Raw genomic sequence first — 42610 nt, forward strand, 5'->3', positions numbered from 1 at the left:
CAGGCGTTGGGGCGGTCGGCGTCCCGGAGCAGTTCGGCGGTGCCGAAGCGGACCGGATACGTGCCTGGGGTCGGTGCTGGTCTCACCGTCGGACCTTCCCGGTAGTCTCGCCGCGTGGCTCTAGCTCTATACCGAAAGTACCGTCCGGCTACCTTCGCCGAGGTCGTCGGGCAGGAGCATGTGACCGATCCGCTGCGCACCGCGCTGGCCGCCGGTCGCATCAACCACGCCTACCTCTTCTCCGGCCCACGCGGCTGCGGCAAGACGTCCAGCGCCCGCATCATGGCGCGGTCGCTGAACTGCGCGAAGGGCCCGACGCCGGATCCGTGCGGCGAGTGCAACTCGTGCCGCAACCTCGCGCCCGAAGGCCCCGGCAGCGTCGACGTCACCGAGCTCGACGCGGCCAGCCACGGTGGTGTCGACGACGCCCGCGAGCTGAGGGACAGGGCTTTCTACGCCCCGGCCGACTCCCGCTATCGCGTCTTCATCATCGACGAGGCGCACATGGTCACCACGCAGGGCTTCAACGCCCTGCTGAAGATCGTGGAAGAGCCGCCGGAGCACCTGATCTTCATCTTCGCGACCACCGAACCGGACAAGGTGCTCCCCACCATCCGGTCGCGGACGCACCACTACCCCTTCCGGCTGATCCCGCCCAGTTCCATGCGCGAGCTGCTGGAACGCAACGTCGCCGCCGAGGGCGCGAAGGTCGAGCCCGCGGTGTATCCGCTGGTCATCCGCGCGGGCGGGGGTTCCGCGCGGGACACGCAGTCGGTCCTGGACCAGCTGCTGGCCGGGGCCGGGCCGGACGGCGTCGACTACTCGCGCGCCGTGTCGCTGCTGGGCGTCACCGACGTCGCGCTCATCGACGGCATGGTCGACGCGCTGGCCGCGGACGACGCCGCCGCGGTGTTCGGCACCGTCGAGCGGCTCGCCGAGGCCGGGCACGACCCGCGCCGGTTCGCCACCGACCTGCTCGACCGCCTGCGCGACCTGGTGATGCTGCGTTCGGTGCCGGACGCGGGTGAGCGCGGCCTGGTCTCCGCGCCGGACGACGAACTCAAGAAGATGAAGGAACAGGCGGGCAAACTGGAGCCCGCGACGCTCTCCCGCTACGCCGACATCGTCCACAATGGACTCCTGGAGATGCGGGGCGCGACCTCGCCACGGCTGGTGCTGGAGCTGCTGACGGCCCGGATGCTGTTGCCGTCGGTCGCCGAGGGCACCGACGCGTTGCTCGCCCGCCTCGAACGGCTCGAACGCCGTGCCGCTTCGGGGCCGGCACCCGTCGCCGCCGCTCCGGCGCCGGCCGGTCAAGCCGCTCCGGTGGCGCAGTCCGCTCCTGTCGCTCCGGCGGGTGAGCCCGTGCGGGAGTTCCAGCGGCCGTCGCAACGAGCCGCCGCGCCCGCCCAGCAGCCGGCCCCGGCGCAGCAGGCCGCACCGGCTCCCCAGCCCGCCGCGCGGCCCGAGCCGGTCGCCGAGCGGCCAGCCCCGCAACGGCCTTCCGCGCCGACCCCGCCCCCCGCCGCGCCGCCCGCGCCCGCTCCCGCCGCGGCTTCCGGCGGCACGGACGTGGACGGGATCCGCGGCCGTTGGCCTCAGGTGCTCGCCGCGATCCGAAAGGTCCCGGGCGGCCGCAGCACCGAAGCGATGCTCACGCAGGCGAGCGTGGTGAGCGTCGAGGGCAGCGCCGTCACGCTCACGCACAGCGCCGAGCCGCTGGCTCGACGGCTTTCCGAGCCGCACAACGCGGAACGTGTCGCGACCGCGTTCAAGGAGGTCTTCGGCGGCGACTGGCAGGTGCGGTGCGTCCACGGCGCCGCGCAGCCCCGGCAGGCGGCCGCTCCGAAGGCCGCGCCGCCGCCACCCGCGCCCGAGCGATCCTTCACCCGCCGGTCCGCCGAAGCGCCCAGCGCCCCTCCGGCGCCTCCCGCGCCGAAGCCGGAGCCCCAGCGGCCGAAGGTGACGACCTCCGAGCCGGACATCCCGCTCCCGCCCGAGCCGGTCGAGGACGACGAGGACCTCTACAACGAGGACGCGAGCCCCGCGCCGCCGCCTCCGCCGCTCCCGCCCGAAGAGGATCCGGAAGAGATCGCCCGGAAGTTGCTCGCGGACCATCTCAACGCGCGTCCCCTCGACGAACGCAAGTAGTCCTCTGGATGCGGTACTTGCACGCGCAAGGACCGCATCCAGAGGACGAAACGCGGCGTCAGGGAACGAAGTCCCCGGTGAGCAGTGCCGTGCCGAGCCGGGTGAGGTGGTGCTGGATGGCGCTGCCCTGCCGGGCGCTGGCGACGAGGCCCGCCTCGCGCAGCACGGCGGCCTGTTTGCTCGCCGTGCCGATCGAGGTGCCGAGGCACGAGGCCAGCTTGCTGGTCGTGCGCGGGACACGCAGCGCGCCGAGGCTTTCGGCGCGAGTCCTGCCGAGGAGCGCCACCAGTTCGGGTGACACGGCCGCCGGGTGGGTGCCGGCCGCCCTTGCCGGGTAGAGCAGCACCGGCGGCAGCGCCGGATCGATGAACGTGACCGGGGTGTTCGCGCAGAACCGGCTCGGGATCAAGGTCAGCCCCCGGCCGTCGAGATGGACGGTCCGCTCCCGCGGGTACGCGATCTCCAGCACCTCGCCGTCCCAGCCTCGGACGCCGGGGATACCGCGCATCATCGCGCCCGCGCCCTCGGTGGCGAGTGTGCGGACCCGGCGGGCCCGGTCGGCGGCGACGGTCTCGCGCATGCTGTGCCAGAACGGTTCGATCACCAGTCCGTACGCGTCCCGCAGCGCGCCGACGACCCCGCCGACCTCCTCGCGATCGCCGTCGGCGAGCCGTTTCACCCAGGGCGGCGCGGCGCCGGTGAACACGGTCCGGAGGTCGGCGCGCAACCGCCCGCGAGGCGTGCACGCCACCGCCTCGAGCCCGCTTTCGAAGGAGCCCGCCGTGGTGGGCGGGGTCAGGAAGTCGGGAAAGTTCCCCTTCGGCGGAACCAAGGTGAACAGCGTCTTCAGCGCTCGCGCCGCTCCTTCGTGCCGGCGCACGTTCAGCCGGACCTGCTGCCGCCAGGCCGACGGATGGTCCTCCCTCAGCTGATGCGAACCGAGGACCAGTTCCCACAGCGGGTCGGGCGCTTCGGCTATCCGGATCCCCTGGAGGTCCTTTCGATCGAAGATCATTCGCAGAGTCATGCCTCGTCCCCCTCAAGACGGCATTTCCTTCTCCGCCGGCAACTCAAACGTGCCGGACGAGCCGGGACAAGCCATTCGGCCCAATCCGGGAGGGTGAGACGGAAACCCGCCTCCGACCTGCGGAGACACCGGCGCGTGAGACGGCGTGTTTTCGCTGGGACGAAAAGGTGTGTCCCCGCGCGGGTTCGTCGGTGACGCTTGGTGGGCAACACACGGGGAGGGGAACGCGCGGACGCGGCAAGGGGAGATGTCGCGTCCGCGCCTCTCACGGCCTCGCGAGATAGTCCTCGATGGCCTTCGCGATGACGGCGGCGTACTGCTGGCGTCCTTCTTCGCTCGCCATCGCCGCGGCTTCGGCGGCGTTGCGCATGTTCCCGCATTCCACGAGCGCGGCGGGGCGCGTCGAGAGGTTGAGCCCGCCGAGGTCGGCGCGCGGGGCGAGCCCGTCCGACCCGAGGTACGTCGACGTCGGGAAGCCGCCCGCGCGGAGACCGTCCCGCAGCGCCGTCGCGAGTTTCACCGAGGGCTCACCCTGCTGGGCGTTCAGCGGCGGGGCCGAGTAGGCGACGTGGAAACCGTGCGCCCCGGCGGAATTCGAGCCGTCCGCGTGGATCGACACGACCGCGTCGGCCTGGGCGTCGTTCCCGATCGCGGCGCGCTCGTTGACGCAAGGCCCGACCCCGGTGTCGTTCTGCCGGGTGAGGATGACGCGGATTCCCTTGGCCGCCAACGCCTGCGATATCCGCTGCGAGACGTCCCAGGTGAACGCGTGCTCCGAATAGCCGGAATTCGTCGACGTTCCGGTGGTGTTGCACGGTTTCGTCTTGCCGCGCCCCGCCGGGACCTGCCGGTTGATCTCGCCCGGCCTGCCCGCGTTCCCGCCGTTGTGGCCGGGATCGAGTACGACGACCTTGCCCGTCTTCGGAGGCGGCGGCGTGCTCGGAGACGGCGGCGCGCTCGACGGCGGCGTGCTCGTGCTGGGGCTCGGCCGCGGAAGGGTGGTGAAGACCGTGGTGGTGCCAGGGGGAGCCGGACTCGACGGCGACGACGCGGGGGTGTCCACCCCGCACGCCGTGAACAGCGTCAATCCGATCGCCACCACCAGGCCAAGCCGTCGTCGCACGGCGCCCACGGTGCCACACACGTGACGGCTAGGCTGGGAGGCGGCACGGGATTTTCCAGGAGAGGACCGATCGGATCATGGTGCAACCCGGTGGCGGCTTCGACCTGTCGCAGATCATGCAACAGGCCCAGCAGATGCAGCAGAAGCTGGTCGAGGCCCAGGAGGAGCTGGCCAACACGGAGGTGACCGGTACTTCCGGCGGCGGCCTGGTCACCGCGACCGTGTCCGGCGACAGCCAGCTCAAATCGCTGTCCATCGACCCGAAGGTGGTCGACCCCGACGACGTTGAGACCCTGTCCGACCTGGTCGTCGCGGCCGTTCGGGACGCTTCGGCCAACGCGCAGAAGCTGACCGAGCAGAAGCTCGGCCCGCTCGCCGGCGGCCTCGGCGGCGGGATGCCCGACCTCGGCGGCTTCCCCGGGCTCGGCGGCTAGCTTGTACGAGGGTGTCGTCCAGGATCTGATCGACGAACTCGGGCGGCTGCCCGGCGTCGGTCCCAAGAGCGCGCAGCGGATCGCCTTCCACCTGCTGGCCGCGGATCCCGCGGATATCGCGCGCCTGCAGGAAGTGCTCGGCAAGGTCAAGGAAGGCGTGCAGTTCTGCGAGGTCTGCGGCAACGTCTCGGAGCAGGAGACCTGCCGGATCTGCCGCGACACCCGCCGCGACCTCACGGTCATCTGCGTGGTCGAGGAGCCGAAGGACGTGCTCGCCGTCGAGCGGACGCGCGAGTTCAAGGGCCGCTACCACGTGCTCGGCGGCGCGCTGGACCCGTTGTCCGGCATCGGTCCGGAGCAGCTGCGCATGCGGGAGCTGCTCGCGCGGATCGGCGGCGCGGAGATCAGCGAGATCATCATCGCGACCGACCCGAACACCGAAGGCGAGGCGACCGCGACGTACCTCGTGCGGATGCTTCGCGACTTCCCCGGCCTGACCGTGACGCGGCTCGCGTCGGGGCTGCCGATGGGCGGTGACCTGGAGTTCGCGGACGAGCTGACGCTGGGTCGCGCTCTCTCGGGCCGGCGGGCACTTTAGCTTTTAGCGCGTGAAGGCCCCCTTCCCTCGGCTCAGCCGAGGGAAGGGGGCCTTCACGCGCGAAGCGTCAGCAGTAGCCCAGGCGGGCCAGCGTGTCGACGATGATCTCCGAAGGGTGGAACTTGTCGACCCAGGACTCGCCGCGGCGGTTCTGGTAGGTGTCGAGGAAGTTCTGCAGCTTGTCCCCGCGCATCTCGGTCAGCACGACGGTCTCGCCGAGGTGCTGCGGCGTCTCGGTGCGCTCGCGGTGCACGGCGCACGGCAGGCCGAGGTAGTAGCACTCGGCCGACAGGCCACCCGAGTCGGTGACGACGTACTCGGCGCGCGCGACCAGCGGCAGGAACTTCAGGTACCGCATCTTCGGCTGGATGATGAAGTTCTTCTCGTCGAACAGGTTCGCCAGGCCGAGCGAGCGGATCTTCTCGCGCTCGGGCGCGCCCGCCATGTAGAGGATCGGCATCTGCTTGCTCTGCTCGCGCAGGATCTCCAGCGCCTCGCGGTACTTCTCCGCGCGCGAGACCAGCTCGAAGCGGTGCAGGGTGGCGAGGCCGAACTTCTCCGGCAGGCCCTCGACGTCGAGCGGCCCGTTGATGGCCATCCGCATCGCGTCGATCGCGGTGTTCGCCTCGGTGTCGACGACGACGCCGCGCGCGTTGCGGAGGTTGTTCACCTCACGCGCGCTCGGCGCGAAGTGCATGTCGACGATCTTCGCGGCGATCTTCCGGTTCAGTTCCTCCGGCAGCGGCGACATGATGCTGCCCGACCGCGCGCCCGCCTCGACGTGCCCGACCCGCGACTTGAGGATCCGCTTCCCGATGAGCGAGCCGTACGGCGTGGTGAAGGTGTCGCCGTGCACCAAAACCAGCGGCGGGCGGCCGTCCTCGACCAGCGCGGCTTTCAGCTCGGCGCGGCGGCTCCACGCGGTGCGCAGCACCTGCGTGGCCCAGCCCGGCACCTGCGCGGGCGACTCCAGGTTGTGCGCCTTCTCCTTCGGCACGAGCCAGACGTCGGGCTCCGGGAGGTTCAGGTCGGCGAGAACGTCCGAGACCTCGTCGACGTGCTGCGCGGTGAACCAGATCTTCGACCGGACCCCGCGTTCGAGGATGCCGTGGTAGACCGGCGCGATTTTGATCAGTTCCGCCGTGGTGCCGAGAATGAAGGAAATCACCGGAAGAGCCATTCTGTCGGGGTCTGCGGTGCCCGAAGGATACTGGTGGGCCGCGCAAGGTAGCCTCGCCGGGGTGAGTGCGAATTCGCTCCTTCCGGCCCTGTCCGTCGTGATCCCGGTCTACAACGAGCAGGACTGGATCGATCGCAGCGTCGGCGCGCTGATCGCGTCGGCAGCGGCGGCGAACTGGCCGGTCGAGGTCGTCGTGGTCGACGACGGCAGCACCGACGGCACCGGCGCCAAGCTCGCCAGGCTGCAGGAGCTGTACGGCATCACCGTCCTCACCCAGCCGAACAGCGGCCGCTTCGAGGCGCGCCGCGCCGGGATCGCGAAGGCGTCCGGGCGGCAGATCCTGCTGCTCGACAGCCGCGTGATCGTGGACTCCGGCTCGCTCACCTTCCTCCGCGACCAGCTCGTCGACCATCCCGAGCGCACGGTGTGGAACGGTCACATCAACGTGGCGTCCGAACACAATCCGTACGCGGGATTCATGGCGGGACTGGTCAAGATCCCGTGGCGCCGTTATTGCGCGAACCCGCGGCTGATGTCGTTCGGTATCGAGGAGTTCGACGTCTTCCCCAAAGGCACCGGATTCTTTTCCGCGCCGAAGGACGTTCTCGAGGATTCGTCCAACGCGTTCGAGTCGCTCTTCGAAGACGTCCGTTTCGCCAGTGACGACACGGGGGTTCTGCGCTGGATCGCCGAACGTCACCGCATCTTCCTCGCGCCGGAGTTCTCCGCGACCTACCACGGCCGCGATTCGTTCAAGAAGTTCGTCGGCCAGTCGTATTTCCGCGGCACCACGTTCGTCGATTCGTATCTCGCGTCGCCCGGCCCCGCGCGCAACGGACTGTTCGCCGCGATGGCCGTCGGCGTCCTCGGCCTCGGTGTCGCCGCGAAGCGCCCGAAGACCGCCGTCGCGCTGGCCGCCGCCGGGTCGACGGCCGCCGGGTTCGCGGTGACGAAGTTCGGTGCGACCAAGGCCGAGGCCAAGGCCGTCGCCCGGCTCACCCCGGTGTTCGCCGCCGGCTTCGGCGCCGGAGCGCTCCGGGGCCTCTTCATGGCGCTGCGGGCCCGGCTGCGTAAATGAGCAACGCGGTGAGCAGCGAAGAGCTGGCCAAGGACACCGGGAAATCCGCCGGCCGTATCGGCGTCTACCTGCTGATCGCCATCGCGCTCGGCTACGTCCTCACCGTCGTGTGGGGACGGACGCTGTCGCCTGCCGACAACGCGGTCCTGCTCTCCTTCTGGGGCATGCTGATGGGGCTGGGCGCCGCCCTGTCCCCGCTCGAGCAGGAGATCTCGCGACAGTCTGCGCATGCCGCGCTCGAAGGCCGCAAGGCCGGACGCCCCGCGGTGATCGCCTTCGTCACCAGCCTGGTCGCGGTCGGCGTCGCGGCCCTGTTCACGCTCATCCCGGCGGTGACCGACAAGGTCTACGGCGGCCAGTTCGCGCTCGCCGTGATCGTGCTCGCGGGCGGGCTGTCGTTCGCCTTCCAGTTCGCCGCGCGCGGCCTGCTGATCGGCCAGGACCACGTCCGGTCCTACTCGTGGCTGATCCTGGTCGAGGCCGCCGTGCGGATCCTCGTGGTCGCCGCGCTGGTGGTCGCCGGGCTCACCCAGCTGTACTGGTTCGCCATCGCCGCCGCGACTGGCTCCTTCGCCTGGCTGCTGTTCGCCCGCGGCGCCGCCAAGCTGGTCGACCCGAAGCTGGACGCCGACGAGCCCGCGAAGCCGGTCGTCACGAACATGCTGATGCTGCTCGCGGGCGCCGGGCTGACCGCGAGCGTCATCACCGGCTACCCGGCGCTGGTCAGCCTGCTCGCGCCCGGTGGTGACAAGGACGCGCTCGGCGTGCTCTTCCTCGCCCTGTTCGTGGCCAGGACGCCGCTCACGCTGATGGCCCCGGTGCAGGCGCTGGCGGTCCCGACCGTGGTGCGCCTGTCCAGCACCGAGGAAGGCAAGCACCGGCTGCGGAAGCTGCTCGCCCTCGGCTCGGCCGGCGCGCTGGCGCTCGCGGCCCTCGGCGCGCTCATCGGCTGGCTGATCGGCCCGTGGGTGGTGCGCCTGGTCTACGGCGCCAAGAACGACCCCGAAGCCTGGTGGATGGCCGGGCTGGTCTGGTCCTCGGTGCTGCTGGCCGCGATGCAGCTGCTCGCCGCCGTCCTCGTCGCGCAGGCCAAGGCCACGAAGGTGCTGATCACCTGGGCCGCGGTCGTCGTCGCGACCGCGCTGGTGCTGCTGTTCTTCCCCGGCGACACGGTCGTGCGCGCCGTCGTCGGCCTCGCCGCCGGGCCGACCGTCGGCCTGCTGGTCGTCATGGCGTTCGTGGTCCGCGGTCGCCCCGGGACCACGAACGCCGACGCTTAGCTCTGCGGCGGCAGGTCGAGCCGGTAAACGCTGACGCTGCCCGACGAGAAGGTCTTCGTCAGCCCCGGCAGCCCGGCGAGGTTGCTCAGCCCCGGTGCCAGCGCGAAGGACAGGTCGCCGCTCCAGTGGCGGCCGTCGGTCCCGACCGTCGGGGCGACGGTGTCGACGTAGATCCAGCGCACGTTCTTACGGCGCAGGATGTCCTGCACCTGGGGGTCGGCCGGGTAGGTGTTGAACCGCGCGAGCAGCAGCTCGTTCTCCTTGATCGGGCTGTGCCCGTCCGGAACGATGTTGACGATCGGCAGGTCGTAGTCGACATAGAGCAGTGTCGAGCCGTCGTTCGCGTTGTTGAGGATCGCTTCGCCCGGCGCCGCGTGCTCCTTCAGCCACTTCGCGGCGGCGTCGTCCTGATCGGAGTACCGCGAGAACTGCGGGGCGGAGTAGCGCTGGCTGAGTGAGTAGGCGGCGGTGTTCATGTAGCCGCGGAACGTGGTCACGGTGAGCGCGCCGAGCAGCACCACGGTCAGCCCGAAGGCGATCGCGGGCCGGGCCTTCGCCGGGATCGGGTTGCGCACCTTGCCCGAGACCAGCACCAGCCCGATCACCACGAAGATGACGCCGACCAGCGTCGGGATCAGCAGGTAGATGTGACTGTCGATCCGGCTGGCCACCCGGTAGTAGTACCGGCCGACCATCGCGCCGAAGCCGGAGTTGGGCGAGTTGTGGTAGGTCACCACGACGGCGGCCCAGAAGACCCAGGCGCCCACCAGCGTCCACGCGCGCCGCGAAAGCACCGCGAAGACCACGCCGACCAGGCCGAGGACGCCGAGCGTCAGCTGGCTCAACGTGTTGCCGGGATCGAAGTAACCGCCGTAGGGCAGCTTGGCGAGCACGCCGAAGGCGTCGCCGAGGGCGACCCCGCGGATGTTCGCGGGAGCGTCCGAAACCGTGCCGCCACCGAGCCGCAGCAGCGCCAGCACACTCGGGATCAGCAGCACCACGGTGACGACGGCGGCCAGCACCAGCGGCAGCAGCGAGCGGGCGAACGCGAGCCTGCCGGACCGCGTGACCAGCAGGCCGAGCATGGCCGCGACGGTGGTGAACGCGATCGAGGTCAGCGCGCTCGGGTGCAGGTTGAACGCCCCGGCCATGGCGACGCCGATCAGCGCGGCGCGTCCCCAGTGGCGCTTGCCGATCACCAGCATGACGGCGACGAGCCCAGGGGTGATCGCCAGCGCCGCCGCGTTCGGCAGGACACCGCCGTCGTGCGCGAAGGCGATGGCCGGGCGGTAGAGCTGCACGGAGACGAGCGCGGCGACACCGGCGGCGAGCTCGACCCAGCCGCGGCCGACACGGCCGTGCCGGAGGACCGCGGCGGTGAACGCGGCCACCGAAAGCGGCATCACGATCACCGTGAACACGACGGTCACCAGGTTGATGGACAGCATCGTGTCGCCGAAGATGTCCGTCAGCAGCGCGCTGACGTCGGTGAAGCCCGGCGGGTAGTACTGGATGTTGGTGTCGTTGACGACGTCGATCGGCAGTACCTGCCACGGCGCCGCGCGCCCGGTGAAGTGCGTGTACGCGGTCAGCACGGCGTGCGTGACGGTGTCGTGCTCCTGCGTGGGGGTCGCCCAGGAACCGAGGCCCTTGTGCCACATGCGGACGCCGAGCACGACTCCGCCCAGCGCGATCACGGCGCCGAGGATCTGCGCGATCAGGGCCGGCCTGCCGGCCAGGGCGCGCAGCCGGTCGTCCTCGGCGGGCTCGGCGAGCTCGGCGGGCGGACGGCGGCGGACGATCAGCAGCCTGCCCGCGCCCGTCAGCAGCAGCACCACGACCAGCGCGATCACGACGGTGAGCAGCCCGAACCGCAGCCCGGTGACACCGGTGAAGAGCGACACCAGCAGGACGAATCCCATGGTGAGCGGCGCCGAGAGCCCGGCGAGCCACAACCGCTCGCGAAGGCCGGCCGTGAGGAGGATCGCGAGCCCAGGCAGCAGTACGACGAGAGCGCCGACTGCGAGCTGGGCGGCTTCGGACAGCATGTCTTCTCCGATCGAAAAATGCCGCTGACCCGGCGAGTCTATGAGGGGTATCGCGACGTCCCGGACGTGGGTGAAGTGGCCGCTGACTTGGCCGGTTGGCGTCTTCGGGACCACTACCGGCGGGCACACCGCGGTTTTCCGCTCTCGGGGGTCAGCAGCGAGTGATGGAGCGGGTAGCGGCCGCTCACGGCCAGTGAGACGATAGAGTGATCCAGTGTCCAGTACGTCCGTGACCACCCGCCGCGTACTCATCGTGATGCCCGCTCTCAACGAGCAGGCCAGCGTCGGCGCCGTCATCTCCCAGGTCAAGCAGTCCCTGCCCGGTATGGACGTGCTGGTGGTCGACGACGGCTCGTCCGACGACACGGCCAAGCTCGCCCGCGCGGCGGGCGCGGAGGTGGCCCGCCTGGCGGTGAACCTGGGTGTCGGCGGTGCGATGCGCACCGGCTTCCGGTACGCGGCCGCCCGCGGCTACGACGTCGTCGTCCAGGTGGACGCGGACGGTCAGCACGATCCCGGCGAGGTCGCCGCCCTGCTGGACGCGCTCGACGACGCCGACATCGCGATCGGCTCGCGGTTCGCGGGCAAGGGTTCGTACAAGGCGAGCGGCCCGCGGAAATACGCGATGGTCGCGCTCTCGGTCGTTTTCTCCCGGCTCGCGAAGACCAAGCTCACCGACGTGACCTCCGGGTTCAAGGCGATGGGCCCGCGCGCGATCAAACTGTTCGCCGCGTACTACCCGGCCGAATACCTCGGCGACACGGTCGAATCGCTGGTGATGGCGATCCGCGCCGAACTGAAGATCAAGGAAATCCCGGTGATCATGCGCGAACGGGCGGCCGGAACGCCGAGCCATTCGCCGGTGAAATCGGCCATCTACCTCGGCCGTGCCGGACTCGCCCTGCTGTTGGCGCTGGTGCGCCGCCGTCCCGCCGTCGACTCGTCGGATTCGGCGTAAAAGGAGCTGATTATGGCTGGCTGGCGCATTCTCAGCATCGTCGTCGCCTGTCTCGTGCTGTTCGTCGTCCTCGAGATGATGCGGCGGCGGAAACTGCGGGAAAAGTACGCGGGTGTCTGGCTCGTCCTCGCCGTCGGCGTGGTCGTGCTCGCCCTCGTTCCGCAGGCCGCCGACTTCATGGCGCGGATAACCGGCGTGCAAACGCCGTCGAACTTCGTATTCCTCATGGCCGGTGTGGTGCTGGCGCTGGTCGCGTTGCACCTGTCGACCGAGGTCGGGCATCTCGAAGAAGAGGTCCGGACCTCCGTCGAGGAGATCGCGCTGCTCCGCTGCGAACTTGCCGACGCCCAGCGCGACCTGGAAGAACGGGTCGCCGCGCTCGAAGCCAGGACGGCGGCCCCCGACAACGTCAAAGGGCTCCCCGAAGTGAGCCCCGCACGCGCACGCTGATCGACGCGCTTCTCGCGGCCCCGCCGAGGCTGGGCGCCGTCCGGGTGCTGGCCGTCGACGGCCCGTCCGGCTCCGGGAAGTCCACGCTGGCCGGGAAGATCGTCGCCGATCTGGCAGGCCGGGGTGTCCGGGTGGCGCTGGTGAGCACCGACGAGTTCGCCACCTGGGACGAACCCGTTTCGTGGTGGCCGCGGCTGGAAACCGGCGTCCTGGAACCCCTGCGCGCGGGCCGGCCCGGCCGATACCGGCGGGTGGACTGGTCCACCTGCGTCCCGCTGCCGGGTGAAGAGGTCGAGATCCCGGTCCCCGAGGTGCTGGTACTGGAGGGCGTGTCCAGTGGTCGCGCGCGGATGCGGCCCTCGTTGTCCCTGCTGGCCTGGCTGGACGGCGGGAGCGAGGCCGAACGTCTCGACCGCGGTGCCGAGCGTGACGGCGAGGGCTCCCGGGCGGATCTGCGGCGCTGGCAGCTGTTCGAGCGCGGGTGGTTCGCCGTCGACGGGACCCGCGCCGCGGCCGATCGTGTGGTCACCTCTCGTGAGTGGTAAGGACGGTTAGAACCGTCCTTACCACTCACGAGACCCCACCAATGTCCTGCCGGTGTCTTGTTTTGTCCGGCACCCATTGGTCGTAGTGGTGGGCACCCATTTGAGTCAGTGACCCGGCACTCTGCGCGTTAGTGGTCCGGAATTGATTACACTCCGTCCGGAATTGCGGACACTTTGCGGTCGTATTGGCCGTCGTGTAGCGCGATCGTAACCTCGCGTGCTTAAGTGCGGGCTGAGTTCCCGCTAGTGTCGGCGGGCACACCGATCGTCCGTGGAGCTCGACTTTCCGACCGACCGGACGGTGCCTAAACACCGAAAATCTCCTCAAGGGGTGCCAGATGCAGCAACTGCGGGTGACCCGAGCACGCCGTGTGGCCCTGATCGGGCTTGCCGGCGCACTCGCGGTCTCCATTTCCGCCTGTGCCGAATCGAAGCGTGAAGAAGGCGCAGGGGGTGGCTCGGGAGGCACCATGGTCTTCGGTGCCGCCGGTAACCCGAAGACTTTCGACCCGCTCTTCAACGACGACGGTGAGACCTTCCGCATCATCCGCCAGATGATGGACACGCTGATCATGAACAAGCCGGGGACCGCGGACCTCGAGCCCGGCCTGGCGGAGAAGTGGGAAGGCAGCAACGAAGGCAAGACCTGGACCTTCACCCTGAAGAAGGGCGTGAAGTTCCACGACGGCACCCCGTTCAACGCCGAAGCGGTCTGCTTCAACTTCAACCGCATGTACAACATGAAGGGCGCCGCCGCCCAGAGCCAGATGATCTACTACGGCGACGTCTTCGAGGGCTTCGCCAAGAACGAGGGTGACGCCTCCGGCGCCCCGGTGTTCAAGGACTGCCAGGCCAAGGACGAGTCGACCGCCGTCCTGAACCTGAACAAGGCCAAGGGCGCCTTCCCGGCGGCCTTCACGCTGCCGTCGTTCTCGATGCAGAGCCCGGACGCGCTGAAGAAGTACAACGCCGACGCCGTCACCCAGAGCGGTGACTCGTTCTCCTACCCGGAGTACGCGCTGAAGCACCCGACCGGCACCGGCCCGTTCAAGTTCGAGAGCTGGGACCAGGCCAAGGGTGAGATCACGCTGGTCAAGGCCACCGACTCGCCGACCCAGACGGCCAAGCTCGACAAGCTGGTCTTCAAGGTCATCCCGGACGAGAACGCCCGCAAGCAGGCGCTCAAGGCCGGCGACATCCAGGGCTACGACTACCCGTCGCCCGCGGACTACGGCCTGCTGCGCAACGACGGCGAGCAGGTGCTCATCCGCCCGTCGTTCAACATCCTGTACCTGGGCATCAACCAGAAGAACAACCCGAAGCTGAAGGACCAGAAGGTCCGTCAGGCGCTGGCCTACGGTCTCAACCGTGAGCAGTTCGTGAAGTCGAAGCTCCCCGAGGGCGCCGAGACCGCGACCCAGTTCGTGCCGAAGGCGATCGACGGCTACAACGAGAACGTCACCAAGTACGAATACAACCTTCAGAAGGCGAAAGACCTGCTGAAGGAAGCCGGCGCCGAGGGCATGACGCTGAAGTTCTACTACCCGACCGAGGTCACCCGGCCGTACATGCCGAACCCGGCCGACATCTTCACCTCGCTGTCCGAGGACATGAAGGCCATGGGCATCAAGGTCGAGCCGATCGCCAAGCCGTGGAACGGTGGCTACAAGGACGACGTCCAGAAGGCGGGCAAGCACGACGTGCACCTGCTCGGCTGGACCGGTGACTACAACGACGCCGGTAACTTCGTCGGCACCTTCTTCGGTCGCGAGAAGCCGGAGTTCGGCTTCACCAACCAGGAGCTGTTCTCGGCCATCTCCGCCGCGGACGCCGCGCCCGCCGGTGAGGCGCACACCAAGGCGTACCAGGAAGTGAACCAGAAGATCATGGAATACCTGCCCGCCATCCCGATCTCCTACGGCCCCCCGGCGATCGTCGTCGGCCCGAAGGTGAAGGGCCTGGTGGCCAGCCCGTTGACCGACGAGCGCTTCTACACCGTCACGGTCAACTGATCCACCACCACTGAGCCATCAGGGGGTGGGCGCTACCGCGCCCGCCCCCTGTGGCCCATTCCCGGGCTGGCAACAAAGGAACGCACGTGCTCCGTTTTCTCGTGCGTCGGCTGCTACAAGCGATACCGACGCTCTTGATCCTGTCCATTTTGATCTTCGCCTGGCTCCGGTCCCTGCCCGGCGGCCCCGCCGGCGCCCTCCTTGGCGACAAGGCGACCCCGGAGAAGATCGCCGACCTGAACAAGCTTCTCGGCCTCGACGATCCGATCTTCGTCCAGTACTTCAAGTTCCTCGGCCGGGCCATCACCGGCGACTTCGGCAACTCGCTGGTCTCCGCCCAGCCGGTCATGTCGGAGATCGGGAACTTCCTGCCCGCGACGATCGAGCTCGGCTTCTGCGCGATGCTCATCGCGGTGGGCCTCGGCATCCCGTTCGGCTATCTGTCCGCCCGCTTCCGCGGCGGGGCCGTCGACAACGTCATCATCGTGCTCAGCCTGGTCGGCGTCGCCGTGCCGGTCTTCTTCCTCGGCTACATGATGCAGGACCTGCTGGCCGCCCCGCTGGGACTTCCCTCGCAGGGCCGCCAGATGGCGGGTCTCGACGCCACCACCGTCACCGGGTTCGCGGTCTTCGACGGCATTATCACCCAGGAATGGGACGCCGCCTGGGACGCGCTCACCCACCTGATCCTCCCGGCGTTCGCGCTGGCCACGATCCCGCTCGCGGTCATCGTCCGGATCACCCGGGCTTCGGTGCTGGACGTGCTGAACGAGGACTTCATCCGCACGGCCAACTCGAAGGGCCTGACCCAGCCGATCGTGCGGCGCCGTCACGTGCTCCGCAACGGTCTGCTTCCGGTGGTCACCGTCATCGGCCTCCAGACCGGCGCGCTGCTCGGTGGCGCCGTGCTGACCGAGCGGGTGTTCAACTTCCGCGGTCTCGGCTTCCTGCTCGCCGAAGGCATCGAACGGCGTGACTACCCGCGTCTGCAGGCGCTGCTGCTGTTCGGCGCGCTGGTCTACGTGCTGGTGAACATGCTGGTCGATATCTCGTACGGGCTCATCGACCCGAGGGTGCGTGTCCGATGAACACCTTGCTGAACAAGAAGAAGGAGCCGATCGACCGGCTCGCGGCTTCCTCGGCGAAGGGGCACAGCCTCGGTGGCGAGGCGCTGCGCCGGATGATGCGGAGCCCGGTGGCGATCACCGGCGCCGTGATCACCGGCCTGTTCCTGCTGGTCGCGATCTTCGCGCCGCTCCTGGCGCCGAAGGATCCCTACGAGCGGTATCTGCAGAGCCAGGTCATCCTCGGCCAGGGCATCATCCCGGGCGCCCAGCCCGGATTCCCGCTCGGTGTCGACGACTTCGGCCGCGACTACCTTTCGCGGTTGCTGGTCGGCGCGCAGAACACGCTGCTGGTCGGTGTGCTCGCGACGATCATCGGTGTCGTGGTCGGCATGATCATCGGCGGCCTCGCCGGTGCCTTCGGCGGCTGGGTCGACACCGTGCTGATGCGGCTCGTCGACGTCATGCTGTCCGTGCCGTCGCTGCTGCTGGCGATCTCGGTCGCCGCGCTGTTCCAGAAGCCGAGCCAGTGGACGGTGATCGTCGCGGTGTCGATGGTCAGCGTGCCGATCTTCGCGCGACTGCTGCGCGGTTCGATGCTCGCGCAGAGAAACAGCGACCACGTGCTCGCGGCGACGTCGCTCGGCGTCAAACGCGGGGCGATCGTGTTGCGGCACATGCTGCCGAACTCGCTCGGCCCGGTCATCGTGCAGGCCACGCTGACCCTGGCGACCGCGATCCTCGAGGCGGCGGCGCTGTCGTTCCTCGGTCTCGGCGACCCGGACCCGAACCGGGCGGAATGGGGCATCATGCTGAGCCGCAGTGCCCGGCAGTTCCTCGACATCCGCCCCGAGCTGGCGTACTACCCGGCCATCGCGATCATCATCGTCGCGCTCGGGTTCACGCTGCTCGGCGAGTCCCTGCGGGAAGCCCTCGATCCGAAGAACAGGCGGTGATTTCTGATGGCACTCCTCGAAGTACGTGACCTCAAGGTCGTTTTCCAGCGACGCGGCGAAAAGCCGTTCACCGCGGTGGACGAGGTCAGTTTCGACGTCGAACCCGGCCAGACGGTCGGTCTCGTCGGCGAGTCCGGTTGCGGCAAGTCCGTGACCTCGCTGGCGATCATGCGGCTGCTCGCGAAGCGCGGCAACCAGGTCAGCGGTTCGGTGTCGTTCGAAGGCACGGATCTGCTTCGCCTGTCGGACAAGGAAATGCGGGACCGCCGCGGCCGTGACCTCGGCATGGTGTTCCAGGACCCGCTGTCCTCGCTGAACCCGGTCATCCCGATCGGGCTGCAGATCACCGAGGTGCTGGAGCGGCATCGCGGGATGGCGCGCAAGGCGGCGTCGGTGGAGGCGGCGGAACTGCTGGACAAGGTCGGCATCCCCGACCCGACGCGGCGGCTTTCCGAGTACCCGCACCAGCTTTCCGGCGGGATGCGGCAGCGCGCGCTGATCGCGATCGCGCTGGCGTGCCGTCCCCGGCTGCTCATCGCCGACGAGCCGACCACCGCGCTCGACGTGACGATCCAGGCGCAGATCCTCGCGCTGCTGCGGGAACTGGTGCAGGACACCGGGACCGCGCTGATCATGATCACGCACGACCTCGGTGTCGTCGCCGGTCTCTGCGACCAGGTGAACGTCCTCTACGGCGGCAAGATCGTCGAGCGGGCGGAGCGGCACGCGCTGTTCGCCGAGCCGCGGCATCCGTACACGCACGGCCTGCTCGCCTCGATCCCGCGTCTCGACGCGGGCCGCGGCGAGAAACTGATCCCCATCAAGGGATCCGTCGCCGACAACATCCCGTGGGACGGCGGCTGCGCCTTCGCGCCCCGCTGCCCGAACGCTCTCGGCGTGTGCCGGGAGGTTTCACCGCAGCTGACCCCCGACCGCAATGGGCTGCTGCGCTGCCACAACCCGGTGATCCCGGCCGTGGCCGCACAAGGAGGGGTCCGATGACGCACACGGTTCCGCCGCAGGAAGTGCTGCTCGAGGTCGACGACCTCAAGGTGCACTTCCCGATCAAACGCGGCATCGTGGTCGACCGCACCGTCGGGCACGTGTTCGCCGTCGACGGCGTCGATCTGGCCATCCGCAAGGGTGAAACCTACGGCCTGGTCGGGGAATCCGGCTGCGGGAAGTCCACCTTGGGCAGGGCGATCCTCCGGCTGACCGAGCTGACCGACGGCAAGGTCGTCTTCGACGGCACCGACGTCGCCGGGCTCAAGGGCGAGGAACTGCGCAAGGCCCGCCGCCGGATGCAGATGGTCTTCCAGGACCCGATGTCCTCTTTGGACCCTCGGCAGTCGGTGGAATCCATTCTGACCGAAGGAATGAAGGCGCACGGCCTCGCCAAGGACAAGGAGGCGACGGCCGAGCGGCTGCGCGAACTCCTTGCCGCCGTCGGTCTTCCGGAGTCCGCGCTGCGGAAGTACCCGCACGAGTTCTCGGGCGGCCAGCGTCAGCGCATCGGCATCGCGCGGGCGCTCGCGGTCGAGCCGGACCTGATCGTTGCCGACGAACCGGTGTCCGCGCTGGACGTCTCGGTGCAGGCGCAGGTGGTCAACCTCCTGGAGGATCTGCAGGAGAAGCTCGGGCTCACGTACCTGGTGATCGCGCACGACCTCGCGGTGGTGCGGCACATCTCCGACCGCATCGGCGTGATGTACCTCGGCTCGCTGGTCGAAGAGGCCGACGCCGACACGCTGTACGAGAACCCGCTGCACCCGTACACGCGGGCGCTGCTTTCGGCGATCCCCGTGCCGGACCCGACGGTGGAGGACAACCGGGAGCAGATCCTGCTCGCCGGTGACCTGCCCTCGCCGGCGCGGCCGCCGTCCGGCTGCCGGTTCCACACGCGGTGCCCGTGGAAGCAGCAGAGCCTGTGCGACACCGACCGCCCGCAGCTGCGGGAGATCGGCACCGGGCACCGGGTCGCGTGCCACTACGCGGAGGACATCCGCGACGGGCGGATCAAACCGCACGAGGTCAAGGCGGAACTCGTCGGTGCCGGGGAGCTGAACCCGGACGTCGGCGGGCTGCCGGACGTCGGCTCGGCGGCGGAGATCCTCTAGTCCCGAACGCGCGTGAAGGCCCCCTTCCCTCGGCTCAGCCGAGGGAAGGGGGCCTTCACGCGCTACGACCGCATTTAGTCCTCTAAATGTGTGCAGTCGGCGTGCCCGGATGTGTTGCGAAAGCCACTTTCGCAACACGCGGTCCCGTTGGCGAGGGCGCCGAGCTCCCCGCATTTAGAGGACTAAACGCGGGCAGGCGCGGAAGGCCGCTTTCGGGCAGACTCGGTGTCATGCGGGTCACAGTGCTGGGTGCGTCGGGGCGGACGGGGATCCACGTGGTCCGGCTTCTGCGGGGGCGGGGGCATCAGGTGCGGGCGGGGCTGCGCAGCCGCCGCCGCGCGGACGAGGTCGCCGGTCTCGGCGCCGAAACCGTGGTCGCGGACGTCACCGCCGACGCGGAAGACCTCGTCGAGGCGCTCGCCGGCTCCGAGGTGGTGATCAGCGCGATCGGCGCACCCGATCCCGACCAGGCCTCGGTCGACCTCGTCGACCGCGACGGCGTGATCACCGCGATCCGCGCCGCCGAGAAGGCCGGTGTCTCCCGGTTCGTGCAGCTTTCCGCGCAGTTCGCGGATTCGCCGGATCAGGGCGATCGCCTGGTGCGGTCGATCCTGATGGCGAAGCAGATCTCCGACAGCGTTCTCCAGCGTTCCAGCCTGAACTGGACGATCGTCCGGCCCGGCACGCTCACCGACGACCAGCCCACCGGCCACGTCAAGATCGCCGGTCATCTCGAACCGGGCCGCGTCTCCCGCGCGGACGTCGCCGCCGTCCTGGTCGCCACCCTCGAAGAGCCGCTCACCGAGAACCAGGGGTTCGACGTCATCGGTGGGGAGATTCCGATCCCCACGGCGCTGGCTTCGTTCAGCTGAGCGCCTTTTTCCGCTCCCGCGCGGCCCGCAGGTTCGCGACGTTCCCGCAGGTGCGCACGTCGTGCCAGACGCCGCTGTTGTTGCGCGAGACGTCGTAGAAGGCCGAACGACAGCCTTCGAGACGGCACAGTTTCAGCCGCGGCCAGATCCCGGCCTGCTGCGCGAGCAGCGTCTCCGTCCACAACGCCGACGCGAGCCACTGCCGTCCGGTGCCGGAGGGGAACAGCCTGACGACGCCGTCCCGCAGCGTCAGATCCGCCTTCACCGCTTTGCCGAAGTCCGCGTCGCCGCCGTCCACGAGCGAAACGAACGTCTCTCGCAGGTCGCGAAGCGCGCGAAGGTCACCCTGCCCCAGCGTGATCTCGGGTACGTCGGCGTCCCGGGCGCGCGACCATTCCGCCAGCGCCTCGGCGGCCCAAGGCCGCGTCAGGTCGGCGTCGCTCAGCAGGTCGAGGCCGTACGTCTTGATCGCCTTCGTGTTGAGGAAGTCCTGAACGAGCGCCAGCCCCGAGGGGGCGGTGCGTAACCGGTACCGGTCCGTCGCGGTCCATGACATAGGTCAAGCGTACTTGACTCTGTCGTCTGGCGTCGCCATGCTGACGACAGAGGCAAAACTTGAACACTTCTGTCAAGGGAGCAAGTCATGACTTCCATCGAAGGCGCCGTCGCACTGGTCACCGGCGGGCAGCGCGGACTCGGCAAGGCGTTCGTCGCCGAACTGCTCGACCGCGGCGCCGCCAAGGTCTACGCGACCGCGAGGTCGCCGCGTGCGGAGACCGACCCGCGGATCGTCCCGCTCCCGCTCGACGTCACCGATCCGGAATCCGTCCGCGCGCTGGCGGAGCAGGCGGGCGACGCCACGATCGTCTTCAACAACGCCGGCGTCCTCGGCCTCGGCTCGCTGCTCGTCGAAGACGTCGATGCGCACCGCCCGGTCTTCGAGACGAACGTCTTCGGCGCGCTCCGCGTCGCGCAAGCGTTTGCGCCGCAGCTCAAGGACGGTGGTGCGCTGGTCAACGTGCACTCGGTCCTGTCGTGGGCGGCGGGCTCCGGTTCCTACGGCGCGTCGAAGGCAGCCTTCTGGTCGCTCACCAATTCGCTCCGCATCGAGTTCGCCGAACAGGGCACGCAGGTCGTGGGCGTCCACCTCGGCTACACCGACACCGACATGACCCAGGGCCTCGACATCCCCAAGAACGACCCGCGTGACGTCGCCCGCCAGGTCGTCGACGGCCTCGAAAAGGGCGAGACCGAGGTGCTCACCGACGACCTCACCCGCCGCGTCAAGGCCGCGCTGTCCGGCCCGGTCGAGCACCTCGGCACGCGCCGGATCGGCGCGTAGAAAACGGTTGGCACGAGGCAGGTGGCCCGAGGTAGTTTCGCCGCCATGTGTACTTCCGCGTTCACCAGGATCCGCCGCGCCTAGCGGCGGATCCCCGGCGTCAAGCAAGGAACCGCCGCCCGAGCGAGCCATCGCCGGGCAGGCCCAGTGCTGCCCGGCTCACCTCGAAGCCGCGGAGATCCCTTGCGCACACAGCGTCCTGGCCGTCATGAACTCGGCCAGAACTTCCTCATCGACCGGAACATCATCGAAACCGTCGTGAAGCTCGTCGACGGCACGGACGGGCCGATCATCGAATTCGGCACGGGCGACGGTGCCTTGACCCTGCCGCTGGAACGGCTCGGCAGGCCACTGACCGGCATCGAGATCGACGACCGCCGCGCCGCCCGGCTGGCGGGCCGCGCCGGGCCGTCCACGAAGATCGTCACCGCGGACTACCTGCGGTTCCCCCTGCCGCGGACACCACACGTACTGGTCGGCAATCTGCCGTTCCACCTGACCACCGCGACGCTGCGCCACGTCCTCGCCGCTCCCGGCTGGACGGACGCCGTCCTGCTCATGCAGTGGGAGGTGGCGCGCCGCCGGGCCGGGGTCGGCGGCGCGACCATGATGACCGCGCAGTGGTGGCCGTGGTTCGACTTCCGGCTGGCGGGCCGGGTGCCCGCCACGGCGTTCCGCCCGAGGCCCGGCGTCGACGGCGGTCTGCTCACCATGACCCGCCGCGAACGGCCACTCGTCGACGACGGGGATCGCCCGCGCTACCAGGACTTCGTGCGGCAGGTGTTCACCCGTCCCGGCAAGGGAATCGTGCCGAAACGGCTCACCGCACACCAGTGGGCTGAGGCGTTTCGGCTTCGGCGAGGAAATCCGGCTCGCGCACGCGGCGCTTCGCCGAACCGAACAGGACCCCGCCGATGACCACGGCCGCTGCGATGATCTCCACCAGCGAGGGGCGTTCGTCGAGGACCAGGAACGCCATCGACAGCCCGACCACCGGCACCAGCAGCGAGAACGGCGCGACCACGCCCGCCGGGTTGCGGCGCATCAGCGACGTCCAGATCCCGGAGCCGACGATCGTGCCGAACAGCACGACGTAGGCGAGGCCGCCGAGGCCGATCAGCCCGGTGGTGGTGCCGAGCGTGCTCAGGGAGTGCCCGATCTCGGCGGGACCCTCCATGACCAGCGACAGCGCGAACATCGGCAGCGGTGGCACCACGGACATCCAGAGGACGAAATTCAGCGGGTTGTCCGGAGCCGCCTGCCGGGTGCTCAGGTTGCCGAACGCCCAGCTCAGCGCGCCGAGCAGGGTCAGGATCACCGGCAGCAGGGCGGCGTTCCCGGCCTGCTGCCAGGCGATCGTCGCCATCCCGGCGACGGCGAGCAGGATGCCGGTGAGCTGCCGTCCGGACACGCGTTCGCGCAGGAAGACGGCGCCGAGCAGGACAGTGAACGGCGCCGACGCCTGCAGCACGAGCGACGCGAGCCCGGTCGGCATGCCGGTGTCCATCGCGATGAAGAGGAACACGAACTGCCCGGTGCCGAAGCCCAGCCCGTAGCCGAGCAGGTGGCGGATCTTCACCTTCGGCCACGGCACGAACAGGATCGTCGGGATGGCGATGACCGCGAAACGCAGCCCGCCGGCGAAGACGGGCGGGAACTGGCCGAGGGTGGCGTGGATGGCGAGGAAGTTGCAGCCCCAGAGGACGGCGACGAACAGGGCGAGCAGGCGATCGCGGGCGGGCATGTCTTCACTCTTACGTGGCGCGACCCTTTAGGACCAGCGAGAATATTTGCAGCGATCGTTCAGTTCGGCTTCACATATGCTGACGGTATGGACATCGGCCGGTTGCGGACCCTGCGGGAATTCGCCGATCGCGGCAGCGTGACGGCGGCCGCGAAGGCGTTGCACTGCACGCCGTCCGCGGTTTCCCAGCAGTTGCGCGCCTTGCAGAGTGACGTCGGTCTCGCGCTGACCGAGCCTGCCGGCCGAGGCCTGCGGCTGACCGACGCGGGCCGTGCGCTGGTCGCCCGCGCGGACGACGTCCTCGCCGCCCTCGAACGCGCGGAGTCCGAATTGGACACTTATCGCAGCGCCCCGCGCGGCAGCGTCCGGGTGGCGATCTTCCAGTCGGCCGGGCTGATGCTGCTGCCCGGGCTGCTGCACCGGACGGCGGAGTTCGACGGGCTGGACGTCATCGTGCGCGACGTCGACATGACCCCGCCGGAGGTCCCGGGGCTCGTCGCGGACTACGACATCGTGGTGGCGCACCGGGACGAGCACGCGCCGTCGCTCGGCTCGGACCGGCTGGAGACGCGGCATCTGCTGCGTGAACCGCTCGACGTCGCGCTCCCCGCCGGGCACCGGCTGGCCAAGCGGCGCCGCATCGAGCTGGCCGAACTGGCCGACGAACGCTGGATCAGCGTCAACGCCGGATTCCCGGTGGACGACATCCTCCAGTCGCTGATCATCCGCACCGGCGTGCGCCCGCAGGTCGTCCAGCGCATCAACGATTTCCGCATCACCGAACGGCTCGTCGCCGCCGGGCACGGGATCGCGCTGCTGCCCCGGTACACAATGGACACTCGACGCGGCAGTGGCCTCGTCGGCCGCCCGCTCGCCGGGATCAAGGCGGCGCGGCACGTGGAAGCGGTCTACCGGCTCGGGGCGGCTTCCCGGCCGGCGGTGGCGAAGGTGCTCGACGCGCTCGCCGAAGAGGTCGGAGCGCTCACGGGCGAGCGTGACTCTTCAGGTGGTCCAGCGCGATCTCGAGCGCGTCGGCGATCGGCGTGACGTCGTGGCGCAGGTGGGCCATCAGCAGGCCGCCCTGGACGCAGCTCATCGCCGCTTGCGCGAGCCTGGCCGGGTCGGCGTCTTCGGCGAGTTTTCCCTGTTCCCGCAACGACTCCAGTCCGCGCTGGAGATGTGACTCCCATTCGCGGTAAGCCTTGTCCAGCAGTGGCGCCATCTTCGGGTCGTCGCCGAGTTCGCCGGTGAGGTTGCCCAGCGGGCAGGCGATCGGGCCCTTGGGCGTGGTCTGGATGGCCAGGATCTCGCTCGCCCACTGGTCGAAATCGGCCCAGTCGTGCAGCTCGAAGATGGTCGGCTGGTTGCCGAGGATGTTTTCGAGGAAGCGGGCGATGACCGCTTCGACGAGCTGATCCTTGTTCTTGAAGTAGTGGTACATCTGCGATTTCCCGGCGCCGCTCGCCGCGAGCACCTTGTCCACGCTCGTCCCGGCGACGCCGTTGACGTACATCAGCTCGGCCGCCGCGTCGACGATCGCGTCCCTCGTCATCCGCCCCTGCGGGGTCTTCGCCGGTTGACCACTCATGTACCGGATAGTACAGTCGACTGCACTGTACCGATCAGTACAACCGAAGGAGCTGACCATGGGGGATCTCAACGCCGACCTCGCCGAGCTGCGGGAATCCGTCGCGAGCCACGTCCCTGCCGAGGTCGCCGAGGTACTCAAGGCCGACCGGGCGGCGTTCGTGGGGGTGGTCGCCGAGGCGGCCGCGAAGCCGGGAACGCCGATGCCGGACCTCGCGCTGCCGGACGCCGGAGGCGAGCGGGTCCGGGTCGCGGACGGGCCCGCGGTCGTGGTGTTCTACCGCGGTGCTTGGTGTCCGTACTGCAACCTCGCCTTGCGCACGTATCAGCAGGAATTGCTGCCGGAGCTGGAGAATCTTGGGGTGAAGCTGGTCGCGGTCAGCCCGCAGCTTCCGGACGGCTCATTGTCCACAAAGGATCTTGAGTTCGCCGTGCTGTCCGATGTGGACAACGAGCTCGGCCGCGCGCTCGGCATCACCTTCCGGCTGGCCCCGGAGACGAAGCCGGCTTTCGACACGCTCATCGGCGACGTCGAGAAGATCAATGGGGCGGCGGAATGGGAGCTGCCCTATCCGACCGTCCTGGTCGTGGACGGAGAGGGTGTGATCCGGTACATCGACGTGCATCCGGACTACACCACGCGCACCGATCCGGCCGACGTCCTGGCCGCCGTGAAGGCCCTGTAGCCGCCACGTCCCGCGGCCTTTAGGCGTAACTCACGTGAGTTACGCCCCGGCGCACGCGTGAAGGCCCCCTTCCCTCGGCTCAGCCGAGGGAAGGGGGCCTTCACGGAACGCCGGAAACTACCGGTGAGCCCGGTTCACCGCCGAGACGACGGCCCGCAGCGAAGCGGTCACGATCGACGGGTCGATTCCGATGCCCCAGTACACCCGGTCGGAGATCGCGCACTCGATGTACGACGCGGCCCGCGCGTCGTCACCCGGCGAGAGCGTGTGCTCGCTGTAGTCCAGCAGCCGCAGGTCGTACCCGACGGTCGACAGCGCGTCGAAGAACGCCGCGATCGGGCCGTTCCCGCGGCCGGTGACCTCGTGCTCGTCACCCTCGACCCGCACGGTGGCGGTGATGTCGTACTCGCCGTCCCCGTTGTCCCGGACGTGCTGGCGCACCAGCTCCAGCGGCGTCTTCAGCTCCAGGTACTCGGCCGAGAAGGCGTTCCACATCGTGGTCGGGTCGACCTCGCCGCCCTCGGTGTCGGTGTGCCGCTGGACGACCTTCGAGAACTCGATCTGCAGGCGCCGCGGCAGGTCGAGCTGGTGCTCGGCCTTCATGATGTAGGCGACGCCGCCCTTGCCGGACTGCGAGTTCACCCGGATCACGGCCTCGTAGTTGCGGCCGATGTCCTTCGGGTCGATCGGCAGGTACGGGACCTCCCACGGGTGCTCGTCGACCGGCGTCCCCACCTTGTCGGCGGCGGCCTTCAGCGCGTCGAGGCCCTTGTTGATCGCGTCCTGGTGGCTGCCGGAGAACGCGGTGAACACCAGGTCACCGGCCCACGGGCTGCGTTCGTGCACCGGCAGCTGGTTGCAGTATTCGACGGTCCGCTTGATCTCGTCCATGTCGGAGAAGTCGATCTGCGGGTCGACGCCCTGGCTGTACAGGTTCATGCCCAGCGCGACCAGGTCGACGTTGCCGGTGCGCTCGCCGTTGCCGAACAGGCAGCCTTCGATCCGGTCCGCGCCGGCCTGGAAACCCAGTTCGGCGGCGGCGATGCCGGTGCCGCGGTCGTTGTGCGGGTGCAGCGACAGGATCACCGAATCGCGGCGTTCCAGGTTGCGGTGCATCCACTCGATCGAGTCGGCGTAGACGTTCGGCGACGCCATCTCGACGGTCGCGGGCAGGTTCAGGATCACCGGCTTCTCCGGCGTCGGCTGCCAGATGTCGGTGATGGTGTTGCAGACCTCGAGCGCGTACGACAGCTCGGTGCCGGTGTAGGACTCCGGCGAGTACTGGAACCGGAAGTCGGTGTCCGGCTGCTTCGCGGCGTAGTCGACGACCAGCTCGGCGGCCTGCGAAGCGATCTTCGTGATGCCGATGCGCTCCTCGCGGAACACGACGCGACGCTGCAGGATCGAGGTCGAGTTGTAGATGTGGACGATCGCGCGCGGCGCGCCTTCGAGCGCCTTGAAGGTGCGCTCGATCAGCTCCGGACGGCACTGGGTCAGCACCTGGATGCTGACGTCGTCCGGGATGGCGCCCTCGTCGATGATCTCGCGGACGAAGTCGAAGTCCGTCTGCGACGCCGCCGGGAAGCCGACCTCGATCTCCTTGTAGCCCATGCGGACCAGCAGGTCGAAGAACTTGCGCTTGCGCGCGGGCGACATCGGGTCGATCAGGGCCTGGTTGCCGTCACGCAGGTCGACGGCGCACCACAGCGGCGCGGTGTCGATGCGCTTGTCCGGCCAGGTGCGGTCGGGCAGCGAGATGTCCTCGACCAGGTCGTACCAGGGGCGATAGCGGTGTACGGGCATCGACGTGCCGCGCTGGGTGTTCCACGAAGCCTGCTCGGAAGGGGCAGGACGGGTGGGCTTGCGGATGCTCATGAGGGGAGGGTTCTCCTGAAGAATCGGGTGCGACGACCGGCACCACGAAGCCCCGCGACGGGGAGCCGGTCCGATCAGGCCCCGTCGCGGCAGCGAAGCAGGAGAGCTCGAGCCACGACGCCACCTTAACCGCGCGATCTCCCGAAAGGAAACCCGGGCCGCGATCGAACCGTGACTCAAGTGGCGCCCATTCGGGTTACTCGCGGGTAGCAATCGGACCAGGCGGCGTGCCACACTGCCCGGCATGGGCGAGCACGCTGAAGAGAAGGAAACCGCTGATCAGCCGACCAGACGCAAGGTCGACTGGCGAGCGGGCGGCGGTCGCGCGGCCGGGATACTGGCGAGCGTGGTCCGCTGGGCCGGGTTGATCTTCGCGGCCATCCTGGTGCTGCACGTCGTCTTCGTGATCGGCGAGGCCAACCCCGAAAACGGCATCGTGTCGTTCGTCCGGGGCTGGGCCGATGGGCTCCTGCTCGGCTTCAAGGACCTCTTCATGCCCGAGGACGCCAAGCTCCGCGTGCTGATCAACTACGGCATCGCGGCGATCTTCTGGATGGTGGTCACCGGCATCCTCGCCAAGATCATCCGGCGGGTCGGCGGCGCGAACTAGCGCGTTTCGTCCTCTGGATGCGGTCCTTGCGCGGGCAACCACCGCATCCAGAGGACTAAATGCGGTCGGGTGAGAGCCGTTCGTAGGCCTCGACCGCGGCCTTCGGGTCGTCCGCCTGGAACTTCACGACGCGGACGGTCTCGGTCGCGCCGAGCGGCCGGGTCACCGTGATCGGCTCGCGCAGTTCGGCGATCAGGTTCGTCTCGTAGAAGTTGTCGTGACTGAGCCAGGTTCCGTCGCGGAACTTCTGTGCCTTGAGCGGATCGTGGCTCTCCTTCACATGCCGCAGCGCGACGACGTTCTCCCGAGGGATCCGCACGTCGTAAAACGAGCTGTAGCGCACCCGCACCTCACGCGACGAGATCACGTGCGGCCGGACGACGGTGCCGGCGTAGACCCCGAACACCAGCAGCGCCGAGTACACGCCGAGGGCGAGCAGCAGGAGATCGACGACGAGGCCGAAGTCGATCAGCCAGAAGAGACCCGCTTCGACGGCGCTCACCACCGCGAGCACGATGAAGATCGACTTCCCGTTCGCGCCGTACGGCACCGCGACGGCGTCCCCGTCGACACCGTCCTTCCGGCGCCTGACGTACAGCCAGAGTCCGGCCATCGTGCGGGATTCGTTGCGGAGAACACTGCGAACTGCCCCCATGACCCCAGGTTAGCGACCGAATTGGGTCAGGATCTTCAGCGCGTCGGCCGATCCCGGGTCCTTCGGCGTGTAGATCTCCAGCCGGTGGTCGGGGCTGTCGGGCTGCAGCCACACCTGATAGTCGACGTTCACCGCGCCGACCGTGGGATGCCTCAGGTGCATGGGCCCGACGGTGCAGTCGGCGACATCGCCGGTCGCCCACAGCGCCGCGAATTCGTCGCTGCGCATCGAAAGTTCGCCGATGAGCCCGGCAAGGCGCGCGTCGGTGGGATACCGGCCCGCGGTCAACCGCAGATAGGCGACGTGGATCGGCGCGAGTTCGCCCCGGTTCCGGTGCAGCTCGCGGGTCAGCGGATCGAGGAAGAACATGCGCGGCAGCGAAGGTCGTCGTTCGGGATCCTTCGGCGCGTCGAAATCGAGGTGCTCGGCCATCAGTGTGTGCCCGGCATGATTCCACGCGAGCACGTCGCCGCGACGGCCGAAGACGAGGGCGGGCACGGCTTCGCCGAGGTTCTCCAGCAGCGCGAGGACCCGGGGGTGGGGATCTTCCGGTCCCGGGTCCGACAGCTTCGGGAGCGAAGTCTGCCGGGCGAGGTTGTGCAGATGGCCGGTCTCGACGTCGTCGAGCCGGAGCGCGCGGGCGAGCGCGTCGAGCACCTGCCGTGAAGCGGTTTCGGCCAGTCCCTGCTCCAACCGCGTGTAGTACCCGGCGCTCACACCGGCGAGCTGAGCGAGTTCCTCGCGACGCAGACCGGGCACGCGGCGCGAAGTGCCGTACGTCCGCAGGCCGATCTCGGCGGGGGTCACCCGGTCACGACGGCTCTTGAGGTACACGCCGAGGCTTTCCATGACTCCGAGCCTAAGTACTTCGCCCACCTCGTGGGTGTACCCGCGAGGTGTACCCATGGCATAGGGATGGTTGTCCCTGCGCCGGCGGCACATCGTCGAAGGCATGACACGACAGCACTCCCGGGCCTGGTTCGGCCTGCTGGTGATCCTCTGCCCGGTGTTCCTGGTCTCCATGGACGGATCGATCCTGTTCCTGGCGATGCCCGAGATCAGCCAGGCGCTGACCCCCACGGCCGATCAGGCGCTGTGGATCCTCGACGTCTACGGCTTCGCCGTCGGCTCGCTGCTGATCGCGTTCGGCAACATCGGTGACCGGTACGGACGCCTGAAGCTGCTGATGATCGGCGCCGCCGTGTTCGGCGCCGGTTCGGCGGGCGCCGCGTTCGCACCCAGCCCGGAACTGCTCATCGCGTTCCGCGCCCTGATGGGGCTGGCGGGAGCGACCCTTCTGCCGTCCGCGCTCGCGGTGCTGAGCGAGCTCTTCCCCGACGCGCGACGCCGGGCGCGGGCCATCGGGATCTTCGCGGCCGCGTTCGCCGCCGGTTTCGCGGTCGGCCCGGTCGTCGGCGGTGTCCTGTTGGAACGATTCCCGTGGGGTTCGGTCTTCCTGGTCAACCTGCCGGTGATCGCGGTGTTCCTGGCGCTCGCGCCGGTCCTGCTGCGGGAGGTCCGGGCCGCCGGGAAGGGGCGCGTCGACGCGTTGAGCGTCGTGCTCTCCGCGGCCGGCCTGCTGCTCGCGATCTACGGGATCAAGCACGCGGCCGCCGACGGCCTGTCCGTCACCGCGGTCTCCGCGGCGATCGCCGGTGCCGGGCTGCTGGTGTGGTTCGCCCGGCGTCAGCGTGGTCTGGAGTACCCGCTGATCGAGTTCTCCCTGTTCCGCGACCGCGTCTTCACGATCGCGATCGTCACCGGGCTGCTGCCCTTGGCGGCGTGGTCGGCCTCCGCGTACCTGTCGGGGATCCTCCTGCAGTCCGTGCTCGGCCTGCCGGTCCTGCACGCGGCGCTGCTGGCGCTGCCGGGCGCGGCCGTGCTCACGATCATGTGCGTCGTCACGCCCGCGCTGGTCGACCGGATCGGCGCCCGCGCGGCGCTGATCGTCTGCCATTTCTCCATCGCCGCCGGGTTGGCGCTGCTGCTCATGACCGGGGTCGCGGGTGGGGTGGGCTGGTACGTCGCGTCGACGGTGGTCGCCGGTGTCGGCTACGGCATCTCGTTCAGCGTGGTGGCGGACACGGCCGTCGGCGCGGTGCCCGCCGAGCGCGCGGGAGCGGCGGGCGCGATCGCCGAGACGAGCAACGAGATCGGCAACGCGCTGGGGATCGCCCTCATGGGCTCGCTCGCCGCGCTGGTGTTCCGCCTGGCCGGACCGGATCTCGCGCCCACCCTCGGCGAAACCCTCGATATCGCGCCCACGGCCGCCCATGACGCGAAGGAGGCCTTCGTGGCGGGCCTCCACACCGCCGTCACCGTACTCAGCCTGCTGCACGTGGGGCTCGGGATCCTCGCCCTTCGCTGGCTCCCTCAGCCGGCGAAAGCGCTCGTGCCCCAGGCGTCGGCGTAGGCGAATTCGGCCAGCGGGACCCGTTCGCGCGGCGCCTTCTCACGCTCGATGCGCCAGTCTTCTTCGAGCACGGAGGGGTCTGCGGGGTGACCGACCGCGATGGCGACCTTCGGGACGACGTCGTCGGGGAGGCCGAAGAACTCCTTCGCCGCTTCGGCGGAGAAGCCCGCCATCTGGTGCGCGATCAGGCCGAGGTCGACGGCCTGGAGCACGAGGTTCTCACTCGCCAGCCCGAGCCCGTACTCGGCGTACGGGACGTCGCCCTTCTCGTTCGTGGTCACCATCACGCCGATCAGCAGCAGCCCGGCGCGATGGGCCCACGCGCGGTTGCCCGAGTTGAGCGTCGAGAGGATGCGGTCGAACGACGGCGTGCCCCGCAGGCCGACCAGGTAACGGGCGGGCTGGGTGTTGCCGAACGACGGCGCCCAGCGGGCCGCTTCGAGCAGCGCGCGGAGCTGGTCCTCGGTGACGATCGCTGACTCGTCGTAGGCGCGGGGACTCCACCTGGCTGCCATGATCGGCGCGATCGGGGCACTCGTTCGGGCGGGTTTGTGCATTGGCGGACCTTAACAAGGGGGTGCTCTCCGTCACTAAAGTGAAAGCCCTCCGACTATTTCTTTGGTGTTAAGGAAGATTTACTTCCGGGAGTCCTCGAAGTGGTGGTCAGGCCCACTTACGAGGGTGGCGAGCGTGCGCGACCCCGGTAGGCTTTCGCCCAAACATGGGACGCGGGGGCTCCTCGGTGCCCACCAGGAGCACGCCCGGCCCGTCGAGGAGGTTCGGGCGTGGCCCTCGTGGTCCAGAAGTACGGCGGTTCGTCGCTGGAAAGTGCCGACCGGATCAAACGCGTCGCGGAACGCATCGTCGCCACCAAGAAGGCGGGCAACGACGTGGTCGTCGTCTGCTCCGCCATGGGCGATACGACCGACGAGCTGCTCGACCTGGCTCAGCAGGTCAACCCGGCGCCGCCGGAACGCGAGATGGACATGCTGCTCACCGCGGGTGAGCGCATCTCCAACTCCCTGGTGGCGATGGCGATTTCGGCGCAGGGCGCGGAGGCCTGGTCGTTCACCGGCTCGCAGGCCGGTGTGGTGACGACGTCGGTGCACGGCAACGCGCGGATCATCGACGTCAGCCCCAGCCGCGTGACGGAAGCCCTCGACCAGGGCTACATCGCGCTGGTGGCGGGGTTCCAGGGCGTGTCGCAGGACACCAAGGACATCACCACCCTCGGCCGCGGGGGTTCGGACACCACCGCCGTCGCGCTGGCCGCCGCGCTGAACGCCGACGTCTGCGAGATCTATTCCGATGTGGACGGTGTGTACACCGCCGATCCCCGGGTCGTGTCCGACGCGCGGAAGCTCGACACCATCGCCTACGAGGAGATGCTGGAGCTGGCGGCGAGCGGGTCGAAGATCCTGCACCTGCGCTCGGTGGAGTACGCGCGCCGCTACGGCGTCCCGATCCGAGTCCGTTCTTCCTACAGTGACAAGCCGGGCACCACGGTGACCGGTTCTATCGAGGAGATCCCCGTGGAACAAGCGTTGATCACCGGTGTGGCGCACGACCGCTCCGAAGCCAAGATCACGGTGACCGGCGTGCCCGACACCACCGGTGCCGCCGCCCGGATCTTCCGCGTGATCGCCGACAACGAGATCGACATCGACATGGTGCTGCAGAACGTGTCCAGCACCTCGTCCGGCCGCACCGACATCACCTTCACGCTGTCGAAGGCCAACGGGGCCAAGGCCGTGCAGTCGCTGGAAAAGATCAAGGACGAGATCGGCTTCGAGTCGGTCCTCTACGACGACCATGTCGGCAAGGTGTCGCTCGTGGGCGCGGGGATGCGCTCGCACCCCGGTGTCACGGCGACGTTCTGCGAAGCGCTCGCGCAGGCGGGCGTCAACATCGAAATCATCAACACCTCGGAGATCCGGATCTCGGTGCTGATCCGGGACGCGCAGCTCGACGACGCGGTGCGCGCGATCCACGAGGCGTTCGAACTCGGCGGCGACGAAGAAGCCGTCGTCTACGCGGGGAGTGGTCGCTGATGTCCGAAGGTTTGCGGGTAGGTGTGGTCGGGGCGACCGGTCAGGTCGGCGGCGTGATGCGCCGTCTGCTGGCCGAACGGGGTTTCCCGGTCGCCGAAATGCGGTACTTCGCCTCGGCGCGGTCCGCCGGTTCGAAGCTTCCTTGGGGTGACGGGGAAATCGTCATCGAGGACGCGACGACCGCGGATCCGTCCGGTTTGGACATCGCGCTGTTCTCGGCCGGTGGCGCGACCTCCAAGGCGCAGGCGGAGCGGTTCGCCGCGGCCGGTGCCACGGTCATCGACAACTCGTCGGCGTGGCGGATGGACCCGGACGTCCCGCTGATCGTCAGCGAGGTCAACCCTGAGGCGGTCAAGGAAGCGCGCAAGGGGATCATCGCGAACCCCAACTGCACCACCATGGCCGCGATGCCGGTGCTCAAGCCGCTGCACGCCGAAGCGGGCCTGGTGCGGCTGGTCGCCAGCACCTACCAGGCCGTGTCCGGCAGCGGGCTCGCCGGCGTCGAGGAGCTGGAAGGCCAGCTCGCCGCCGCGGCGGCGAACGCGGGCGCGCTGACCCACGACGGCTCGGCGGTGGACTTCCCCGAGCCGAAGAAGTACGCGCGGCCCATCGCGCACAACGTCCTCCCGCTCGCCGGGTCCATTGTGGACGATGGCGAGTTCGAGACGGACGAAGAGAAGAAGTTCCGCAACGAGAGCCGCAAGATCCTGAGCATCCCGGAGCTGCTGGTCTCGTGCACCTGTGTGCGGGTGCCGGTGTTCTCGGGGCACTCGATCTCGATCAACGCCGAGTTCTCGCAGCCGCTTTCGGTCGCCCGCGCGACCGAACTGCTGACCGGCGCCCCCGGCGTGGAGCTGTCGGACATCCCGACGCCGCTGCAGGCCGCGGGCCGGGACCCGTCGTACGTCGGGCGTCTGCGGACGGACCCGGGCGTCGACGGTGGCCGCGGTCTGGTGCTGTTCCTGTCGAACGACAACCTGCGGAAGGGCGCGGCGCTCAACGCCGTGCAGATCGCGGAACTGGTCGCCGCGAACTCCTGACATCCGCTCGCGCGTGAAGGCCCCCTTCCCTCGGCTCAGCCGAGGGAAGGGGGCCTTCACGCGCTAATTGCGTTTGTCGGAGGCCGTCGGTCAGTGCATGCTCTGTGGCGACAAACGTTTCCACGAAGGGAAAATCATGTACACGGCGGTCGAAGGCTCGCGGGTTCCGATCCGGATGTGGGCGGACCCCACATCGGTCGAGGACCAAGCCATGCGGCAGCTGCACAACGTCGCCAACCTGCCGTGGGTGCACGGCGTCGCGGTCATGCCCGACGTCCACTACGGCAAGGGCGCGACCGTCGGCAGCGTGATCGCGATGCGCGACGCGGTGTCCCCGGCCGCCGTCGGCGTGGACATCGGCTGCGGGATGAGCGCGGTGCGGACCTCGCTCACCGCCGCCGACCTGCCCGACGACCTCCTGAAGCTCCGCCGCCGGATCGAATCGGCCGTCCCCGTCGGGTTCGGCCTGCACAAGACGCCGGTGAACCCGGCGAAGGTGCACGGTGTCGGTGGCTGGGACGCGTTCTGGAAGTCCTTCGGCGACCTGCATCCCGGCGTCCAGGACCTGCACGACCGCGCGTCGCGCCAGATCGGGAGCCTCGGTGGCGGCAACCACTTCATCGAGGTCTGCCTCGAACAGGGCGGCGAGGACGAAGGCCGCGTGTGGCTGATGCTGCACTCCGGTTCGCGCAACATCGGCAAGGAACTCGCGGAACGGCATATGTCCGTCGCGCGGAAGCTGCCGCACAACGCGGACCTGCCGGACCCGGATCTCGCGGTGTTCGTCGCGGGTACGCCCGAGATGCAGGCGTACCGGCGCGACCTGTTCTGGGCGCAGGACTACGCGGCGCGCAACCGCGCCACCATGGTCGCGCTCGTGAAGCAGGCGCTGAAGGACGTCGTGCCGCAGACGACGTTCGACGACGCGATCTCGTGCCACCACAACTACGTGGCGGAGGAGACCTACGACGGCGTCGACCTTCTGGTGACCCGCAAGGGCGCGATCCGCGCGGGTTCGGGCGACCTCGGGATCATCCCGGGCAGCATGGGCACCGGTTCGTACATCGTGCGCGGACTCGGGAACGAGTCGTCCTTCCAGTCCGCGTCGCACGGCGCGGGCCGCCGGATGTCGCGGAACAAGGCGAAGAAGCTGTACACCGCCGAGGACCTCGCGGCGCAGACCGCCGGTGTGGAGTGCCGCAAGGACTCCGGTGTGGTGGACGAGATCCCGGCCGCGTACAAGGACATCGAAACGGTGATCAAGGCGCAGACGGATCTCGTCGAGGTGGTCGCGCACCTCAAGCAGGTCGTCTGCGTGAAGGGCTGAATCACCGGGCGGTTCGTGGGTGGTGGCCGGGGGAACCCGACATACCACCCACGTTCTCGCTACTGTGGTTCTCATGAAGAGGTTGGGAATCGCGGCGCTCCTGGCGGCCGCCGGGCTCGCGCTGGCGGGCTGCAGCGAGGTCACGAACGCGGTCGATCAGACGAACAAGGCGGCGACGAAGGTCAGCGCCTGCGCCGAGGCGCTCAGCCTCGCCGACCTCAATCCGGACCCGGCGACGCTCCAGGAGCGCGCCGCGGACAAGGAGAAGCGCCTGCGTGAGCTGGCGAACAGCGTCGGCGAGCAGAACGTGGCGACCGCGCTCACCGGCATGGCGGACTCGTACCTTCAGGTACAGAAGGAGAACATCCAGGACGCGGGCAAGGTCGCGGACTGGACCAAGCGCAACCTCGAGCAGCTGGAAGCCCTCCGGAAGGTCTGCGCCTAGCCCCGTCTCGCGTTCAGTCCTCTGGATGCGGTAGTCGCACACGCGACGACCGCATCCAGAGGACGAAACGCATCAGGAGGAAGTCAGCGCGGGCACCGGGGCGGGCGTCCGGGACCGGCGCCAGAACAGGCCGACCGAAGCGATCGCCAGCGCGCCCAGCGCCGAGGCCGCGAAACCCCAGCCGGGGCTGGAGTGGTCGATCACGAACCCGATGATCGGGCTCCCGATCGCCAGCCCGATCCGGCTGGCCGCGTCCAGCAGGCCCATCGCCTCCCCGCGCACGCGGGCGGGCGCCGCGGCGCTGACCGTCTCCGTGCTCGCCGCGAGGGTCGGCGCGCACAGCACGTTGCTCGGGAAGAGCACGATCGCCAGCAGCCACCACGGCCCGGCGATCAGCCCGACCGGCAGCGTCAGCACCGCGAGCAGCAGCATCAGCGTGCCCTGCGAAAGCGACCGCCGGACCGCGCCGTGGATCGCCCCGCCGAGGACCGACGCGACGCACATGAACGTGATCAGCAGCCCGGACCAGGCGATGTCACCGCTCGCGCGCAGGGTCGCCAAGGCGGCCAGTTCCATGCCGACCAGGCAGAACAGGGCGCCGGCGGCGATGAACATCGCCATCACGAGCCGTCCGGTGAGCCAGCTCCGCACGGGCGGCCGCTCGCCGGTGAACACCTCGGCGTCGGCCTCGGCGCGGATCGGCGGGTTCTGCCGGTAGATCAGCGTCGCCGAAAGCGCGAAGCAGACCCCGATGCCGGTGAGCGCGTAGACCGCGGGCAGTTGCGTGATCGCCATGATCCCGGCCGACGGCCCGATCATGAACGACGCCTCCACCAGGATCGTGTCCAGGGAGTAGGCGGCCCGCCGTTGTTCGAGCGGCACGAGCGCGGTGAGCACCAGCCGCGCGAGCGTCCCGGCGGGCACCGAGAGCACGCCGGCGGGGAGCGCGACCGCGAGCAGCACCTGATACGGCAGATGCGGCGCGCTGATCCAGAACGTCGACGAGGCCAGCCCGCAGATCGCGACCACCGGCCGCAGCCCGTAGCGGTCGACGTACCGGCCGACGAGCGGTGCCCCGATCGCGCTGCCGAGCGTGGTGGCGGCGCCGATCAGCCCGGCCGCGCCGTAGCCGCGGCCGAGGTCGTTGACCACGTACAGCGTCATCGTCACGCCCATGGCCGTCATCGGGAGCCGGGCGAGGAACATCAGCAGCATCGAGCTGGGAACTCCGGGCACGGCTAACACGCGACGATACGGAGCGAGGGCCATACGTCCGATGAGAACGTAACTTGGTACGCGCGTGCAAGTTTTTTTCGCGTAGCGCGGGTCACCCGGACCGGGGGGTTTTCTTGACTGATTCCAGATTAGGCGAGAGGGTGGGGAGGACTGACCGCTCACCACCACGAACCAGGAGGCACCGGCGTGACCCTGCCGACCACGAACAACGTGGGCATCCCCGTCGCGAGCGACAACGACTCCCTGACAGCGGGTGCCAACGGCCCGATCCTGCTCCAGGACCACTACCTGATCGAGAAGAACGCCCAGTTCAACCGTGAGCGGGTGCCCGAGCGGGTCGTCCACGCCAAGGGCGGCGGCGCGCACGGCTTCCTCGAAGTCACCGAGGACGTCAGTCAGTTCACGAAGGCCGCGCTGTTCCAGCCGGGCGTGCGCACCGAGAGCCTGGCCCGGTTCTCGTCCGTCGCCGGGGAGAACGGCTCGCCCGACACGTGGCGCGACCCGCGCGGCTTCGCGGTGAAGTTCTACACCTCCGAGGGCAACTACGACCTCGTCGGCAACAACACCCCGGTGTTCTTCATCCGCGACCCGATCAAGTTCCCCGACTTCATCCATTCGCAGAAGCGCCGTGCCGACAACCACCTGCGCGACCACGACATCCAGTGGGACTTCTGGACGCTGCGGCCCGAGTCCGCGCACCAGGTCACCTGGCTGATGGGCGACCGCGGCATCCCGTCGAACTGGCGGGAGATGGACGGCTTCGGCTCGCACACCTATCTGTGGGAGAACGCGGGCGGCGAGAAGTTCTGGGTCAAGTACCACTTCAAGACCGACCAGGGCATCGGCTACCTGACGCAGGCCGACGCGGACCGGATCGCCGGCGAGGACTCCGACTACTACATCCGCGACCTGTTCAAGAACATCAAGCAGGGCAACCACCCCAGCTGGACGCTGTACGTCCAGGTGATGCCGTACGCCGAGGCCGCGGACTACCGCTTCAACCCGTTCGACCTGACCAAGGTGTGGCCGAAGGGCGACTACCCGCTGATCAAGGTCGGCCGCTGGGTGCTCGACCGCAATCCGGCGAACTACTTCGCCGAGATCGAGCAGGCCGCGTTCGAGCCGTCCAACCTGGTCCCGGGGATCGGCCCGTCGCCGGACAAGATGCTGCAGGGCCGCCTGTTCGCCTACCCGGACGCCCACCGCTACCGCATCGGCGCGAACTACACGCAGCTGCCGGTCAACGCGCCGAAGTCCCCGGTGAACAGCTACTCGCGCGACGGCGCGATGCGCTACAACAACCCGGGCGACCCGGTCTACGCGCCGAACTCCTACGGCGGCCCGCACGCGAACGCGGAGATCGCCGCCGAGACCGCTTCGGGCTACGGCGTCGAGGACGAGGTCATCCGGTCGGCGTACAAGCTCCACGCCGAGGACGACGACTTCGGCCAGCCGGGCACGCTCGTCCGCGACGTGATGGACGACGCGCAGCGCGAGCGGCTCGCGAGCAACATCATCGGCCACGCCTCGAACGACGTCTCGCGCCCGGTGCTGGAGCGGGTCTTCGAGTACTGGCGCAACGTCGACAAGGACCTCGGCGACAAGGTCGCGGACGCTTTCCGCGAATAAGGACCTCTCCTTCGAGAGGCTGCTCCCACCACGGAACGCCCCCGGTGCCCGCACCGGGGGCGTTCCCATGTCTCCACTCGCATGTGAAACCAGAAGAGGGCGTGGCGTGCGTGGGGGACACCCCGAGTGGAGCAGCGCGACACGCCTGTCCGACGGAGTGATGAAGCCAAACGATCACCGTTTACACCGCTGTGGGTGAACGAGCCGCACCACCGTGTCGATCGGTCACAGGTGGTCATAAAACGGCGGGAAAAGGATGATCTTCAGGGGGAGGCGCAAGATTTCGCCGTTAATCAATTGCGGGGGTCTTCCCCGGGATTGAATCCGGCACGTAAGGGTTAGAAAAGTGTTCCAACCGGTGATCGGGTGGTGTTCGGCCGATACGGCGGGTATCGATTTACCTCGTCAGGTCCCAGAGGCCAGGAGGTAAGGGAATGAAAGGCAACATTGCCCGGACGATTGCCGCGGTCGCCGCAGGCAGTCTGTTGGCGGTGGCCTCGGCCGGCGCCGCGACCGCCAGTACCGACGGTGGGAAGGGCTCGTCGAACACACAGGCGCTCGCCGCGCAGGTGCTGCAGATGCGCGACGGCCTCACCAAGGTGGCCTACGCCGGCGACGTCGCCAAGACGCGGGCGGACTTGGACAAGCTCAGCCCCGTCCTCGGTGACATCGCCGCGGGCAAGCGCTACCAGATCCAGACCGAAACGCAGAAGCTCGGCGACCTGGCCCAGGGCCGCTCCGTCGAGTCCAGCAGGCTGCTGGCCGACCCGACGGCGAAGGCGCGTCAGCTGCCGCCGCTGCCGGTGCCGATCCCCTCGCTCCCGGACCTTCCCGGACCGCTGAAGATCGTCAGCGACCTGGTGAAAGCCCTGCTCGCGGCCGTGACCGGCATCCTCGCGGGCCTGCTCGGCGGAGTCCCTGTCCCGCCGCTGCCGGTGCCGCCCGTACCGCTTCCCACGCCGTAGCCTCGCCGCGTGCTGACGGAAACCTTTCGCAGGGCGCGGGATCGCGACCCGCTCGCGCGGGCAGGTAGGGGCGCCCTACGAAAGGTTTCCGTGGCCTTCGGCCGAAAGAGGCGCGCGGGCTTCCGGGAGACAGGCGTGGGTCGCTAGAGAGTCGTCAGGTTCCGCCGTGCAGGGCGGCGGGCCACGATATGGGGGCCGGAGCCCGAGTGGGGACATTTCTCCTCACTCGGGCTCTGGCTTTCACTTCGGCGCGAGCCCCAGCCGCAGGGCTCCCGCCGCTTCGGCCGTCGCCTCGCGGAACCGCCGTCCGACGCCGAGGAAGTTGATGTAGCCGTGGATCAGGTCCGGCTGGCGGCTGAGCGCCACCGGGACCCCGGCCTTCCGCAATTTCTCCGCGTAAGCCTCGCCCTCGTCGCGCAGCGGATCGAAACCCGCCGTCGCGATATACGCGGGCGGCAGTCCGGAAACGTCACCGTGCAACGGCGACAGTTTCGGGTTGTACAGATCGGTGCCCTTCGGCACGTAATGTCCTTCGAACCAGGTCATATCCGAATCGGTGAGGAACAGGTCCTCGGCGAACAATTCCCGGGAGCGGCGGCGCACGGTGAAATCGGTCGCCGGGTAGAACAGCAGCTGGAACGCGGGGACGCCGCCGCCGCGTTTCACCGCCTGCTGCGCGGTCACCGCGGCGAGGTTCCCGCCCGCGCTGTCACCGCCGACGGCGATGCGCGCCGGGTCGGCGCCCAGGTCCCGCGCTTTCGCGAAGGCGTACTCGAACGCCGCGATCGCGTCTTCGGTGGCGCCGGGGAACCGCGTCTCCGGGGCGAGCCGGTATTCCACCGAAAGAACCCGCACTCCCGCCTGTTTCGCCAGGTAGCGGACGGTGTTGTCGTGGGAGACGCGACTGCCGACCACCCAGCCGCCGCCGTGGAAGAACACCAGCAGCCCGGACGGATCCGGCAGCCCGGCCGGCGTGTAGAGCGTGGCGGGCACGTCGCCGTCACCCGTGGGGATGAGCAGCTCCCTGGTGGCGACCGGTTCGATCGTCGGCCCGCTGACCAGATGCCTGCTCGCCAGGAGCATGCTGCGCGACTCTTCGACGGTTCCCCGCACCAGCGACGCCTTCGCCAGCTTCTGCAGGCGGAGCAGGAGCTGGGCGTCCAGCGCGAGTTCCTGTCCGTCCAGGCGGAGGGGCGGTCCCGCGATGGCCCGTCTGACCGGCTTCGGGAGCCAGAACGCCAGCTGCGAAAACGCGGCCTCGGCACGGATCTGGAGCGGTATCGCCATGCTTCCTCCTGAGGGCTTCCCGTCAGGTTACTTTCGAGTAGGTATGCCGTCCAGCGGGGAACGCGGGCCTTGCGGCGAACGGGTGTGACGCAGGCCTCCGTTCCAGATCCTGGTCCTCCACTTAAGTAGAGGGGTTAGCCTCGAAAGCGTGACTTCGACGAACGCGGTGCATGTCCTCGGTATCGGCGGCTCCCTCCGGGAGGGCTCGCAATCCGAGCGCGCGCTGCGTATCGCGCTCGGCGCCGCGGCCGAAGCCGGAGTCACCACGGAGCTGATCTCCGGGCCCGAACTGGTGCTCCCGTTCTACGACACCGCGCTGGCGGAACGGCACGAGCGGGCCACCCGGCTGGTCGAAGCGATCCGCCGCGCCGACGGGATCGTCGTCGTCTCGCCCGGCTACCACGGTGCGCTGTCCGGGCTGGTGAAGAACGCCTTGGACTACGTCGAAGACCTGCGCGACGACGCCCGCCCGTACCTCGACGGCCGCGCGGTCGGCCTCGCCGCCGTCGCGTACGGCTGGCAGGCCGCGGTCACCACGCTGGAGCAGCTGCGCACGATCACGCACGCGTTGCGCGGCTGGGCCACCCCTTTGGGTGGTTCGATCAACACCGCGGAGACCAAGTTCGACGAAGCAGGCGGCGCCTCGGACGAGAAGAGCGTCCGCACGCTCCGCCTGATCGGAACCCAGGTCGCCGAGTTCGCGCTGAGTCGCGCCGGTCACTAGCCGTTTGCTCCGGTCTTCGTCCGGGTAGTTCCCGGACGTGATGCCTGCCATGGGGTGGCAAGGTTTCGCGGTTGCGGGACGTTGACACCGAAGAGACGCTCAACGGGGCGTGTCTTGAGACCAGGAGGTAGGCGAAGAATGGCTGAGGCTCTGTACACCGCTGTGGCCACCGCTCGCGGCGACGGCCGCAACGGTGAGGTCACGTCCTCTGACGGCGTCATCGACGAGTCGCTGGCGATCCCGAAGGAGATGGGCGGCCCTGGCGGGGACAAGACGAACCCCGAGCAGCTCTTCGCCGCCGGCTATTCCGCCTGTTTCCACTCCGCGTTGCAGCTCGTCGCGCGCCAGGCGAAGGTGACGCTGGACGGCTCCACCGTGACCGCCGAGGTCAGCGTGCTCAAGCAGGGCGCGGGCTTCGGTCTCGCCGTGGCACTCAAGGTTTCGCTGCCCGGCCTGGAGCAGGCGCAGGCCGATCAGCTCGTCGAGCAGGCGCACCAGGTGTGCCCCTACTCGAACGCGACCCGCGGCAACATCGAGGTCGCACTGTCCGCGACGGTCTGACCCCGGCCGCGGCAGGTCCATTCCCGAACCGGCAGTTTCTGAAAGGAAGACCGAACATGGGCAAGTCTCCGATCAAGAGTCCGCTGAGCGAAGCCGACAAGGAGATCACCGGTAACGCCTTGCAGGCCACGCTGGTCGATCTGGTGGACCTGTCGCTGATCGCGAAGCAGGCCCACTGGAACGTCGTCGGCGCGAACTTCCGCAGCGCACACCTTCAGCTCGACGAGCTGGTCGCCACCGCGCGCCAGTACGTCGACGAGGTCGCCGAGCGCGCCAACGCGATCGGGATCTCGCCGAACGGCCAGGCGAAGGCCGTCGTGGAGAGCTCCGGCCTGCCGGACTATCCCGACAACTGGCAGTCCGTCGAGTCCACGGTCGCCGCGATCGTCGACATCCTCGCGGCGCTGATCGAGCGGCTGCGCAAGCGCATCGACGAGACCGACAAGAGCGACCTGGTCACCCAGGACCTACTCATCGAGATCACCCAGGAGCTCGAAAAGGCACACTGGATGTGGCAGGCGCAGCAGGCCTGACCCCCTT

43 protein-coding genes (1 of these 43 cut by a window edge) are annotated in these 42610 nt (G+C 69.0%); 29 read left to right on the forward strand and 14 right to left on the reverse strand.

All coding sequences use genetic code 11. The features are described from left to right. A protein-coding gene (locus H4W30_RS09930; RefSeq protein WP_192742608.1) for a spermidine synthase crosses the window boundary here: on the reverse strand, positions 1 to 86 show its 5' end (the start). The gene continues 748 nt to the left of window position 1, outside the view; the window shows 86 of its 834 coding nt (coding positions 1-86); its start codon is at positions 84 to 86; its stop codon lies off the left edge, out of view. Positions 87 to 114: 28 nt separating this feature from the next. Between H4W30_RS09930 and H4W30_RS09935 the strand changes: the two genes are divergently transcribed. Further along, positions 115 to 2151, forward strand: a complete 2037-nt coding sequence (locus H4W30_RS09935) for a DNA polymerase III subunit gamma and tau (RefSeq protein WP_192742609.1) — start codon at positions 115 to 117, stop codon at positions 2149 to 2151. A gap of 58 nt (positions 2152 to 2209) precedes the next feature. On the opposite strand, the gene H4W30_RS09940 is transcribed toward H4W30_RS09935, so the two are convergent. Continuing rightward, positions 2210 to 3178 (reverse strand): ArsR/SmtB family transcription factor, encoded by a 969-nt coding sequence (locus H4W30_RS09940; RefSeq protein WP_192742610.1) that lies wholly within the window; start codon positions 3176 to 3178, stop codon positions 2210 to 2212. A gap of 265 nt (positions 3179 to 3443) precedes the next feature. Beyond that, positions 3444 to 4310 carry an N-acetylmuramoyl-L-alanine amidase gene (locus H4W30_RS09945; protein WP_318780578.1) on the reverse strand — a complete coding sequence of 289 codons (867 nt, stop codon included), beginning with the start codon at positions 4308 to 4310 and terminating at the stop codon, positions 3444 to 3446. A 68-nt stretch (positions 4311 to 4378) separates the two neighbouring features. Here H4W30_RS09945 and H4W30_RS09950 point away from each other — a divergent pair, with 68 nt between their 5' ends. After that, positions 4379 to 4735, forward strand: coding sequence for a YbaB/EbfC family nucleoid-associated protein (locus tag H4W30_RS09950; RefSeq protein ID WP_007035126.1), 357 nt, complete (start codon positions 4379 to 4381; stop codon positions 4733 to 4735). 1 nt (position 4736) lies between these two features. Beyond that, on the forward strand, positions 4737 to 5333 hold the full coding sequence (gene recR / locus H4W30_RS09955; RefSeq protein ID WP_005166260.1) for a recombination mediator RecR: 597 nt from the start codon (positions 4737 to 4739) through the stop codon (positions 5331 to 5333). A 67-nt stretch (positions 5334 to 5400) separates the two neighbouring features. On the opposite strand, the gene H4W30_RS09960 is transcribed toward recR, so the two are convergent. Further along, the gene (locus H4W30_RS09960; protein WP_192742611.1) at positions 5401 to 6513 is read right to left on the reverse strand and encodes a UDP-N-acetylglucosamine 2-epimerase; all 1113 of its coding nucleotides are present in this window, start codon (positions 6511 to 6513) and stop codon (positions 5401 to 5403) included. Positions 6514 to 6574: 61 nt separating this feature from the next. On the opposite strand from H4W30_RS09960, the gene H4W30_RS09965 reads away from it, so the two are divergent. Together H4W30_RS09965 and H4W30_RS09970 are read left to right on the forward strand one after the other, a co-directional pair. Further along, positions 6575 to 7591, forward strand: a complete 1017-nt coding sequence (locus H4W30_RS09965) for a glycosyltransferase family 2 protein (protein WP_192742612.1) — start codon at positions 6575 to 6577, stop codon at positions 7589 to 7591. Beyond that, the gene (locus H4W30_RS09970; protein ID WP_192742613.1) at positions 7588 to 8871 is read left to right on the forward strand and encodes a polysaccharide biosynthesis protein; all 1284 of its coding nucleotides are present in this window, start codon (positions 7588 to 7590) and stop codon (positions 8869 to 8871) included. Before H4W30_RS09965 ends, H4W30_RS09970 begins: the two co-directional genes overlap by 4 nt. Here H4W30_RS09970 and H4W30_RS09975 read toward each other — a convergent pair. Then, entirely contained in the window at positions 8868 to 10919 is a 2052-nt protein-coding gene (locus H4W30_RS09975) for a DUF6541 family protein (RefSeq protein WP_192742614.1), read from the reverse strand. The genes H4W30_RS09970 and H4W30_RS09975 overlap by 4 nt on opposite strands. Before the next feature lie 256 nt (positions 10920 to 11175). Here H4W30_RS09975 and H4W30_RS09980 point away from each other — a divergent pair, with 256 nt between their 5' ends. From H4W30_RS09980 to H4W30_RS10020, 9 genes are all read left to right on the forward strand, one after another. Then, a complete protein-coding gene (locus tag H4W30_RS09980) occupies positions 11176 to 11877 on the forward strand; it encodes a glycosyltransferase family 2 protein (RefSeq protein ID WP_192742654.1) in 702 nt (233 codons plus the stop codon). Positions 11878 to 11889: 12 nt separating this feature from the next. After that, entirely contained in the window at positions 11890 to 12327 is a 438-nt protein-coding gene (locus H4W30_RS09985; protein ID WP_192742615.1) for a DUF2304 domain-containing protein, read from the forward strand. A gap of 44 nt (positions 12328 to 12371) precedes the next feature. Further along, on the forward strand, positions 12372 to 12872 hold the full coding sequence (locus tag H4W30_RS09990; RefSeq protein WP_192742616.1) for a uridine kinase family protein: 501 nt from the start codon (positions 12372 to 12374) through the stop codon (positions 12870 to 12872). A gap of 338 nt (positions 12873 to 13210) precedes the next feature. After that, entirely contained in the window at positions 13211 to 14884 is a 1674-nt protein-coding gene (locus tag H4W30_RS09995; protein ID WP_455423567.1) for an ABC transporter substrate-binding protein, read from the forward strand. An 86-nt stretch (positions 14885 to 14970) separates the two neighbouring features. Beyond that, a complete protein-coding gene (locus H4W30_RS10000) occupies positions 14971 to 15972 on the forward strand; it encodes an ABC transporter permease (protein WP_063275656.1) in 1002 nt (333 codons plus the stop codon). After that, positions 15969 to 16904, forward strand: a complete 936-nt coding sequence (locus H4W30_RS10005) for an ABC transporter permease (RefSeq protein ID WP_126737230.1) — start codon at positions 15969 to 15971, stop codon at positions 16902 to 16904. The genes H4W30_RS10000 and H4W30_RS10005 overlap by 4 nt, the downstream gene beginning before the upstream one ends. Before the next feature lie 6 nt (positions 16905 to 16910). Then, entirely contained in the window at positions 16911 to 17906 is a 996-nt protein-coding gene (locus H4W30_RS10010) for an ABC transporter ATP-binding protein (RefSeq protein ID WP_192742618.1), read from the forward strand. Continuing rightward, positions 17903 to 19021: an ABC transporter ATP-binding protein gene (locus H4W30_RS10015; protein WP_192742619.1), complete on the forward strand. Its 1119-nt coding sequence runs from the start codon at positions 17903 to 17905 to the stop codon at positions 19019 to 19021. The genes H4W30_RS10010 and H4W30_RS10015 overlap by 4 nt, the downstream gene beginning before the upstream one ends. A gap of 230 nt (positions 19022 to 19251) precedes the next feature. Continuing rightward, a complete protein-coding gene (locus H4W30_RS10020; RefSeq protein WP_192742620.1) occupies positions 19252 to 19893 on the forward strand; it encodes an SDR family oxidoreductase in 642 nt (213 codons plus the stop codon). On the opposite strand, the gene H4W30_RS10025 is transcribed toward H4W30_RS10020, so the two are convergent. Further along, positions 19886 to 20449: a CGNR zinc finger domain-containing protein gene (locus tag H4W30_RS10025; protein WP_192742621.1), complete on the reverse strand. Its 564-nt coding sequence runs from the start codon at positions 20447 to 20449 to the stop codon at positions 19886 to 19888. The genes H4W30_RS10020 and H4W30_RS10025 overlap by 8 nt on opposite strands. A gap of 87 nt (positions 20450 to 20536) precedes the next feature. On the opposite strand from H4W30_RS10025, the gene H4W30_RS10030 reads away from it, so the two are divergent. Both H4W30_RS10030 and erm read left to right on the forward strand, forming a co-directional pair. Beyond that, positions 20537 to 21235 carry an SDR family oxidoreductase gene (locus tag H4W30_RS10030; RefSeq protein WP_192742622.1) on the forward strand — a complete coding sequence of 233 codons (699 nt, stop codon included), beginning with the start codon at positions 20537 to 20539 and terminating at the stop codon, positions 21233 to 21235. Positions 21236 to 21418: 183 nt separating this feature from the next. Next, a complete protein-coding gene (erm, locus tag H4W30_RS10035) occupies positions 21419 to 22153 on the forward strand; it encodes a 23S ribosomal RNA methyltransferase Erm (protein WP_192742623.1) in 735 nt (244 codons plus the stop codon). Here the strand turns inward: erm and H4W30_RS10040 are convergent. Beyond that, positions 22056 to 22979: an EamA family transporter gene (locus tag H4W30_RS10040; RefSeq protein WP_192742624.1), complete on the reverse strand. Its 924-nt coding sequence runs from the start codon at positions 22977 to 22979 to the stop codon at positions 22056 to 22058. The genes erm and H4W30_RS10040 overlap by 98 nt on opposite strands. Before the next feature lie 87 nt (positions 22980 to 23066). On the opposite strand from H4W30_RS10040, the gene H4W30_RS10045 reads away from it, so the two are divergent. Next, on the forward strand, positions 23067 to 24026 hold the full coding sequence (locus H4W30_RS10045) for a LysR family transcriptional regulator (RefSeq protein WP_192742625.1): 960 nt from the start codon (positions 23067 to 23069) through the stop codon (positions 24024 to 24026). Here the strand turns inward: H4W30_RS10045 and H4W30_RS10050 are convergent. After that, a complete protein-coding gene (locus tag H4W30_RS10050; RefSeq protein WP_378234886.1) occupies positions 23962 to 24567 on the reverse strand; it encodes a TetR/AcrR family transcriptional regulator in 606 nt (201 codons plus the stop codon). The two genes, H4W30_RS10045 and H4W30_RS10050, sit on opposite strands and share 65 nt — an antisense overlap. A gap of 58 nt (positions 24568 to 24625) precedes the next feature. Between H4W30_RS10050 and H4W30_RS10055 the strand changes: the two genes are divergently transcribed. Further along, positions 24626 to 25252 carry a peroxiredoxin-like family protein gene (locus tag H4W30_RS10055; RefSeq protein ID WP_126737221.1) on the forward strand — a complete coding sequence of 209 codons (627 nt, stop codon included), beginning with the start codon at positions 24626 to 24628 and terminating at the stop codon, positions 25250 to 25252. A gap of 117 nt (positions 25253 to 25369) precedes the next feature. On the opposite strand, the gene leuA is transcribed toward H4W30_RS10055, so the two are convergent. Then, on the reverse strand, positions 25370 to 27127 hold the full coding sequence (gene leuA, locus H4W30_RS10060) for a 2-isopropylmalate synthase (RefSeq protein ID WP_192742626.1): 1758 nt from the start codon (positions 27125 to 27127) through the stop codon (positions 25370 to 25372). Positions 27128 to 27371: 244 nt separating this feature from the next. Between leuA and H4W30_RS10065 the strand changes: the two genes are divergently transcribed. Next, entirely contained in the window at positions 27372 to 27737 is a 366-nt protein-coding gene (locus H4W30_RS10065) for a hypothetical protein (RefSeq protein WP_192742627.1), read from the forward strand. Between the two features lie 55 nt (positions 27738 to 27792). On the opposite strand, the gene H4W30_RS10070 is transcribed toward H4W30_RS10065, so the two are convergent. After that, the gene (locus H4W30_RS10070) at positions 27793 to 28392 is read right to left on the reverse strand and encodes a hypothetical protein (protein ID WP_225949231.1); all 600 of its coding nucleotides are present in this window, start codon (positions 28390 to 28392) and stop codon (positions 27793 to 27795) included. A 9-nt stretch (positions 28393 to 28401) separates the two neighbouring features. Next, entirely contained in the window at positions 28402 to 29241 is an 840-nt protein-coding gene (locus H4W30_RS10075) for a helix-turn-helix transcriptional regulator (protein WP_192742628.1), read from the reverse strand. A 103-nt stretch (positions 29242 to 29344) separates the two neighbouring features. Between H4W30_RS10075 and H4W30_RS10080 the strand changes: the two genes are divergently transcribed. Then, positions 29345 to 30805, forward strand: a complete 1461-nt coding sequence (locus tag H4W30_RS10080; RefSeq protein WP_192742629.1) for an MFS transporter — start codon at positions 29345 to 29347, stop codon at positions 30803 to 30805. On the opposite strand, the gene H4W30_RS10085 is transcribed toward H4W30_RS10080, so the two are convergent. Beyond that, a complete protein-coding gene (locus H4W30_RS10085) occupies positions 30766 to 31362 on the reverse strand; it encodes a nitroreductase family protein (RefSeq protein WP_192742630.1) in 597 nt (198 codons plus the stop codon). The genes H4W30_RS10080 and H4W30_RS10085 overlap by 40 nt on opposite strands. A gap of 228 nt (positions 31363 to 31590) precedes the next feature. Here H4W30_RS10085 and H4W30_RS10090 point away from each other — a divergent pair, with 228 nt between their 5' ends. The 4 genes from H4W30_RS10090 (at position 31591) to H4W30_RS10105 (ending at position 35668) form a co-directional block, all read left to right on the forward strand. Further along, positions 31591 to 32856 carry an aspartate kinase gene (locus tag H4W30_RS10090; protein WP_034314653.1) on the forward strand — a complete coding sequence of 422 codons (1266 nt, stop codon included), beginning with the start codon at positions 31591 to 31593 and terminating at the stop codon, positions 32854 to 32856. Next, entirely contained in the window at positions 32856 to 33896 is a 1041-nt protein-coding gene (locus H4W30_RS10095) for an aspartate-semialdehyde dehydrogenase (protein WP_192742631.1), read from the forward strand. Before H4W30_RS10090 ends, H4W30_RS10095 begins: the two co-directional genes overlap by 1 nt. 136 nt (positions 33897 to 34032) lie before the next feature. Beyond that, on the forward strand, positions 34033 to 35223 hold the full coding sequence (locus H4W30_RS10100) for an RtcB family protein (RefSeq protein ID WP_192742632.1): 1191 nt from the start codon (positions 34033 to 34035) through the stop codon (positions 35221 to 35223). 73 nt (positions 35224 to 35296) lie between these two features. After that, the gene (locus tag H4W30_RS10105; protein WP_192742633.1) at positions 35297 to 35668 is read left to right on the forward strand and encodes a hypothetical protein; all 372 of its coding nucleotides are present in this window, start codon (positions 35297 to 35299) and stop codon (positions 35666 to 35668) included. Between the two features lie 72 nt (positions 35669 to 35740). Here H4W30_RS10105 and H4W30_RS10110 read toward each other — a convergent pair whose 3' ends face one another. Then, entirely contained in the window at positions 35741 to 36883 is a 1143-nt protein-coding gene (locus H4W30_RS10110) for an MFS transporter (protein WP_192742657.1), read from the reverse strand. A gap of 207 nt (positions 36884 to 37090) precedes the next feature. Between H4W30_RS10110 and H4W30_RS10115 the strand changes: the two genes are divergently transcribed. Next, positions 37091 to 38533 (forward strand): catalase, encoded by a 1443-nt coding sequence (locus tag H4W30_RS10115; RefSeq protein ID WP_192742634.1) that lies wholly within the window; start codon positions 37091 to 37093, stop codon positions 38531 to 38533. Positions 38534 to 38967: 434 nt separating this feature from the next. Further along, complete coding sequence (locus H4W30_RS10120; RefSeq protein ID WP_192742635.1) at positions 38968 to 39498, forward strand: hypothetical protein; 531 nt, start codon at positions 38968 to 38970, stop codon at positions 39496 to 39498. 240 nt (positions 39499 to 39738) lie between these two features. Here H4W30_RS10120 and H4W30_RS10125 read toward each other — a convergent pair whose 3' ends face one another. Beyond that, positions 39739 to 40785: an alpha/beta hydrolase gene (locus H4W30_RS10125; RefSeq protein WP_192742636.1), complete on the reverse strand. Its 1047-nt coding sequence runs from the start codon at positions 40783 to 40785 to the stop codon at positions 39739 to 39741. Between the two features lie 148 nt (positions 40786 to 40933). Here H4W30_RS10125 and H4W30_RS10130 point away from each other — a divergent pair, with 148 nt between their 5' ends. From H4W30_RS10130 to H4W30_RS10140, 3 genes are all read left to right on the forward strand, one after another. After that, positions 40934 to 41509: an NADPH-dependent FMN reductase gene (locus tag H4W30_RS10130; RefSeq protein WP_192742637.1), complete on the forward strand. Its 576-nt coding sequence runs from the start codon at positions 40934 to 40936 to the stop codon at positions 41507 to 41509. 138 nt (positions 41510 to 41647) lie between these two features. After that, complete coding sequence (locus H4W30_RS10135) at positions 41648 to 42070, forward strand: organic hydroperoxide resistance protein (protein WP_063277459.1); 423 nt, start codon at positions 41648 to 41650, stop codon at positions 42068 to 42070. Positions 42071 to 42126: 56 nt separating this feature from the next. Further along, the gene (locus H4W30_RS10140; RefSeq protein WP_125679743.1) at positions 42127 to 42603 is read left to right on the forward strand and encodes a Dps family protein; all 477 of its coding nucleotides are present in this window, start codon (positions 42127 to 42129) and stop codon (positions 42601 to 42603) included. The last annotated feature ends 7 nt before the right edge of the window (positions 42604 to 42610 follow it).

Source organism: Amycolatopsis roodepoortensis, from assembly GCF_014873915.1.
Lineage (GTDB): Bacteria > Actinomycetota > Actinomycetes > Mycobacteriales > Pseudonocardiaceae > Amycolatopsis > Amycolatopsis roodepoortensis.

What these genes read in the sequence shown, in the direction of transcription:
- H4W30_RS10020 (WP_192742620.1), top strand. Translation starts at nt 19,252, where the DNA reads ATGCGGGTCACAGTGCTGGGTGCGTCGGGGCGGACGGGGATCCACGTG.
- H4W30_RS10105 (WP_192742633.1), top strand. Translation starts at nt 35,297, where the DNA reads ATGAAGAGGTTGGGAATCGCGGCGCTCCTGGCGGCCGCCGGGCTCGCG.
- H4W30_RS10065 (WP_192742627.1), top strand. Translation starts at nt 27,372, where the DNA reads ATGGGCGAGCACGCTGAAGAGAAGGAAACCGCTGATCAGCCGACCAGA.
- H4W30_RS10025 (WP_192742621.1), bottom strand. Translation starts at nt 20,449, where the DNA reads ATGTCATGGACCGCGACGGACCGGTACCGGTTACGCACCGCCCCCTCG.
- H4W30_RS10140 (WP_125679743.1), top strand. Translation starts at nt 42,127, where the DNA reads ATGGGCAAGTCTCCGATCAAGAGTCCGCTGAGCGAAGCCGACAAGGAG.
- H4W30_RS10135 (WP_063277459.1), top strand. Translation starts at nt 41,648, where the DNA reads ATGGCTGAGGCTCTGTACACCGCTGTGGCCACCGCTCGCGGCGACGGC.
- H4W30_RS09975 (WP_192742614.1), bottom strand. Translation starts at nt 10,919, where the DNA reads ATGCTGTCCGAAGCCGCCCAGCTCGCAGTCGGCGCTCTCGTCGTACTG.
- H4W30_RS10085 (WP_192742630.1), bottom strand. Translation starts at nt 31,362, where the DNA reads ATGCACAAACCCGCCCGAACGAGTGCCCCGATCGCGCCGATCATGGCA.
- H4W30_RS10055 (WP_126737221.1), top strand. Translation starts at nt 24,626, where the DNA reads ATGGGGGATCTCAACGCCGACCTCGCCGAGCTGCGGGAATCCGTCGCG.
- H4W30_RS10045 (WP_192742625.1), top strand. Translation starts at nt 23,067, where the DNA reads ATGGACATCGGCCGGTTGCGGACCCTGCGGGAATTCGCCGATCGCGGC.
- H4W30_RS09960 (WP_192742611.1), bottom strand. Translation starts at nt 6,513, where the DNA reads ATGGCTCTTCCGGTGATTTCCTTCATTCTCGGCACCACGGCGGAACTG.
- H4W30_RS09950 (WP_007035126.1), top strand. Translation starts at nt 4,379, where the DNA reads ATGGTGCAACCCGGTGGCGGCTTCGACCTGTCGCAGATCATGCAACAG.
- H4W30_RS10075 (WP_192742628.1), bottom strand. Translation starts at nt 29,241, where the DNA reads ATGGAAAGCCTCGGCGTGTACCTCAAGAGCCGTCGTGACCGGGTGACC.
- H4W30_RS10005 (WP_126737230.1), top strand. Translation starts at nt 15,969, where the DNA reads ATGAACACCTTGCTGAACAAGAAGAAGGAGCCGATCGACCGGCTCGCG.
- H4W30_RS10125 (WP_192742636.1), bottom strand. Translation starts at nt 40,785, where the DNA reads ATGGCGATACCGCTCCAGATCCGTGCCGAGGCCGCGTTTTCGCAGCTG.
- leuA (WP_192742626.1), bottom strand. Translation starts at nt 27,127, where the DNA reads ATGAGCATCCGCAAGCCCACCCGTCCTGCCCCTTCCGAGCAGGCTTCG.
- H4W30_RS10080 (WP_192742629.1), top strand. Translation starts at nt 29,345, where the DNA reads ATGACACGACAGCACTCCCGGGCCTGGTTCGGCCTGCTGGTGATCCTC.
- H4W30_RS10095 (WP_192742631.1), top strand. Translation starts at nt 32,856, where the DNA reads ATGTCCGAAGGTTTGCGGGTAGGTGTGGTCGGGGCGACCGGTCAGGTC.
- H4W30_RS10030 (WP_192742622.1), top strand. Translation starts at nt 20,537, where the DNA reads ATGACTTCCATCGAAGGCGCCGTCGCACTGGTCACCGGCGGGCAGCGC.
- H4W30_RS09980 (WP_192742654.1), top strand. Translation starts at nt 11,176, where the DNA reads ATGCCCGCTCTCAACGAGCAGGCCAGCGTCGGCGCCGTCATCTCCCAG.
- H4W30_RS10010 (WP_192742618.1), top strand. Translation starts at nt 16,911, where the DNA reads ATGGCACTCCTCGAAGTACGTGACCTCAAGGTCGTTTTCCAGCGACGC.
- H4W30_RS10040 (WP_192742624.1), bottom strand. Translation starts at nt 22,979, where the DNA reads ATGCCCGCCCGCGATCGCCTGCTCGCCCTGTTCGTCGCCGTCCTCTGG.
- H4W30_RS10015 (WP_192742619.1), top strand. Translation starts at nt 17,903, where the DNA reads ATGACGCACACGGTTCCGCCGCAGGAAGTGCTGCTCGAGGTCGACGAC.
- H4W30_RS10120 (WP_192742635.1), top strand. Translation starts at nt 38,968, where the DNA reads ATGAAAGGCAACATTGCCCGGACGATTGCCGCGGTCGCCGCAGGCAGT.
- H4W30_RS09940 (WP_192742610.1), bottom strand. Translation starts at nt 3,178, where the DNA reads ATGACTCTGCGAATGATCTTCGATCGAAAGGACCTCCAGGGGATCCGG.
- H4W30_RS09970 (WP_192742613.1), top strand. Translation starts at nt 7,588, where the DNA reads ATGAGCAACGCGGTGAGCAGCGAAGAGCTGGCCAAGGACACCGGGAAA.
- H4W30_RS10100 (WP_192742632.1), top strand. Translation starts at nt 34,033, where the DNA reads ATGTACACGGCGGTCGAAGGCTCGCGGGTTCCGATCCGGATGTGGGCG.
- H4W30_RS09985 (WP_192742615.1), top strand. Translation starts at nt 11,890, where the DNA reads ATGGCTGGCTGGCGCATTCTCAGCATCGTCGTCGCCTGTCTCGTGCTG.
- H4W30_RS10070 (WP_225949231.1), bottom strand. Translation starts at nt 28,392, where the DNA reads ATGGGGGCAGTTCGCAGTGTTCTCCGCAACGAATCCCGCACGATGGCC.
- H4W30_RS09995 (WP_455423567.1), top strand. Translation starts at nt 13,211, where the DNA reads ATGCAGCAACTGCGGGTGACCCGAGCACGCCGTGTGGCCCTGATCGGG.
- H4W30_RS10050 (WP_378234886.1), bottom strand. Translation starts at nt 24,567, where the DNA reads ATGAGTGGTCAACCGGCGAAGACCCCGCAGGGGCGGATGACGAGGGAC.
- H4W30_RS10110 (WP_192742657.1), bottom strand. Translation starts at nt 36,883, where the DNA reads ATGCTGCTGATGTTCCTCGCCCGGCTCCCGATGACGGCCATGGGCGTG.